Consider the following 57,671-nt stretch of genomic DNA (forward strand, 5'->3'; position numbering starts at 1 on the left):
CCTCGAGGTCCCCAGCACGGTCGTGAAGATCCGTCGCCTCCCGACGGCGAACAAGCCAAAGGCACGGAGCAGGAAGAGGCTCGGGCACCGAAGCTGCCGGAAACCGTGGTGCACCACGGTTTCCGGCAGCGGCTCCGGGCACGGCCGGCCAGCGGCGGCGCCCGCACCGGCAACTCAGGCGCGGGCGAGCAGCCGGCACGCACCGGCGCCCGTTCCGCCGCCGGCAGCCTCTCAGGCGCGGCGGGGCAGCCTCGTTCCCCGGCGCGCACCAGCGCCGTTCTGCCGCCCCCGGCAGCGTCTCAAGCGCGGGCAGCCGACGCGCACCGGCGCCCGTACCGCCGCCGCCCCGGCAACCCAAGCGCGGCCGAGCAGCCCTCACTCCCCTGCACCAGCACGTTCCGCCGCCCCCGCCCACCTCTCAGGCGCGGCCGAACAACCTCACTCCCCTGCGCCGCACCGGGAGGCGGCCGGCAACCGCGTCCTCCAGCAAAGTCCCCACCGTTTCCCGCGCGCAGGCCTTGTTCGCGCCGATCCCGCCCGACGGGCCGCGCTTGATCCACCCCGCCACGTACACCCCCGGCCGGCCCGGGACCCGGCCCGCCGAGTTCGGGACGATCCCCGCCTCTTCGTCGAACGGCAGGCCCGGCACCGGAACCCCGCGGAACCCCGCCGCCCGGACCACCCGGCCCGCCGGGATCTCGACGCCACCCGACGCCACCACCGCGCGGACCTCCGTGTCCCCCGCGAACTCCACCGGGGCCGTGTGGAACCGGAGCACGATCCGGCGGCCCTCCGGCGGTGGCGAAGACCAGTCCACCCGCTCCCGCGGCACCCCCTGCAGCCACGACGCCTTGTCCCCCGGCTCCGCGCCGTCGATCGCCTCGGCCACCCGCGGGAGCGCGTCCACCACCAAGCCGCCGCGGGCCGCCAGGGCCAGGAGCTCCGGGCGCGTGTAGGCCGCCGTCTCCGGGCCGCGGCGGGCCAGCAGCACCACTTCACGGACCTTCGACGACCGCAGGCGCGCCAGTGCCTCCGGCGCGATCGGGGTCCGCGCCAGCACTTCCGGGTCCGCCGTCAGGATCCGGGCGATGTCCAGGGCGACGTTGCCCGTTCCCACGACGACCACGCGTTCCGCGGACAGGTCGACGGCGTCCGGCTCGACGTCCGGGTGGCCGTTGTACCAGCCGACCACCGTCGCGGCCGGGAGGCTGCCGGGCAGGTCCTCGCCCGGGACGCCGAGGCGCCGGACCGCCGTCGCCCCGACCGCGAAGATCACCGCGTCGTGGCGGCCGGCCAGTTCGGCACCGGCGTGCACACCTAGCTGCAGGCGCAGCCGCGGGTGGTCGTGGAACCGGGCGAACGTCTCGCCGATCTTCTTCGTCGACGGGTGGTCCGGTGCGACGCCGTAGCGGATCAGGCCGCCGGCCACCGGCAGCCGGTCCACCAGCGTCACCCGGGCGTTCGTGTGCAGCAGCAGGTCCTCCACCGCGTACATCCCCGCCGGGCCGGTGCCGACGACGGCGACGTCCAGCGGCGCGAAGTCGCTCGGCAGCACCCGCGCGAACGACGGCGGGGACCACCGGTGGAAGTTCGGCGCCGCCGAGACCTCGGCCAGTACGTCCCGGCCCGCGTAGTACTCGGCGTTGAGCTGCTCGTAGGCCCGCAGCGGCCCGGTCAGCTCGCCGGCCGGGAAGATCGCGTCGACCGGGCAGGCGTCCGCGCAGGCACCGCAGTCGATGCAGGTGGCCGGGTCGATGTAGAGCAGGTCCGTCGTCCCGAAGTCCGGCTCGTCCGGCGTCGGGTGGATGCAGTTGACCGGGCAGACCGACACGCAGGACGCGTCGGCGCAGCAGGTCTGGGTGATCGCGAAGGCCATGTCAGATCAGGTTCGCGCGCTTGTAGAACCACAGCGACGCCCTTGTCAGCAGCCCCGCCGAGTGCAGGAACTCCATCAGCCCGGAACAGCTGGAGCGCAGCATCGACTTGTGGTGCTCGTTGGCCTTCGCCTCGCGCCGCGCCCGCTTGCCGTCGAGCCCGGCGTTCTCGTAGACCTTCCCGTTCACCATGCTCGTCACGATGAAGTACGACGCGATCGCGACGACCAGGCCGTTGACCTGCCGCCGCAGCCACCCGGCACCGCGCAGCCGCTCGCGGGTCTCCTCGCGGGCGAACTTCATGTGCCGCGACTCCTCCACGACGTGGATGTTGTTGATGGTGCGCACGAACGGGACCACGCGCTCGTCGCGCATCCAGTCCCGCTGCATGACGTCGAGAACCTCTTCGGCCACGAGGATCGCCGCGTACGCGGCTTCGCCGGTCGCGGTCGCCTTGAAGACGCGGCCGAGCTCGACGACGAACCGGCGCGGCCGGTAGGCGGGCGCCCGCAGCTTCGCCGCGCCGCGGGCGAACATGATCGAGTGGCGGCACTCGTCGGCGATCTCGGTCAGCGCCCACTGGAACGCCGGGTCGGTGGGGTCCTTGGCGTAGAAGTCGCGCAGGACCATCTGCTGCAGGATCATTTCGAACCAGATCCCGGTGCTGGCCACCGACGCCGCCTCCTGGCGGGTCAGCTCGCGCTGCTGCTCCGGGGTCATGTCCGCCCAGTAGGAGGTGCCGTAGAGCGTGCTCCACTCCGGGCTGGCGCCGTGGTAGCCGGTGTCCAGCGGCGTCTCCCAGTCGACCTCCTTGACGGGGTCGTACGACAGCTGCTCCGACGAGTCGAGCAGCCGCCGCGCCACGGTCTCCCGGTCCGACACGCCCGATTCGCTGATGCTCGTCACGACCGACCTCCTCGTCAGGTGTTACCGAAGTTCACTGTTACCAACCGTAACACATACCCGAGAGCCCGGCGCGGGGCATTTGAGTGAACGACTGTACACTCGGATGGTGAACCCAGGACGCACGACGGCGAAGCCGTTCGGCTCCGGCCTGCTCGGGCCGGTCGACGAGCACGCCACCCTGCTCCGCCGGCGCGTCCAGCGCCTGCTCACGGCCACTTTGATCGCCACCAACGTGATCGGCGCACTGGTCGTCGTCGGCCTCGCCGCGCTGCTGATGCCGACGCCGGGGATGTCCGGCGAACTCGTCCGCGTCACCGCGATCGCAGTACCCGTGTACGTCGTTTCGGCTGTCGTCGCGGGCACGCTGTGGGGCACGCGCGGCGCCCTCCGCACGCTGCACTGGGCGGCCGAAGGAAGGCAGCCGACCGACGCCGAACGCACCGCGAGCCTGCGCGTGCCGCTGCGGCTGACGGCCGTGCAGGCCGTGCTGTGGGGCATCGCGACGCTGCTCTTCGGCGGGCTGGCGGCCCTCGTGCAGCCGGAGGTCGTGCTCACCGAGTTCCTCGTGGTCGCCTTCGCCGGGGTCGTCGTCTGCGCGATCGCCTACCTCTTCGGCGAGTTCGCGCTGCGGCCGTACGCGGCACTGGCGCTGGCCGGCACCACGCCGCCGCGCCCGGTCAACGGCGGCGTCAACCGCCGGATGCTGCTGTTCTGGTGCCTCGGGACCGGGGTGCCGGTGGCCGGGCTGGTGGTCACCGCGGTGCTGGCCTGGGTGCGCGGTGACGTCTCCACCACGAAGCTCGCCGTGTCGGTGATCGCCCTCGGGCTGGTCGTGCTGTGCTTCGGGCTGCTGGTCACCGTGTTCACCGCCCGCTCGGTGGTCAACCCGATCTCCTCCGTGCGCGACGCGCTCGGCCGCGTCCGGGCCGGGGACTTCACCGTCGAAATCCCGGTGTACGACGGCACCGAGCTGGGCCTGCTGCAGGCCGGGTTCAACGACATGACGGCCGGGCTGGCCGAACGCGAACGGCTGCGCGACCTGTTCGGCAAGCACGTCGGCCACGAAGTCGCGCTCGAGGCCATGCGCACGTCCGCCGCGCTGGGCGGCACGGTCCGCACGGTCTCGGTGCTGTTCGTCGACCTCGTCGGGTCGACGGCGCTGGCCGCCAGCCGGCCGCCGGAGGAGGTCGTCGGCCTGCTCAACCGGTTCTTCGCGGTGGTGGTCGACGAGGTCGACCGGCACCACGGCCTGGTCAACAAGTTCGTCGGCGACGCCGCGCTGGCCGTGTTCGGGGCGCCCGCGCCGCTGCGCGACCACGCCACCTGCGCGCTGGCCGCCGGCCGTGCGATCGCCCGCCGGCTGGCCGCCGAGGTGCCGGACGGCCCGGCCGGGATCGGCGTGGCGACCGGGGACGCGGTCGCCGGCAACGTCGGCGACCCGCGCCGCTTCGAATACACGGTGATCGGCGACCCGGTCAACGAAGCGGCCCGGCTGACCGAGCTGGCGAAGAACGCGCCCGGCCGCCTGCTCGCCTCGTGGACGAGCGTGGAGTGCGCCGCCGCGGAAGAAGCGGCCCGCTGGACGGCGACCGAGGACGTGACGCTGCGCGGCCGCAACCGCCCCACGACGCTCGCCGCGCCGCGCCCGCGGTGAGCGTCAGCGGCGCGGGTCGATGTGGACCTTCGGCCCCGCGCCGCCGATCCGCTCCCCCGCGAGCACCGCGCCGGCCTGCTCGAGGCCGACCGTCGCCGCCACCAGGGGGCGCGGGTCCACGGCTCCGCTCGCGTACGCGGCGATCGTGTCGGCCAGCTCGGGCGAGGCCGACAGCACCCCGACCGCCGTGACGTCCTTCAGCACCAGCGCGCGGGTGTCGAGCTCGCTCGGCCGGCCGGACAGTCCGATGTAGACCACCCGGCCCGCGGGTTCCACGAGGTCCACGGCCAGCGCGGGTGAACCGGGCGCGCCGGTCGCGTCGACCACCGCGTCGAAGGGCAGGTCCGGGAGGGTGGCGCGGGTCCAGACGTGCGCGAACCCGAGGCCGCGGGCGAACGCGCCGTCGTCGACGCCCATCAGGTGCACTTCGGTGCCCGCCGCCTGCAGGAACAGGGCCGTGAGCAGCCCGATCGTCCCCGGCCCGAGCACCAGCGCCCGGTCGCCGGTGCCGGTGCCCGCCGCGCGGGCCGCCCGCAGGGCGTTGCCGCCGGGTTCGACCAGGGCACCGAGCACGGCGTCGACCTCGTCGGGCAGCGCGTGCAGCGACCACGCGGGCACCGCGAGGCGCTCCGCCAGCGCGCCGGCCCGGCCGCCGCGGATCCCGACCTCCTGCCGGTTTTCGCAGGTGTGCTGGTGGCCCCTCCGGCAGCGGCGGCACGTCCGGTCGCCGAGCATGGTGTCGCCCATGACCCGCCGCCCGAGCCAGGCGGGGTCGACGCCCTCGCCGACCGCCGAAACCGTGCCCGCCCACTCGTGGCCGAGCCGCATCGGGTAGGCCGCGTGCCCCTGGTGCAGGTAGGTCATCGCGCCGGTGAAGAACTCGACGTCGGTGCCGCACACCCCGGCCCGTTCGACGTCGACGACGACCTCGCCCGCGGCGGCCCGCGGGACGGGCACCTCCTGCACCGAGCACTCCCGCGGACCGGTGAGCACGAAGGCCCGCATCGTCGAAGACATGGCCGCATCCTCGCACGCGGCGGGTTGCCGAACACTTGCTATTTTCTTGACACCTGTTCATCATCGACGCCGTGACCGAGAACTGGACGTCCGAAGCCCCCGCCAAGGACCGGCGGGTGCGCCGGTCGCGCGCGGCATTGCTGCGGGCCGCGGTCGAGCTGGTGTCCGAACGCAGCTCCACCGCCGTCCCGGTGTCCGAGATCGCCGAAGCCGCGGACGTCAGCCGCCAGGTGCTCTACCAGCAGTTCGGCGACCGCGACGCGCTGGTGCTGGAGGCCGCGCTCGACCTCGTCCGGCGCGAGCTGCTCACCGAACTCGCCGACCTCGCCGACCTCGCGGTCCCCGACGGGGAACACGCGGCGATCTTGGCACTGGGCCGGCACTTCGCCCGGCACCGGCGCTTCTACCGGGCGCTGATGACCGGGGCGTCCGCGTTCGCCCTCAACAAGGCGCTCACCGGTCTGTTCCTCCCGTTCAACCGGGAGAACCTCGACCGCGCGCTCGGCGGCCGCCTCGACGCCGGAGGCGTCGAGGACCTGGCCACCTTTCTGACCGGCGGGGCCGGGGCGGTCGTCAACGCGTGGGTCGTGGACGGGCCGGACCCGCTCGACCCGGAGGAGTTCGCCGACCGGCTGCAGCGGATGCACTCGGTCGTCAACGCGATGCTCGTGAAGGAGGCCCGCCGGTGATCAGCCGTCTCGTCGAACGCCTGCTGAAGCTGCCCGCGCCGGCGACCCGGCGGCTGGCCGTCCAGCGGGGCCTGCGGGTCCCGATGCCCGACGGCGTCGAGCTGCTCGCCGACCGCTGGGCCCCGCGCGGCGGGGGCGGCGGGCTGCCGATCGCCTTGGTGCGCACACCCTACGGCCGCCGGGGCCCGTTCGGGGCGCTTCTGGGCCGTCCCCTGGCGGAACGCGGGTTCCAGGTGCTGATCCAGAGCACCCGCGGCGGCTTCGGCTCCGGCGGCGTCTTCGACCCGCTGCGGCAGGAGCGCGAGGACGGCCTCGCGACGCTGGACTGGGTGCTGCGGCAGCCGTGGTCCGGCGACGCGATCGTGCTCGTCGGCCCCAGCTACCTCGGGTACGTGCAGTGGGCGGTGGCCGATCGCCTGCCGCCGCAGGTGAAGGCGATGGTCCCGCAGGTCACCGAGTCCGGGCTGACGCTGGAGTTCCTGCGGGAAGACGGCCTCTCGCTGGAGACGCCGTTCGGGTGGGGCGTCCAGGTCGCGGTCCAGGAACGCCGGTTCGCGCTGCTCCGGCAACGCCGCCAGGCGAAGAAGCTGGCGCAGGCGCTGAACACGCTGCCACTGGCCCAGGCCGACGTCGTCGCCATCGGCCACCGCTCCGACTACATCCAGGACGTGCTGACCCATCCCGAACACCACCCGCGCTGGGCCGGGGCCGACCACCGGCACCGGGTCGCGGACGTGACCGTCCCGGTCAGCTCGGTCGCCGGCTGGTACGACATCTTCCTGCCCGGCCAGCTGCGCGACTTCCGCACGCTGCAGGACGCGGGACGGCGGCCGCGCCTGACGGTCGGGCCGTGGACCCACGCCGCGCGCTCCGACCTGCCGGCCAGCACGGGCGAGACGCTCCGGCAGGCCGTCGAGTTCGGGCTCGCGCACGCCCGCGGCGGACAACCGCCGGAGCGGGCGCCGGTCCGGTTGTTCGTCATGGGCGAGGAGTCCTGGCGCGACTTCGCCTCGTGGCCGCCGGAAGGGTATGCGCCGCAACGGTTCCACCTGCAGGCCGGTGGCTCCCTGGCCACCGGCGTTCCCGGGGAGTCCGGGCCGGACCGCTACCGCTACGACCCGGCGGACCCGACCCCCGCGGCCGGCGGCGTGCGCATGGCCCCGGACGCGGGCCGGGTGGACAACGCGGCGCTGGAGGCCCGCGCCGACGTCCTCACCTACACCACGGCCGTGCTCGGCGACGACGTCGAAGTGATCGGGGACGTGCACGCGGAGATCTGGTTCCGCTCGAGCCTGCGGTTCGCCGACGTCTTCGTCCGGCTCTGCGACGTCGGCCCGGACGGCCGTTCGGTCAACGTCTGCGACGGCCTCACCAGCTTGCGCGGCGCGGACGAGCCGGCGGCGGTGACGGTCCGGCTGTGGCCGACGGCGCACCGGTTCCGCCGCGGGCACCGCATCCGCGTCCAGGTGTCCAGCGGCGCTTTCCCGCGCTACGCCCGGAATCCCGGCACCGGCGAGCCGCACGCCACCGCCGTCACCCTGCTTCCCGCGGACCAGGAGGTCCACCACGACCCCGCACACGCGTCGGCGATCGTGCTGCCCGTGCGTGCGTGAACTGAAAAAGAACTCCCCGCGACGCGCCGGAAATCGTGTAACGCGCCTCCCGGCACCGCGACTAACGCGGTGTTTCCGGCCCCCGGGAGGCATCGTGGACGTCAAGACGGACCGGCAGTCCGAACAGGAACGGGCCGCCGCCGCGCGGGCCGCGGACCGCACCGGCGCGCGGCAGGCCAAGATCGCGTTGCTGCGCAAGCCCGGCGGGATCGCCGAGGCCGACGAGCCGAGCCGGATCGCCACCCGGATCGACCGGCTCGGCCGCTACTACCCCGACGTCCGGCCGGTGAGCCCGGCGGCGATCGCGGCGGGCGACCCGGCGGCCATGACGGCCGCGGGGGCGATCCTGGAACGCATCGTCCTGACCGACGACCTGCTCGGCGTCGGCTACCTCGAAGGCGGGGTCACGGCGTCGGCCGCGGTCGGCCGGGTCAACATCCGCAACGCCCAGGGCCGGCTGATCGGCTACGGCACGGGCTCGCTGGTGTCGCCGGACCTGCTGCTCACCAACCACCACGTGCTGCCGGACGCCGGGACCGCCGGGTTCAGCGTCGTCGAATTCGACTACCAGGACGGCGTCGACGGCCTGCCCCGGCCGGTGCGGGCCTTCCCGCTCGACCCGGACCGCTTCTTCGCCGCCGACCGGGCACTCGACTTCGCGCTCGTCGCGGTGAAAGCGACCGCGGAAGACCTGCGCCCCTTCGGCTTCAACCGGCTGATCGGCAGCGAGGGCAAGGCGATCGTCGGCGACTTCGTCACCATCGTGCAGCACCCCGGTGGCGGCAAGAAACAGGTCGCGCTGCGGGAAAACCGGGTCGTCGACGTCCTCGACGAGTTCCTGCACTACGAGACCGACACCGAACCCGGGTCGTCCGGCTCGCCGGTGTTCAACGACCAGTGGGAGATCGTGGCGCTGCACCACGCGAGCGTCCCGGCGACGGGCCACGCGGAGTACGGCGGGTTCCTCAACGAAGGCATCCGGGTCAGCAAGCTGCTGAAGTTCCTGCGGGAACACTCGCTCACGCCGGCGCAGCAGGCACTGCTCGACGGGCTGGCCACCCGGCCGGAGCGGGCCCGGCCGGCCGCGGCCGGCGGTTCGCCGCCGGTGCTGACGCTCTCGATGCCGTTCGACATCCGGCTGCGCGCGGAACCGGTGACCGGCCGGATCGACCCGGACTACTCGAACCGTGAAGGGTACGACCCGGCCTTCCTGCCCGGGCACACCGTGCCGCTGCCCGGGCTGTCCGACGCGCTGCTCCCGCTCGCGGCGGTCAACCGGCAGGCCACCCGCGAGCCGCGGTACGTCCTGCCCTACCACCACTTCAGCGTCGTCATGCACCGCGAACGCCGCCTGGCGATGTTCACCGCGGTCAACATCGACGGGCGCACGAGCCGGTCGCTGCGGCGCGAAACCGACCACTGGTCCCTCGACTCGCGCGTGGCCGTGACCGAGCAGATCGGCGAGGAGATCTACCGGGACAACCCCCTGGACCGCGGGCACCTGGTCCGCCGGCTCGACCCGGCGTGGGGCGCGACGGAAACGATCGCGCAGCTGGGCAACGACGACACGTTCCACTTCACGAACTGCTCGCCGCAGCACAAGGACTTCAACCAGAACAAGACGACGTGGGCCGGGCTCGAGGACTACGTGCTGACCAACGCGGACAACTTCGACCTGAAGGTCAGCGTGGTGACCGGCCCGGTGCTGGCCGCAGACGACGACCACTACCGCGGCGTCCAGCTGCCCCGCCAGTTCTGGAAGGTGGTGGCGATGGTGAAGACCGGCGGCGATCTCTCGGCGACGGCGTACCTGCTGAGCCAGGAGGAGCTCATCCACGGCCTGGAGGCGGCGACCGGGTTCAGCTACGGCGCGTACCGCACCTACCAGGTGCCGGTCCGCCGGATCGCCGAGCTGACCGGCCTGTCGTTCGGCGACCTCGAGGCCGCCGACCCGCTCGGCGGCCTGGAGTCCACCGCGCCGGCCCAGGAGATCCGCACGGCGGCGGACCTGGTGCTGTGAAAGCTATTCCGTCCGTCCACCGAGGATTTCGAAAGCGTGGCGGCGGTGCTCGGCGAAGAGCGCGAGCGCCGCCGCACGGTCGCGGGCGCGCAACGCCGCCGCGAGCTCGCGGTGTTCCGCGGGGATGCCCGTGAGGTAGCCGTCGGTGGCCAGGCCGATCCGGGTGAGCAGGAACAGGTGCACCTGGGAGCGAATCGCCTGCCAGGCCTCGCGCAGCCGTCGGTGCCCGGCGGCCGCGTAGACCGCGTCGTGGAACTCGAGGTCGCAGCGGACCATCTCGTGCTCGTCGAGCGCTCGTTCCATCCGCCGCACCGCGGCGTCGACCGCGGCCAGCGCCTCGTCCGCGGCGTGCTCGACGACCAGCTCGACGGCCAGGTGTTCGAGGGCGGCCCGCAGGCTGTCCAGCTCGGCGACGTCCGCCTCGGACAGGGCGGTCACGGTGGCGCCGCGGTGCCACTCGCTGCGGACGAGGCCTTCGCGCTCCAGCTTCAGCAGCGCCTCCCGCACCGGCCCGCGGCTGACGCCCAGCGCCTCGGCCAGCTCGACTTCGCGCAGCTGGCTGCCCGGGGCGTAGACGCCGTCGAAGACCGCCTCGCGGATCCGGTCCGCGACCTCGTCGGCCAGCCCGCGGCGCCGGGCGGGAACCAGCGAACCACTCATGTCGTAATGTTAACATCCAGACATGAACCTCCCCCTCCCCCGGTTCCACCTGGCGATGCCGGTCGACGACCTGGTCGCGGCCCGGCGGTTCTACGGCGAAGTCCTCGGCCTGGAGCAGGGCCGCAGCGCGGACACCTGGGTCGACTGGAACCTGCACGGCCACCAGTTCGTCACCCACCTGGCCCCGGCCGGGCCGGAGCGCGTCCACAACCCGGTCGACGGCCACGACGTGCCGGTGCCGCACTTCGGCCTGATCCTGACGATCCCGCAGTTCCAGGCGCTCGCCGACCGGCTGCGGGCGGCCGGCGCGGAGTTCGTGATCGAGCCGTACGTCCGCTTCGCGGGCCAGACCGGCGAGCAGTGGACGATGTTCCTGCTCGACCCGGCGGGCAACGCCCTGGAGTTCAAGGCCTTCGCCGACGACGCCCAGGTGTTCGCGGTCTGACCACCCGATCGGGCCGACCGGTGATCACCCGGCTCGCTTTGGGTACCCGGAGTCGCGGAGCGTGCCTGACCCGGGGAGAAGCACATGGAACCAGCCGACGACGAGCCGGACGCCGTGCTGCTCGCCGCCCTGCGGGCCGGAGACCTCGACGCGGCCGGGCTGCTCTTCCGGCGGCACGCGGAACCGCTGTGGCGGACCGCCGGAGCGTGGGCGCGCCAGCCCGCCGAGCGTGACGACCTGGTGGCCGAGACGTTCGCCAGGGTGCTGACGATCGTGCGCGCCGGCGGCGGCCCGCACGGGGACCTGCGGCCCTACCTCGTGGTGACCCTGCGCAACCTGGTGGCGCGGTGGAGCCGCCAGCGCAGCCGGGTGGAGCTGCGGGCCACCGTCCCCGAGGCGGCGGCCGGGGGTGCCGACGAACTCGCCCTGCACCGCTCGAACGCCCGGCTGGTGTGGTCGGCCTACTGCACGCTGCCCGGCCGCTGGCGCACGGTGCTGTGGCGCACCGAGGCGGAGGGCGGCACCCCGACGGAGGTGGCGCCTTCGCTCGGGCTCTCGCCGAACAGCGTCGCGGCGCTGGCGATGCGGGCCCGGGAGGGGCTGCGGCAGGCCTACCTGCAGGTCCAGGTGCCGGAGGCGGCCGAGCCGGGCTGCCGCGAGCCCCGCCGCCGCATGGGCGCATGGGTCCGCGGCGCCCTGCCACCCCGCCGGGCGGCGGTCGTGGCGGAGCACGTGGCCGGCTGCCCGGCCTGCCGGCTGATCATCCGCGGCCTCGACGAGGCGAACCGCGAGCTGCCCGGTTCGGCCGCCCGGCTGACCGGGTGATCGGGGCGCCCGGGTCGCCGAAAGGCCCGGCCGCGCAGCGAGTACCTCCCCCGCAGCTCACAAACCCGGCCGCGAACCCGCGCCGCCGAAGAGCAGGGCCGTCCCGTGGGCGCGCTTGAAGTACAGGTGGGCGTCGTGTTCCCAGGTGATCGCGATGCCGCCGTGGAGCTGGATCATCTCGGCCGCCGCGTGGGTGAACGCCTCGCCGCACACCAGCTCGGCGGTCTCGACCGCCTCGGCGTCGCCGTCCACCAGGGCCGCGTAGAGCGCCGAGCGGGCCGCTTCGACGTGGACGTGCACGTCGGCCATCCGGTGCTTCAACGCCTGGAACGATCCGATCGGGCGGCCGAACTGGCGGCGCTGCTTGGTGTATTCGACCGTCAGCTCCAACGCCCGCACGGCCGCCCCGGTCTGCTCCGCGGCGACGGCGACCGCCGCCGTGTCCCGCAGCCGCGGGAGCTGCTCGGCGAACCCGCCGGTGTCGAGGCGGCGGGCCGGGGTCGCCGCGCACTCGACGACCGCGAGCCGGCGGCCCGGGTCGAGGCTCGTCACGCGCGAGCGGCGCACCCCTTCGAGCGGGACCTCGAACAGGCCCACGCCGTCGTCCGTGCGGGCCACCGCGAGCAGGACGTCGGCGAGGTCGCCGTCCAGGACGTAGTGCGCGCGGCCCTCGAGGGCGCCGGCCGACGAACGCAGGGCCGGCGGCCCCGGTCCGTCCACATCGGACCAGGCCAGCGCCGCCAATGTGGTGCCCGCGGCGATGCCCGGCAGCAGCCGCTCGCAGGCCTCGTCGTTCCCCGTGCGCAGCAAAGCCCCGCCGCACAGCACCGCCGAGCCCAGCATCGGGGCGGGGGTCAGCGTCCGGCCGAGTTCGGCCAGCACGACGCACGCCTCGGCGAGCCCGGCACCCGCGCCGCCGTAGCGCTCCGGGATCGCCAGCGCGGCGACGCCGATCTGCTCGCAGAGCGTCGACCACAGCTTGTCGTCGTAGCCCAGCGGCGAGGCCATCGCGGCCCGCACCGCCTCCGGCCCCGACCGGCGCGTCAGCAGGGCCCGGACGGCGTCCCGCAGCGCCCGGGCTTCGTCGGTCTCCATCGGGTCCGTCATCGCAGCACCCGGGCGCGGTGGAACGACCCGGTGCCCCAGGCCCCGGCCAGCGCCCGCACCTTCGTCAGCCGGAGGCCGAGGTCGTGCTCGGCCGTGTAGCCGATGGCGCCGTGCACCTGCAGGGCGGTCCGCGCGGCGAGGAGAGCGGCGTCCCCGGCCAGCACCTTCGCCGCGGAGACGTCCCGGGCGAAGGTCCCGCCGGCGACGGCCGCGCCGTAGAGCAGCGGCCGGGCCAGTTCGAGCCGGGTGACGACGTCGGCGAGCAGGTGCTTGACCGCCTGGTACTCGCCGATGGCCCGGCCGTACTGCCGTCGTTGTTTCGCGTACGCCACCGACGTGTCGAGCAGCCACTGCCCCGCCCCGAGCAGCTGGGCGGCCACGGCCAGGACACCGCGGTCGAACGCGGTGCCGCTTCCCCGGCCGGCCGCACCCGGCACCCGGAACAACCGGCGGGGCGGGTCGATCGAGCGCACGGGCCCGGCTTCGGCGGTGAGTTCGGCTCCGGTGAGGTCGAGGACCACGCCCGCGATGTCGGCGTCGAGGGCCAGGGGCACTTCCGGCGGCGCGACGACGGTGGCCACGAGGTCGCCCTCGGCGAGGGCGGCGAGCCGGTCGCGGGTCAGCAGCGCGGGGGCGACCGCCGCGGTCTCCACGAGCGGGCCCGGGACGGCGTGGTAGCCGAGCGCTTCGCAGGCGACCACCAGGTCGGCCGGGCCCGCGCCGAGGCCGCCGTGGTCCTGGTCCACCAGCAGCGCGAAGACCCCGAGGTCGGCGAGCGCGCGCCAGAGCTTGAGGCCGCGGTCGTGCTCCCCCGCCGCCCAGGCCCGGGCGGCGGCCGCGGTGCCCGCCCCGCCCAGCAGGTCGTGCAGCGTCGCGGCGAACTGCCGTTGCTCCGGCGAGAGCTGGAACTTCATCGGCGAGCCTCCCTCGGCAGGCCCAGCAGGCGTTCGGCGATGGTGTTGCGCTGGATCTGGTCGGTGCCGCCGTAGATCGGGCCGGCGAGGGAGAACAGGTAGCCGTTCACCCAGGCCTGGTCGGTTTCCGCGGCCGGACCGAGCACGTCGAGCGCGGTTTCGTGCAGCTCGACGTCCAGGTGGGACCAGAACAGCTTGTTCACGCTCGACTCCGGCCCCAGTTCTCCGCCGTCCTGAAGGCGGCTGACCGTGCCGAACGTGTAGAGCTGGTACGCCCGCGCGCCGATCCACGCATCCGCCACCCTGTCCCGGGTGGACGGCGGCTCGCCGCTCGAACGCCAGAGCTGCACGAGCCGGTCGGCCGCGGCGAGGAACCGGCCGGGGCTGCGCAACGAGAGGCCGCGTTCGTTGTTGGCCGTCGTCATGGCGACCCGCCAGCCCTGCCCCACCTCGCCGATCACGTCCTCGTCGGGCACGAACACGGCGTCGAAGAAGATCTCCGCGAACCCGGGCTCACCGTCCAGCTGCGGAATCGGCCGGACCGTCACCCCCTCGGCCCGCAGGTCGGCCATGAAGTAGGTCAACCCGTGGTGGCGCTGGGCTTCCGGGTCGGTCCGGAACAGCCCGAACGCGCAATCGGCGAAGGCGGCCCGGGAGCTCCACGTCTTCTGCCCCGACAGCAGCCAGCCGCCGTCGGTGCGCACCGCGGTGCTGCGCAACGCGGCGATGTCGCTGCCCGCCTCGGGCTCGGACCAGGCCTGCGCCCACACCTGCTCGCCCGTGGCCATCGCGGGCAGGATCCGGTCGCGCTGCTCCCGGGTGCCGTGCGCGAACAACGTCGGCCCCAGCATGAAGATCCCGTTCTGCGACACCCGCCCCGGCGCCCCGGACGCGTAGTACTCCTCCTCGAACAACAGCCACTGCAGCATCGAGGCGTCCCGGCCGTGGTACTCCCGCGGCCACGACACGACCGACCAGCGGGCCTCGGCCAGCTCGGCCTCCCACTCCCGGTGCGCCGCGAACCCTTCCGCGGTGTCCATCGACGGCAGCGAACGGACGTGGGAAGCGAGCCACTCCCGGGCTTCGTCACGGAAGGCGGCCGAGGCCTCGTCGATGTCGAGGTCCATCACGCCCCCTTGTTCGCGTCACGCATCGACCGCGCCGACTGACCACCCAGCGCATCCTCCGAGGTCTCCGCGTTGTGGGCGTGCGCCAGGTGGTGCAGCCCGAACACCGAGTCCATCCCGGACCGCATCCCCATCAGGTCCTCGGCCTGGTTGACGGCCTTCTTGGCCAGGGCCAGCCCGAACTGCGGCATACCGCTGATCTTTTCGGCGAGTTCGAGGGTGCGCTCCTCCAGCTCGGCGCGCGGGACGATCCGGGTGACCATCCCCCATTCCTTGGCCTGCTGAACGGTGAACCGCTCGCCGGTGAAGAGAACCTCCTTGGCCGCGCGGGGCCCGAGCACCCAAGGGTGGGCGAAGTACTCGACGCCCGGGATGCCCATCCGCACCACCGGGTCGGCGAAGAACGCGTCGTCGGAAGCCACGATCAGATCGCAGACCCAGGCCAGCATCAGCCCACCGGCGATGCACGCGCCCTGGACACTGGCGATCATCGGCTTCGGGATCTCCCGCCACCGGCGGCACATCCCCAGGTACACCTCGGACTCGCGGGCGAACCGCTGGTCACCGCCGGCCTTGTCGGTGTGGTCCCACCACAGCACCGCCCGCCGGTCGAAGGGGACGTCCACATCCCGGCCCGGCGTGCCGATGTCGTGCCCGGCCGAGAAGTGTTTCCCCGCCCCGGCCAGGACGATCACCTTCACCTCGGGATCGTTCACCGCGTCGGTGAAGGCGTCGTCGAGGGCGTAGGTCATCGCCGAGTTCTGGGCGTTGCGGTACTCCGGCCGGTTCATCGTCACCACCGCGACCGGCCCCCGCCGCTGCGACCGGACCACCGTTTCACTCATGCCTTCTCCTCGGTCAGCAGCCGCTTCAGCACCTTGCCGGAAGCGTTGCGGGGCAGTTCGCCGACGAACGCCACGAACTTCGGGTTCTTGTAGTTGGCCAGGCGCTCGCGGCAGAAGGCGAGCACCGCCTCTTCGGTCAGCCCGGTGCCGACGACGAAGGCCTTGCCGACCTCGCCCATCCGCTCGTCCGGGACGCCGACCACGGCGACGTCCCGGACACCGGGCAGCTCGGTCAGCGCGCTCTCGACCTCGGCCGGGTAGACGTTGAAGCCGCCGCAGATGTACATGTCCTTGAGCCGGCCGGTGATGGTGAGGTTGCCGTCGGCGTCGAGTTCGCCGACGTCTCCGGTGTGCAGCCAGCCCTGCTCGTCGATCGCCTTGGCCGTCGCCTCGGGGTCGTCGAGGTAGCCGAGCATCACGTTCGGCCCGCGCAGGACGATCTCGCCCGGCGAGCCCTGGATCGCCACTTCGAAGCCCGCGGTCGCCCGGCCGGACGTGCTCGCGATGAGGTCCGCGGAGTCGCCGGGGCGACACATCGTCACCATCACGGCTTCGGTGAGGCCGTAGGCGGTGAGGACGGTTTCGAACCCGAGTTCGGACCACATCCGGCGCACGAGCGACGCCGGTACGCTGGCCGCCCCGGTGACCGCGAGCCGCAGCGACGACAGGTCGCCCTTGCGCGGTTCGTGCAGCAGGGACTGGAAGACCGTCGGCGCGCCCGGCAGCACCGAGATCCGCTCCCGTTCGATCACCTTCAGCGCCTCGCGGACGTCGAACACCGCCTGCGGGACGATCGTCGCGCCGGTCAGCAGGCACACGACGATGCCGGCCTTGTAGCCGAAGCTGTGGAAGAACGGGTTGATCACCAGGTACCGGTCGTCCGCGGTGACCTGGCCGCACTCGGCCCACCCGGCGGCGACGTCGACCGTCTGGCGGTGGGCCGAGAGCACGCCCTTGGAGCGGCCGCTGGTGCCGGAGGTGAAGAGGATGTCGCTGACGTCGTCCGGGCCGACGGCGTCCGCGCGGGCCTCGGCTTCGGCGGGCGGGACGCGCTCGGCCGTGGCGAGGAACTCGTCCCAGCCCAGCGTGCCTTCGACCGGCCGGTGCGGCTCCTGCAGCGGCACCCGGACGACCGTGCCGAGGTCGGGCAGCTCGGTGCCGGTGTCCCGGATGGCGGCGTACCGGTCGGTGCCGAGGAAGTCGGCGGCCACGACGAGCGCCTTCGCCCGGCCGCGGACGAGCAGGTCCACCGTCTCGACGGCGGTGAACCGGGTGTTGACCGGGATCAGGACCGCGCCCGCGTAGAGGGCCCCCAGCGCCGAGACGACCCAGTGGTGGGTGTTGGGCAGGGCGACCGCCACCCGGTCACCGACCTGGATCCCGCCGGCGGCGAACGCCCTCGCGACGGTCTGAACACGTTCCAGAAGCTGGTCGAAGCCGAGCCGTACCGGGCCGTCGACCAAGGCCTCCGCGGACCCGAACTTCGCGGCGGCATCGCGGACGACGGCCGGGATCGTGGTCTGTCCCACCACAGCCTCCTCTGGACCGGCAAAGTAGAACGTGTTCTCATTACCCTAGGTGCCGGACCGGCCCGGCAGCAAGGAGGCGTGCGTGGAACCGTCGGGATTCCGCCGTGAGGTCGCGGGCTGGCTCACCGCCAACCTGACCGGCGAGTTCGCCCGCCTGCGCGGTCTCGGCGGCCCGGGGCGGGAGCACGAGGAGTTCGAGCTGCGCCTGGCGTGGGAGCGCCACCTCGCCGCCGCGGGCTGGACGTGCGTGGGCTGGCCGGTCGAGCACGGCGGCCGCGGCCTGTCCCTGGCCGAGCAGGTCGCCTTCCACGAGGAATACGCCGCCTCGGGAGCGCCCGCGCGGGTCAACCACATCGGCGAGCAGCTGCTCGGCCCGACCCTGATCGCCTTCGGCACCGCCGAGCAGCAAGCCCGGTTCCTGCCCAAGATCGTCGCCGTCGAAGAACTCTGGTGCCAGGGCTACTCCGAACCCGGCGCCGGCTCGGACCTCGCCGCCGTCTCCACCACCGCGGTGCTCCGCGACGGCGAATGGGTGCTCAACGGCCAGAAGATCTGGACCTCACTGGCGCACGTGGCCGACTGGTGCTTCGTCGTCGCCCGCACCGAACCCGGCTCCCGGCGCCACCACGGCCTCTCCTACCTGCTGGTGCCTTTGCGCCAGGACGGCGTCACGATCCGGCCCATCCAGCAGCTCACCGGCACCTCGGAGTTCAACGAAGTCTTCTTCGACGACGCCCGTGCCCCCGCCGGCCACCTCGTCGGCGAGCCGGGCGAGGGCTGGAAGATCGCCATGGCCACCCTCGGCTTCGAACGCGGCGTCTCCACGTTGGGCCAGCAGATCGGGTTCCGCCGCGAGCTGGACGACATCACCGCCGAAGCGAAACGCCTCGGCACCTACGACGATCCGCTGCTGCGCGCCGACCTCACCCGCGCCCGCATCGGCCTGCGCGTCCTGCGCGCCCACGCGTTGCGGACGCTCGGCCGGGCCGCCGGACCGGAGGTCGCCGTCGGGAAGCTCCTGTGGGCGCAGTGGCACCGCGGGCTGGGCGAGCTGGCCATGCGGGCCCGCGGCGCGCGGTCGATGGTCGCCGACGGCACCGAACTCGACGAGTGGCAGCGGCTGTTCCTGTTCACCCGTGCCGACACCATCTACGGCGGCTCCGACGAAATCGAACGCAACATCATCGCCGAGCGCGTCCTCGGCCTACCCCGGGAGGCCCGCCCGTGATCCCCCAGTACCCACCCGGCCACGACCTCCTCCAGGGGAAAGCCGTGGTGGTCACCGCCGCCGCGGGCACCGGCATCGGGTCGGCCGTGGCGAAGCGGTGCCTCGAAGAAGGCGCGAACGTCGTCATCAGCGACTGGCACGAGCGGCGGCTGAAGGAGAAGGCCGCCGAGCTCGGTGACGTCCACGCGATTCCGTGCGACGTCACCCGGGAAGACCAGGTCCAGGCCCTGGTCGACGGCGCGGTGGAGCACTTCGGCCGCGTCGACGTGATGATCAACAACGCCGGGCTCGGCGGCACGAAGTCCGTGCTCGAGATGACCGACGACGAGTGGTCACGCGTCCTGGACATCACGCTGAACGGCACGTTCCGCTGCACCCGGGCGGCCCTGAAGCAGTTCGTCGCCCAAGGCGGCGGCGGGGCGATCGTCAACAACGCCTCGGTGATCGGCTGGCGCGCCCAAGCGGGTCAGGCGCACTACGCCGCCGCGAAAGCCGGAGTCATGGCCCTGACCCGCTGTTCCGCGCTGGACGCGGCCGAGCACGGCGTCCGGATCAACGCGGTCGCGCCCAGCCTCGCCATGCACCCGTTCCTCGCCAAGGTGACCAGCGACGACCTCCTGGAAGACCTCACCAAGCGGGAAGCCTTCGGCCGCGCCGCCGAGCCGTGGGAAGTCGCCAACGTCATGGTCTTCCTCGCCAGCGACTACGCCTCCTACCTCACCGGCGAAGTCGTCTCCGTCAGCAGCCAGCACCCCTAGGGAGTCCCCGTGCCCGAAGCCTTCCTCCTCGACGCGGTCCGCACCCCCGTCGGCCGGCGCGGCGGCGCACTGTCCGGCTGGCACTCCGCGGACCTCGCGGCGCACGTCATCAAGGCCGTCGTCGCCCGCGCCGGCGTCGACCCGGACCTGGTCGACGACGTCGTCCTCGGCTGCACCGACACGCTCGGCCCGCAGGCAGGCAACATCGCCCGCACCGCGTGGCTGGCCGCGGGCTTCCCGGACCACGTGCCCGGCGTGACGGTCGACCGGCAGTGCGGGTCGAGCCAGCAGGCCGTGCACTTCGCCGCCCAGGCGGTCATGTCGGGCACCCAGGACCTGGTGCTGGCCGGTGGTGTGCAGAACATGAGCCGCATCCCGATCAGCGCGGCCATGCTGGCCGGGCGCGAGTACGGCTTCGACGACCCGTTCTCCGGTTCGAAGGGCTGGCAGGAGCGCTACGGCAGTGCCGAAGTGTCGCAGTTCCGCAGCGCCGACATGATCGCCGAGCACTGGGACATCAGCCGTGCGGCCATGGAGGAGTACGCGCTGCGCAGCCACCAGCGGGCGCTGGCCGCGATCGACGAAGGCCGCTTCGACGCGGAAACCGTGCCGGTGGAAGAGTTCCGGCACGACGAAGGCCCGCGCCGCGACACCAGCCTGGAGCGCATGCGCGGCCTGAAGCCGCTGAGCGAGGGCTCACGGCTGACGGCGGCGGTGGCCAGCCAGATCTCCGACGGCGCGAGCGCGGCCCTGCTGGCCTCGGAGGCGTTCGTGCAGGAGCACGGCCTGACGCCGCGGGCGCGCGTCCACCACCTGTCGGTGCGCGCGGCGGACCCGGTGTGGATGCTGACCGGGCCGATCCCGGCCACCGCGCACGCCCTGCGCAAGAGCGGGCTCGACATCGGCGACATCGACCTGTTCGAGGTCAACGAGGCGTTCGCCAGCGTGGTCCTGGCCTGGCTGGACGAGACCGGCGCGGACCCCGGCCGGGTCAACGTGAACGGGGGCGGGATCGCCCTCGGCCACCCGATCGGGGCCACCGGCACCAAGCTCCTCGCCACGCTCCTGCACGAGCTGGAGCGCCGAGGGGGACGTTACGGGCTGCAGACGATGTGCGAAGGCGGCGGCACCGCCAACGTCACCATCATCGAACGGCTGTGACGTCGAACAGCGCTGATCAGCCGAGCGCGCGCAGCTTCGGCAGGACGTCCTCGGAGAACTGGGTCAGGAACCGCTCCTGGTCGTGGCCCGGGCCGTGGAAGACGAGGTGGTTGAGGCCCGCGTCCAGGTACGGCTTGATCTGGGCGACGGCCTCGTCCGGGTCGGAGGCGACGATCCAGCGCTTGGCGACCTGCTCGATCGGCAGCTCGTCGGCCAGCCGCTCCATCTCCTCGGCGCTCGACACCGTGTGCTTCTGCGCCGCCGTCAGCGACAGCGGCGCCCAGAACCGGGTGTTCTCCAGCGCCTTCTCGTGGTCGCGGTCGTAGGACATCTTGATCTCGATCGTCCGGTCGACGTCCTCGACGGTCTTCTCGGCCGCCTCCGCGCCTTCCTTCACCGCCGGCATCAGCTTCTCGGTGTAGAGGTCCATGCCCTTGCCCGAGGTGCAGATGAACCCGTCGCCCGAGCGGCCCGCGTACTTGGCCACCACCGGGCCGCCGGCCGCGATGTACACCGGCACCGGCTGCTCCGGCCGGTCGTAGATCTTGGCGTTGACCAGCTCGTAGTAGTCGCCCTTGAAGTTCACGTTGTCGCTGGTCCACAGCTCGCGGATCAGCTTGATCGACTCGCGCAGCCGGGCGAAGCGCTCCTTGAACTCGGGCCATTCGCGGCCCGAGACGGCGATCTCGTTCAGCGCCTCACCGGTGCCGACGCCGAGGATCACGCGGCCGTTCGACAGCAGCGACATCGTCGCGAACGCCTGCGCGATCACCGCCGGGTTGTACCGGAACGTCGGGGTCAGCACGCTCGTCCCGATCTGCACCCGCTTCGTGCGTTCCGCCACCGCCGGCATCCAGGCCAGCGCCCACGGCGCGTGCCCGCCCTCGTGCCGCCACGGCAGGAAGTGATCGGACACCCACACCGAGTCCAGCCCCACCTCTTCGGCGCGCACCGCGTACTCGACCAGGTCCCGCGGCCCGAACTGCTCCGCAGACGCCTTGTACCCGACCTTCAAACCCACCGTCATCCTCCCGTTTCCCGGCCGAGCCGCCGCAGGATCTCACCTGCCTCGGCCACCGCGCCCTCGACGATCTGCGCCACCGTGGGCAGGTCGTGGATCATGCCCACCACCTGTCCCGACGCTAGCACTCCCGCGTCCGTCCGGCCTTCGACCAGTCCCGCCCGCAGCAGCATCGGGGTGTTGGCCGCCATGACCAGCTGGCTCCACGTCAGATCGTTGCCGTGCTTCATCGCGAAGCCCTCTCGCAGCATCGCAACCGGGGACAGGCCGGTGATATTCCGGAAGCGCAGCGCGTTGCGGGCGGCCTGGGCCAGGCCGCGGATCCGGCCGGTGCGTTCGAGCCGGTCGACCAGCTCGGTGCGCAGCACGCGGTGCGGGAGGCCGTCGACCCGCCTGGTGACGACCGTCCCGGTGAGACCCTGCTCGAGGTAGAGGCGCTTGACCTCGTCGGGGACCGTGCTTTCCTTGCTCAGCAGGAACCGGGTGCCCATCGCGACCCCGGCCGCGCCGTAGGCGAGGGCGGCGGCGAGCCCGCGCCCGTCGAAGAACCCGCCGGCGGCCACGACCGGGATGTCGACCGTGTCGAGCACCGAGGGCAGCAGCAGCGTGGTGGCCACGCCCCCGGTGTGCCCGCCGCCCTCGCCGCCCTGGACGATGACGGCGTCCGCGCCCCAGGCGGCGACCTTCTCCGCGTGCCGGGCGGCCCCGACCGACGGGATGACCACGATCCCGTGGTCCCGCAGCTTCGCGATCATCTCCTTCCGCGGGGCGAGTGCGAAGGATGCGACCTTCACGCCTTCGCGGATCAGCAGGTCGACGCGTTCGCCGGCGTCGGCCGCGTCGGCACGGAGGTTCACCCCGAACGGCTTCTCCGTCCGCTTCTTGACCTCGGTGATCGCCGCTTCCAGCTCGCCGAAGGTCATCGTGGCCGACGCCAGGATGCCGAGCGCCCCGGCTTCCGCGGTGGCCGAGACCAGCCGCGGCCCGGCGACCCAGCCCATCCCGGTCTGCACGACCGGGTGCTCGACCCCGGCCAGCCGGGTGAGTGCGGTCTTCACGCCGGAACTTCCTTGTCCCGCAGGGTCTTCGGGTCGAGCACCGCGCGGATCAGCCGCAGCTCTTCGCCGGTCGGCTCCCGGCTGGTCCCGGTACCGGTGAAGTCGATCTCGAACGCCGTCGCCGCCACGACGTCCTCGCGGGTGACGCCCGGGTGCAGCGACACCGCCCGCATCGCGTGGTCCGGGCCGCCGAAGTCGAACACGCCGAGGTTCGACACGACCCGGTGCACGTCGTGGTACTTCTGCGCGGACGCGCCGGCCTTGGCCGCGTTGTCGTAGCCGACCCCCGACACGACGTCCACGCTCTCGACGAAGACCCGGGCGCTGTGCCGGGGCACCCAGTAGCTCGTGCGGTGGTTGATCGTGTTGCCGGGCGCGCCACGGACCCCGAGGAGCTGCTTGGCCGGGCGGGCGTGGTCGCCGATGGCGGAGATGTTCTGGTTGCCGTACCGGTCGATCTGGTTGGCGCCCATGAGCACGTGCCGCCGCCCGTGCGGGACGATCGTGTCGAGCATCTTGCGGAACGGCTGCCACCCCTCGACCACGCCGTCCGTGGTGACCAGGTGGGCCTCGCCGTCGGACAGCAGCAGGTCCGGCTCGAAGGTCAGCCGCGCGAGCTTCGCGCCGAGCTGCGGGATGAAGCCCATCGGGCTGGCCAGGATCTCGCCGTCGCCGCGGAACAGCTCGGCCACCGCCACCACGGCGATCTCGGCCCGGGTCGCGCTCATGCCGCCTCCGCCTCGAACTTGTCCACTTCGGACAGGTACTGCTCCTCGCCGCCGGACAGGAACCGGTCCACGAACCCGGGCCACGCCTCGAGGTCCTTGGCACAGGCCGCGTAGTGCCGCTGGAACCGCTCGTCCCGCCCGTAGTCCGGCACCGCCGTCGTGAAGTGCGCTCCCCGCGGGGACTCGACGACGCCGTCGACGCTGCCCCGGTTGAGCAGCAGCGACTGCACCGGCCCGCCGGCCAGCAGCTCGTCCGTGTCGACGACCTTTTCCACCGACACGAAACACCGCTCGGCGGCCAGGCCGAACAGCTCGTCGAAGTACGGGTCCGGGCCGAGGTACTGGGCGTTGCCGCGGGCGTCCGCGCGGTTGAGGTGCACGAGCGCCACATCGAGGTGCTGTGCCGGGACCGCGACGAGCTCCTCGCCGTCGTCGTACGGCGAACGCACGGTGCGCAGGTGCGGGTTGGCGCGCATGACTTCGGAGCCGAGCCCGGCGCGCGTCGGCAGGAACGGCAGCCGCTGCATCGCCGCCGACAGCGCCGTGCCGAACATGCCCTCGTCGTACTCGGTGACCTCGATCGCGCCGGTCTCGCGGGCGCGGCCGAACCACGGGTCGTACGGGATCGAATCCAGCGTCACGAACCCGAACACGACCCGCTTCACCTTGCCGGCCGCGCAGAGCAGGCCGACGTCCGGCCCGCCGTAGGAGACGACGGTGAGGTCCCGCACCGGGGTGCGCAGGATCGCCCGGACCAGGGCCATCGGCTTGCGCCGGGAACCCCACCCGCCGATCCCGACGGTCATGCCGTCCTTCAGCTCGGCCGCCACCTCGTCGGCGGTCGTGCGCTTATCGGCCATTCAAGAACTCCTCGCGAGCCTCGTCGGACGCCCCGAGCAGGTTCAGTTCGAAGGTGAAGCCCTGCTCGAAGCGGTAGCTGCGGTGCACCTGCTGGGTGTCGATGCCGTTCAGGGCCTCCTTCGCCGCCCGGATCACCCGCGGGTCCTTGGCCGCGATGTCCCGGGCGATCTCCAGGGCCGTTCCGTCGAGTTCCGCGCGCGGCACGACCCGGTACACCGAGCCGTGCGCGTGCAGCTCGGCGGCGGTGATCTTCCGGGCGGTGAAGTACAAGGTGCGCATCAGGTGCTGCGGCACCAGCCGCGCGAGGTGCGTCGCCGCGCCCAGCGCACCCCGCTCGACTTCCGGCACGCCGAAGGTCGCGTCTTCCGAGGCGATGATCACGTCCGCGTTGCCGACCAGGCCGATCCCGCCGCCCAGGCAGAACCCGTGCACCGCGGCGACCACCGGGACCTCGCAGTCGTAGACGGCGCCGAACGCGGCATAACAGCCCCGGTTGGCGCCGACAAGCGCGTCGTAGCCCTCGCTGCGCTGGATCTCCTTGATGTCCACGCCCGCGTTGAAGCCCCGGCCCTCGGCGCGGAGGATCACCACGTGCACCTCGGGGTCCCGGCCCGCCTGCGTGATCGCGTCGGCCAGGTCGAACCAGCCCCGCACCGGCAGCGCGTTCACCGGGGGGAAGTCGACCGTGACGACCTCGACGTGGCCGTCCCGCTTGGTCAGGATGCCCATCAGCTCGCTCCGTACACGGGTTCGGGCTCGGGCGCCTGCTCGAGCAGCTCCTTGACCACCGGGCCGAGCTCGGCCGGGTCCCAGCGCTCGCCCTTGTCCACGACCGGGCCGTGCCGCCAGGCCTGCGCCAGCGAGACCTTCCCGCCCTCGACCTCGAACACCCGGCCGGTGACGTGGCCGGATTCCTCGCTGCCCAGCCACACCACCAGTGGCGACACGTTCTCCGGCGCCATCGCGTCGAAACCGGTGTCCGGCCGGGCCATCGACGCGAACACCGCCTCGGTCATCCGCGTCCGCGCCGCGGGCGCGATCGCGTTCACCGTGATGCCGTAGCGAGCCAGCTCGGCCGCCGCGACCACCGTCAGCCCGGCGATCCCCGCCTTCGCGGCCGAATAGTTGCCCTGTCCCACGCTGCCGAGCAGCCCGGCACCGGAACTGGTGTTGATCACCCGGGCCTGCGGCGGGCGCCCGGCCTTCGCTTCCGCCCGCCAGTGCTCGGCCGCGTGCCGAAGCGGCGCGAAATGGCCCTTGAGGTGGACCCGGACCACCGCGTCCCACTCGTCCTCGCCGAGGTTGACCAGCATCCGGTCGCGGACGAAACCCGCGTTGTTGACCAGCACGTCCAGGCGCCCGAACCGCTCGATCGCGGTGCCGACCAGCTCCTTCGCACCGGCCCAGTCGGCCACGTCCGAGGAGTTCGCCACCGCCCGCTCCCCGACGGCCTCGGCGACTTCCGCGGCCGCGTCGGCGTCCACGTCGTTCACCACCACGGACGCGCCCTCGGCCGCGAACGCCAGCGCGTGCGCCCGCCCGATGCCCCGCCCGGCACCGGTCACCACGACCACCCGGTCCTGGCACAACCCGCTCACGAATCCTCCCGATGGTTGACGTCGGCCGCGGCGAGGAACGCCGGGACCTCTCCTCCGCCGTGCACGCGCAACGTCGCGCCGGAAACGTAGGAAGCCAGGCCGGAGGCCAGGAACGCGGCGCAGTGCCCGATTTCCGCCGGCTCGGCGAGCCTGCCGAGCGGGACGGTCTTCCCGACCGCCTCGACCGCCGCCTCGCTCCCGTAGTGCAGGTGCGCCTGTTCCGTCCGCACCATCCCCACGTCGAGCGCGTTCACCCGCACCTTCGGCGCCCACTCCACGGCGAGGCTCGCGGTCAGGTTGTCCAGCCCGGCCTTGGCGGCGCCGTAAGCCGCCGTCCCCGGCGACGGCCGGGTCCCGCTCACGCTGGAGATCATCACGATCGAACCGCCGGAGTCCTGCCGCTGCATCACCGCGTTCGCGTGCTGCGCGACCAGCAGCGGCGCCAGCAGGTTGAGCTGCACCACCTTCTCGTGCAGCCGCGGCGACGCCTCGGCCGCCGGCACGTACGGCGCCCCGCCCGCGTTGTTGACCACGACGTCGAGCCGGCCGTGCCGCTGGGCGATCCCGTCGACCAGCGCCGCGACCTGCGTCTCCTCGCGCACGTCGCACGTGACGAACTCCGCCTCCGTGGGCGCCTCCCGCCGCGCGCAGACCACGACGTGGGCGCCGTGGGCGAGGAACACCTCGGCGATGCCCCGGCCGACGCCGCGGACGCCTCCGGTGACCAGGACCACCGTCCCGGCCAGGCCCAGCTCCGTCTTCACCGGCACACCACCTTCCGTCCCCAAAACTAGAACATGTTCTCGCTGGGGACAAGGTGGGGAGGTGAGCCGGACGGCCTCCTACGCTTCGGGAGAGGAGAACTCGTTCCTCGTGATCCGCAGCCCCGACGCGCGCAGCGCGGCCTGCATGGCGAACCGCGCGTCCGGGTCGTCGAGGCGATCGCCGAAGGCCTGCTTCAGCTGGCGCACGCGGTAGCGGACCGTCTGCGGGTGCACCGAAAGGTCGACCGCGATCTTCTCGGAGTTGCCGCCGTTCTGCAGCCAAGACAGCAGGGTCTCGCCCAGCCGGCGGCGCGTCCGCTCCGGGAACTGCTCGAGCGGAGCCAGTTCCCGCCGGGCGACCTGCTCGGCCAGCGGCGAGTCCGACAGCAGCCACAGCTCCGTCAGGTGGTCGGCGCACCACGTCACCGGCGCGTCCGGGAGCGCACCCTCGGCTACCAGCCGCAGCGCGGCGCGCGCCCAGCGCAGGGAATGCGCCGCCGCACCGACGTCCGTCGGCGGCCCGACCGCGACGCGGGTGCCGAGCCGCGTCAGCGCCCGCGCGTCCACCGGGGCGGGCAGCAGCAGGTACGGCTGCGGCGGGTCGAGGTCGGCGAGGACGTCGGGACCCCACGACGTGCCCACCGTCGTTTCGGCGGCGACCGCCACCACCTGGCGGGGCACCGGCCAGCCCGCCGCGGCCGCGAGTTCGGCGAGCACCGCGTCCGGGACCGTGCCCGGCCCGGTCAGCAGCCGCAGCAGCCGCCGCCGCAGGCCCACCCGGGTGCCCTCGATCTCCGCCCACGTCTCGCGGTGGCCGCGGCTCGACATCCGGGCGAGCTCGTCCGCGTAGCCGAAGAGCATCTCGGCCAGCTGTGCCATGGCTGCCGACGACAGCCGGTGCCGCCGGCCCAGCCGCATGATCCAGCGCCAGCCGACGCGGGTGCCCACGCGGTAGGCCGCCTGCAGGTCGTCGAGGGTCCGGCCCTCGCGGGCCTCGCCGACGCCGAGCCGCCGGCACGTCTCGTACAGCCGGTCGCGGGAGGCCAGCGGATCCTCGACCAGGTCCACGAAGAGCTCGACCGCGCACTCGACGGCGTGCCGGGTCACGCGGCCGTAGGAACCGTCGCCCGGGCGGGCGTAGACGGGGACCGCGCGCAGGACCTCCCGGACGATCCAGTCCGCCAGCGCCGGCAGGGCCGGGCGCATGAGCGCGGCCAGCTCCCGGCGCCGGAGAACTTCCTCGCCGGCGTCCCGTTGCGCCGGGACCGGTTGCCGAGCACTGTCGCGGGACACCACGGTTCCTCCACCGGGAGACGGCGATCGGAGCGCTTTCGGGGGTCCGGATGGCGGAGCCCCGGCCCGGGGGCGAAGCCCCGGAGGTCAGAGAGCTTGCTTTACCGGACAGTAAAGCAAGGAGTCCGTACAGTACACCTCCATGAGCCGGCCGAGTCCTCCTGATCGATCCAGCGCTCGCCGCAGCCCGGCCTCCCGGCCCACCGACGACGAGCTGCTCGACGCCGCCCGCGCGGTGTTCGCCGAGCGCGGGTACGCGCAAGCCACCATGGGGCTGATCGCGGACCGCGCCGATTCCACCAAGCCCACGCTCTACGCGCATTTCGGCGACAAGGCGGCCCTTTTCCGCACCACCGTCCGGCGGGAGGTCGCCGCGTTGCACGCCTGGGTGCTGAACGAGTACAAGACGGCACACGCGCGCCCGCTGGAGGAACGCGTCCGGCTGTCGGTGATGGCCATGTTCGGCTACGCCGGTGCCCACCCGGAGAGTTTCCGGCTGCTGTTCGACTCCGCCGTCGACGAGATGTCGAACGAGCGCCGCGCGCTGGCCGACTCCATCGCCACCCACGTGATCGGGCAGGTGCGCGACCACCTGCGCGCGCACGGGCGCCCGATCGGTCCCGGCGCGGACCTGCTCGGCGAGATGATGGTGGGCCTGGTCGGGCGGGCCGCGATGCACGTTTCCCACTCCCCCGGCCTCGACCCGATCGCCGCGGGCGAACTGGCCACCGGGTTCGTCATGGCCGCGCTGCGCGGGCTGGACCCCGCGCTGCTGGAGCGCTTCGACAGCACCCGCCCGGCCGGGCAGTGCGCCACCTGAGCGTCCACATCGGACTGTTTGTCACCGGCTGAACAATTCCCGGCGATCCGGGGAATCACCTCTTGCCGGGTCCGGCAACCACTGCGACGCTGCGAAAACCGCAAGCGAAGCAGGATATTTCCGCACCCCGCGGAAATGGCTTGCCTGCCCTTTTCCCACAACGAGGTGGTATCAGCCATGATTCGCGTCTCCCAGAAACGCCTGCTTTCCGCCGCGGCCGCGGCCGGCTTCGTGGCCGCCGGGCTCACCGTGGCCGCCGCGCCGGCCGCTTCGGCCGCGTCCTGCAGCGACATCGACGTGCCCGTGGCCCGCGGCACGGGTGAGCCCGGCACGCTGGGCATCATCGTCGGCGACCCGGTCTTTTCGGCCGTGCAGAACCGGCTCCGCCCACGGACGGTGAGCAGCTACCGCGTCGACTACCCGGCCGATCTCAACGAGCCCGCGTCGGTGCAGAAGGGCAACACCGACCTGGTGAACCACGTGCGGACGCAGGCCGCGGCCTGCCCGGGTCAGCGGTTCGTCCTGGTCGGGTACTCCCAGGGCGCCAACGTCGTCGACAACTCGATCGGCATCAGCAGTGACGGCGCGGTCGTCGGCGGCCCGATCGTCGCGACCATCCCCGCCGACCTCGCGCCCCGGATCGCGGCGATCCTGTTGTTCGGCAACCCGATCCGCTCGATCGGCCGCTCGGTCACCGGCACCTACGCCGGCCGCACCAAGGACTACTGCGCTCAGGGCGACCCGATCTGCCAGGCCGGTGGGGCCAACATCCTGGCCCACCTGAGCTACGGCGGCAACGCCGGCGACGCGGCGGACTTCGCCGCGAGCAAGGTCTGACCGCTCCGAAACCCGTGAATGCCCCATCGAGTGACTCGATGGGGCATTCACGGGTTTCCCTCAGCAGTTCGAAGGCGCCGTTTCGCCGTTGAACCGCTTCACGATCCACTGGTGTGCGTCGGCGTTGCCGGCCAAGATCCCGCTCGCGTGTTCGGCGAGGTAGGTCGTCCACTGCTCGCGCACGCCGGCCGCGCAGTACGCCCGGTGCAGCGTCTCCGCCTGCGGCGTGTTGACGATTTCGTCGACGGCGGCGTGGTACTGGAACACCGGCACCCGCGGCGGGTGCGCGCCCAGCTTGTTCTGCGCCAGCCGCGCCTGCCACACCGGGGTGTTCAGCGGGTTGGCCGTGGTGTAGTCGCTGATCTTCTTGAACGGGTAGTTCAGCAGCAGTTCGGCGACGCACGCGTTCTTCTTCGCGTCGTTCAGCTGCCGGCGGCCGGTGTCGTTGAGGAAGGAATCCAGCTTCAGGTCCGGGTACGCGGCGTCGAGCCCGACGGAGGCGAAGGCCAGGAACCCGAAGCCGATGAACCCGTCGAGGCCCTTGGCGACCTCGGTCAGGTCGGCGGGCACCCCGCCCGCGACGACGCCGACGACGTTCAGCTCCGGCGCGTATGCAGGCTGCTTTTCGCCCGCCCACATCGATCCGCCGCCGCCCTGCGAGTAGCCCTGGAAGATCACCTTGGCGCTCTTCGAAAGCCGGGCCGCCGGGAGGTCCTGCGCCGCCCGCACCGAGTCGATCACGGCGGGCCCCATGGACTGCCCGGTGATGTAGGTGGGCACCGTCGTCGGCGAATAGCCCTCGTAGTCGGTCACCGCGACCGCGTAGCCGCTGGACAGCGAGTCGTTGATGGCGGGCTGGTCGTAGAGCGTGCCGCGTTCCATCGCCTTGGACGCCGTGCACTTGAACGCCGGGCCCTGCGTGCCCACCGCGTAGCCGATGACCGGCGCCGTGGCCGGGTTCACGCCCTTCGGCACGAGGATCGTCCCGGTCACCACGTTCCGGTTGCCGAGCGCGTTGGTCGACAGGTACATGACCTGCCAGGCGTCGGCGTTGAGCGCGTTCAGCAGCGGCACCGCGGGCCGCCAGCGGATCACGTCACCCGGTTTGCCGGCAGGCAGCGGGGACGGCGGGGTGTAGAAGGAGTCGTCGAACGGCCCGGGCAGCAGCGGTGCCGCCCCGGCGGGCGGGTTCGCCGCCGCGACGCCGAGCGCCACCAGGCAGCAGGTCAGGAGCGCCGAAAGCACGGCGCGACGTCGAGCATGCTTCACCACAACCTCCATCGGGGAAAGGGAACCGCTCAGGCCGGGAGGCCGAGCGCGCCGGCCAGGACCGGCCAGGACTGGTGGAGGGCCCGCTGCCAGTACGGCCAGCTGTGGGTGCCGGGCCCGTAGTAGTCGACGGTCACCGGGATGCCGGCGGTCCGCAGGCGGTCGGTGAAGCTGCGGGACGACATTTCCGCCGTCGACTCGAGGAAGTCGGCCTGGTTGGGCGGGTCGAGCGGCCCGGTCTGCCCGTTGCCGCAGGAGACGTAGAGCGCGGTGCCGCGCAGCTGGTCGACGTGGTCGTAGGGGTTGTTGGCCGTCCAGAGCACCGGCGCGCCGAACGCATCGCCCCAGAGGTTGAGGTAGCTGTAGAACCCGGCGCGCGCCAGGATGCCGATGATCCAGACCGGCAGCCCCGGGTAGAGCGTGTTCGGCACCCCGCTGTAGGAGGCAGCCGCGCCGAACATCCCCGGGTGCTTGAACGCGTAGGCCATCGCGCCGTACCCGCCGATCGACAGCCCGGCGACCGCGCGGCGGGTGCCGCCGCGGTAGCCGCGCTCGACGATCTGGCGCACTTCGGCGGTGTGGAAGGTGTCCCAGTCCGGGGTGTTCCAGAGGCCGAAGTTCCACCACTTCGTGTACATCCCCGCCGCCCCGTCCGTCGGCATCACGACCAGGGCGTCCTTGGCCGCGGTGAACGCCTTGACGTCGGTGAACTGGTCCCACGAGCGGTAGTCGACCGGCTCGCAGCAGCCGTGCAGCAGGTACAGCACCGGCCAGGTGCGGGTGGGCTGGGCCGCCCAGCCGGACGGCACGATCAGCCGCACCATCCCGGTGGTGCCCAGGGCGGGCGAACTGATCTGCAGGTCGACGGTCCGGGCGTCCAGCCAGGTTTCCTGGACGACCTTCGCGCCGTCGTCGGCCACGGCCGGGCTCGCCTGGGCGGGCGCCACGGCACCGGCCATCAGGAGGACGACGGACAGCGCCAGCAAGGCGATCCGCTTCATAGAGACTCCTCAGAGGGGGATGTTCCCGTGTTTCCGGGCCGGCAGGCTCTGGCGTTTGGTGCGCAGCACCCGCAGCGCCCGCGCCACCTGGAGGCGGGTCTGCGACGGCGTGACGACCTGGTCGACGTAGCCGCGTTCGGCCGCCAGGTACGGGCCGCCGTGGCGTTTGCGGTACTCCTCGGTGAGCCGGCGGCGGGCCGGCTCCCGTTCGTCCGGCGGCAGCTCCGCCAGCTCGCGCCGGTAGAGCACCTGCACCGCCCCTTCGGCGCCCATCACGGCGATCTCGGCGGTGGGCCAGGCCAGCACGACGTCGGCACCGAGGTGCTTGGAGCCCATCACCGCGTAGCCGCCGCCGTAGGCCTTGCGGACGACCACGGTCACCTTCGGCACGGTCGCCTCGGCGTAGGCGTAGATCAGCTTGGCGCCGCGGCGGATGATCCCGCCGCGTTCCTGGCCGGTGCCCGGCAGGTAGCCGGGGACGTCGGCCAGGGTGAGCAGCGGGATCGAGAACGCGTCGCAGAAGCGCACGAACCGCGCGGCCTTCTCCGAGGCGTCGATGTCGAGCACGCCGGCCTGGTGCCGCGGCTGGTTGGCCACGATGCCGACGGTGTGGCCCTGCACCCGCCCGAACGCGCAGATCACGTTGGCCGCGAAGGCACTGTGCACTTCGGTGAACTCGCCGTCGTCGACCAGCGCCGCGATCAGCTCGGTCATGTCGTAGGTCTCGTGCGGCGAGTCGGGCACCAGCCGGTCGAGGGCGAGGTCGGCGGCGGTGAGGCCGGGGCTGGTGTCGTCGGCGTACGCGGGCCCGGGGTCGAGGTTGTTCGCGGGCAGGTACCCGAGCAGCGTCTGCACCCAGTCGATCGCGTCCTGCTCGTCGGCGGCCCGGTGGTGGGCGTTGCCGGCGACCTCGCTCTGCACGGCCGCGCCGCCGAGCTCCTGCGCGGTGACGCGCTCGCCGGTGACGGCGTGCACGACGTCCGGGCCGGTGACGAACATGTGCGAGGTGTCGTCGACCATCACGGTGAAGTCGGTCATCGCCGGCGCGTAGACGGCCCCGCCGGCGCAGGGTCCCATGATCATCGACAGCTGCGGGACGACCCCGGAGGCGTGCGCGGTCCGGCGGCCGAGTTCGGCGTAGTAGGCCAGCGAGACGACGCCTTCCTGGATCCGGGCGCCGCCGGAGTCGTTGATCCCGACGACCGGGCAGCCGATGGTCATGGCCAGGTCCATCAGCTTGAGGACCTTCTCGCCGGAGACCTCGCCGAGACTGCCGCCGAAGACGCTGAAGTCCTGCGAGAACACGCAGACCTGCCGCCCGTCGACGGTGCCGTGCCCGGTGACGACGCCGTCGCCCCACGGCCGGTTCGCGTCCATCCCGAACTCGGTGCAGCGGTGCCGCGCGAACTGGTCGAGCTCCACGAAGGACCCGGCGTCCAGCAGCAGCCCGATCCGCTCGCGCGCGGTCAGCTTCCCCTTGGCGTGCTGCCGGTCGACGGCCCGCTTTTCGGCGATCCGCACGGCTTCGTCCTGCCGGGCGGCGAGGTCGGCGATCCGGAACGCGGTGGTCGGGGTGAGCTCGTCCATCACCGCACCACCGCCCCGAGCCGTTCGGCCAGCACGCGCACGTGCGGCGGGTCGATCATCGACACGTGATCGCCGGGGACCCGGACGACTTCGAGGGCCGGGCAGTACTCGTCCCAGCCGAGGGTGTCGTCGGTGCGCAGGTACCGCGGGTCGAGCGCGGTGGTGAGCGGGTGCGGATCCTGGGCGCGCAGCAGGACCACGCGCCCGTCGTACCCGTGCGGCGTGTACCGCTCGGCCACCCGGGCGTCCACATAGGACTCGTACTGGTGCTTGAGGACGCCGGCGCCCAGGTCCGGCACCTGTTCGGCGAGCTTGGCCATCACCCAGTGGATCTGGGCGTCTTCGTCCAGCTCGGCCAGTTCCTCCCGCGGCACCGCGAAGGGCACGCCGTAGGTCTCGGAGATGTGGGCGGCGAACCGCTCGAAGCGGTCCAGGAGCTGGTCGGCCGGGGTGCCCGGGGCGGGCAGCGGCAGGATGGTGTCGATGAGGAAGACGAGTTCGGTGTCGCCCAGGTGACGGGCGGTCTCGTAGGCGAGGCAGCCGCCGAACGACCAGCCGCCCAGCCGGTAGGGGCCGTGGGGCTGGATGTCCCGGACCAGCTCGGCGTACCGGGCCGCTTTGCCTTCGACGGTGGTCTCGTCGTCGAGGCGTTCGAAGCCGTGGACGGGCCGGCCCTCCGGGAGCAGCCGGGCGAGTTCGCGGTAGACGCTCGCGGTGCCGCCGGCCGGGTGGAAGAGGAAGACGGGCTCGCCGGAGACCCCGTCGCGGAGAAGCCGGACGGGACCGCCGCCGTGGCCTTCGAGCTCGGCCCGGAGAAGATCGGCCATCGCGGCGACGGTGGGGGTGGCGAAGAGCTGTTCCTCCGCGGGGACGGCGGTGAGGTGCTCGGCGAAGGCGGCCCGGAGCTGCCGGGCTTGCGCAGGATCGCCGCGGAAGTGCTCGTGGACGCCGGGTTCGGCCCCGCCGAGGACGGCTCGCCAATGCCGGGCCACCCACCGTTCGGCGGGATCCCGCGGCCCGGCGACGACCGGCGCGGCGGTCGCGGGACCGGCCAGGTTCTGAGGCACCGCGGCGACCGGCGAAACCGGCTCGGCAAACCCGGCACCACCCGGCGACGCAAGCCCAGCCCCCACCTGCGCGACCGAGTCCCGCGGCCCGGCACCACCCGGCGAAACCGGCTCGGCCAGGTCCATCGACCCAGCACCACCCGGCGAGGCAAGCCTGGCCCCCTCCTGCCCAGCCGAGGCACCGCCTGAACCAGGGCCGAACCCCGCCTCTGCCGCCAGATGCCCGGCCAGCTCCGCCAAGCTCGCCCCCCGCAGCAGCAGCGGGATCGGCAACGGCAGGCCGAAGTCCCGTTCCACCGCGCCGCGCGCTCGCATCGCCGACAGCGAGTCCAGCCCCAGCCGCGTGAGCGGGACCGTCCGGTCGACCTCCGCCAGCCCCAGTAGATCCGCGACCACCTCGGCCAGGTGGTCGGCGATCGCCGTGCGGGCCGCTTCCGGTGTTCCCGCGCGCAGTGCGGCCAGACCGTCCCAAGTGGATGCTGGAGCCTCGGGCGAGAAGAGCGTGAAGAACGGCCGCTCCCCCAGCCGCGGGAAGAGCTCCAGCACCGTCTCCGCGGCCACCCGGGCCACCCCGGTCGCCGCCCGGTCGCGTGCCAGCACGAACTCCAGCGCCGACAGCGCTTCCCCGGTGCCGAGCGGGTCGAGCACCGGGTTGGCCGAGCCGGCCGCCGCGCCCACCTCGCCCCACGCGCCCCAGCCGATCGTCGCCGCCGGGAGGCCCTGGGCGCGGCGCCACGCGACCAGCGCGTCGGCCCACGCGTTCGCCGTCGCGTATGCGGCCTGGCCCGGCGATCCGAACAGCGCGGCCGCCGACGAGTACACCAGCCACCAGTCGAGGTCGTGCCCGGCCGTCGCCTCGTGCAGCCGCCACGCGCCCAGTGCCTTCGGCCGCCAAACGGCCTCGAGCGCGTCGGCGTCGAGGCTGATCGCGGCGCCGTCGGCCAGGACGCCGGCGGCGTGCAGCACCCCGCGCAGCGGCACGCCCCCTTCGACGGCCGCCGCGACCAGGGCTTCGGCCGTGCCGGGGGCGGCGATGTCGCCGGGCACCACCCGGACGTCGAGGTCCAGCTCCGGATCGGCGGCGTGCCTGCTGTTCAGCACCAGCCGCGTCGCACCCCGCGTGGCCAGCCACTTCGCCGCCGCCAGGCCCAGGCCGCCGAGACCGCCGGTGATGACGTACGCGCCTTCGCGCACCGGCTCGCGCACGGCGTCGCCCGGGGCGGGACGGACCAGGCGCCGCGTGTAGCGCACGCCGTCACGCCAGGCGATTTCGTCGTCCGGCCCGTCCGCGCGGACCTCGTCGCGCAGCCGCTCGGTGCCGTCGACCTGGCTCACCCGCAGTTCCGGGTGCTCGAACGCCAGCACGCGCACGAACCCGCGCACCGCGGCCAGTCCGGGGTCACCCCGCTCGCCGGGCCCGACGGCGTGCGCCCCGGAGCTCACCAGCCACAGCCTCGGCGCCACGGGCAGTTCGGCCAGTTCGGCGACGACGCCGGACAGCGTCTCGACCAGCCGGGCCCCGCGCGCCGGGTCGGGCTCGGTCGCGTCGCCAAGCAGGGCGAGGACCGCGGCCGGTTCCCCGTCGCGCAGCAGCTTCGCCAGCTCGGCCCGGTCGCCGAGGCGGGCGGTGCGGACGTCGTCGCCCTCGAAGGCCCGGTTGTCCTCGGAAAGCACGATCCAGCGCGGCCCGCGGGGGCGCCCCCCGTTTTCCACTCTACCGGCCGGCACCGACAATTCCGGTGCGGCCGGCAGCGGCGTGGGCTGCCAGGCCGCCTCGAACAGCAGCCGCGCCGTCGCCGCGTCGCGGTAGGGGCGGCAGTAGACGTCGCGGAATTCGACCAGGACGACGCCGTCGGCGTCGACCAGCTGGACGCTGCCGAGCACGCCGTCGCCGGACTCCGCGAGCACGGCGTCCACCCGCACGCCGCGGCCGGGGTCGCCGGCGACCACCACTTCGCCCACGCTGAGCGGCAAGTAGAGGGCGTCCGCCTCGCCGACGGCCGCGGCCAGCGCGTGCAGGCAGGCGTCGGCGAGCGCCGGGTGCAGCACGTACGCGGGATGACCGTCCGCCGGCTGGGCGATCGACGCCGACGCGCGCCCGGGTGCGGCCTTCACCCGGCGCAGGCCGCGGAAGGCCGGGCCGTAGGACTGCCCCAGCTCGGCCAGCGCCCGGTAGACGTCGACCGGATCCCCGGCGGTCTCCCCGAACGGCGCCGACGGCGTGCCGCCGGTCCCGATCCGCGCGGTGGCGTGCCGGACCCACTGCGGCCCGGATCGCGTGTGGACACTCAGCTCGGTGCCGCGCAGCGTCGTGGTCACCTCGGTGTGCTCGCCGAGCGGCAGGACTTCCCGCAGTTCGAGGTCGTGGACGCGCCCGCCCGGCCCGGCGGCGGCGAGCGCGAGCTCGAGGAAGCCGGTGGCCGGGAACACCGGCACGTCCCGGACGGTGTGCCCGGCCAGCCACGGCAGCGGGCCGGTGCCGACGTCGCCGCGCCACAGGTGGCCGCCGCCGGGGTCTTCGACGTGCACGCCCAGCAGCGGATGCGCGCCGGCGGTGCGGACGGTCCGGCGCGGCCAGAAGCGATCGTGTCGCCAGACCGGGCCGGGCAGCTCGACCGGCGGGGTCTGCGGCCGGGCGGCCAGCACACCGGGCCACCCGAGCACGTGCAGCCGGGCGAGGCTGGTCAGGAACGCCGTCCGCTCGTCGATCCGGCGGCTCGCCGACGGAAGGCCGAGCGCCCCGGACTGCTCGATCGCGGCCAGCGCCACGGGGTGCGGCGAGATCTCGACGAAGACGGTGTGCCCGTCGGCGACGGCCGCGGCCAGCGCCTGGCTGAACCGCACCGGACGGCGGATGTTCGCCGCCCAGTACTCGACGTCGAACGCCGGCTGTCCGTCGTGGACGCTGCTGTAGCACCGGATTCCGGGCGGGGCGGGGGTCACCCCGGCCACCGCGGCGCGGAACGGGCCGAGCACCGGCTCGACGGCGGCGGAGTGCCCGGCGCCGCCGACCGGCAGCCGCCGGGCGAGCCTGCCGAGGTTTTCGGCGTGCGTGACCACGGCTTCGACGTGCTCGGCGGTGCCGCTGACGGTGCACTGGGTGGGAGAGGCGTAGACGGCGATGGTGACGTCGGGGAATTCGGCGAGTTCGGACGGCGAGAGCTCGACGAGCGCCATCGCCCCGCCACCGCGCGCGTCGAGTTCGGCGAGCAGCCGCGCCCGGGCGGCCATGATCTTCAGGCCGTCGGCGACCTCGAGCGCCCCGGCCACCACGGCGGCGGCGACCTCGCCCATCGAGTGCCCGAGCACGGCGGCGGGGACGACGTGGTGCGCCCGCCAGAGGGCGGCCAGGGCGAGCTGCGTCCCGAACAGGGCGAGCTGCGTCGCGGCGAGGCCGGGGAGGTCGTGCTCGAGGGCTTCGCGCAGGGAGAACCCGGCTTCGGCGCGGAAAAGGGGATCGAGGGCGTCGATTTCGGTCCGGAAGGCGGGCTCGGAGCGGAGCAGCCGCCGGCCCATCCCGGCCCACTGCGAGCCATAGCCCGAGAAGACGAAGACGACACCGACCTCACCCAAGCGCCCCAAGGTGGCCTTGGCGGCCTTCGGTGCTCCTTCCGTGCCCCCGCCGCCACCCTCAACGGAAGCGCTTCGCGCTGCTGTCTCGTTCAACGCAACCAAAGCCACCTCGGGGCGCTTGCCGGCCAGGTCGCGCAGGGCCTCGACCACTTCGTCGCGGGTCTCGCCGACCACCACGCCGCGCACCGACAGGTGCTCCCGCCGGTGCGCCAGGGTCGCCGCGACCGCGTCGAGCGGTGCCGTGCCCTCCTCCAGCCAGTCCGCCAGCTCACCCGCCCGCGCCCGCAGCACCTCGGCCGACCGGGCCGAAAGCGCGAACACCTGCGGGCCGCCGTCACCCGGGCGGGGCGGGAACGCCGCCGCCGGCCACTCCTCCAGCACCACGTGCGCGTTCGTCCCGCCGAAGCCGAACGCCGACACCCCGGCCCGTGCGGTGCCGGAATAGCGCGGCCAGTCCGTCCCCGACGCCACCACCCGCAGCCCCGTGAAGTCGATGTGCGGGTTCGGCTCGCGGAAGTGCAGGCTCGGCGGCAGCCGCCGGTGCGTCATCGCCAGCACCACCTTGACCAGCCCGGTGATCCCGGCCGCGCCTTCGAGGTGCCCCAGGTTGCTCTTCACCGAGCCCAGCAGCAGCGGACGGTCCGCCGGCCGCCCCGCCCCGAGCACCGCCGCCAGCGCGCCCGCCTCCAGCGGGTCGCCCAGCGGTGTCCCGGTCCCGTGCGCCTCGACGTAGTCCACAGAGGACGGCTCGACGCCCGCCGTCGCGTAGGCGTCGCGCAGCAGCGCCGCCTGGGCGTCCGGGTTCGGCGCGGTCAAGCCGTTCGACCGGCCGTCGGAGTTCACCGCGCTGCCGCGGATCACCGCCAGCACCCGGTCACCCCGCGCCGCCCGCAACGGCTTCAGCACGACCACGCCGCACCCCTCGCCGCGGGCGATCCCGTCGGCGCCGGCGTCGAACGGCTTGCAGCGGCCGTCCGCGGCCAGCACCCCCGCCCGGTGGAAGCCGGCGGTGATGCCGGGCGAAAGCAGCACGTTCACCCCGGCGGCCAGCGCCGTCTCGCTCTCGCCGCGGCGCAGGCTCTGCACCGCCTGGTGCACCGCGACCAGCGACGACGAACACGCGGTGTCCAGCGTCAGGCTGGGCCCGCGCAGGTCGAGCAGGTACGACAGCCGGTTCGCCGCGATGCTCGCCGCCGCGCCGGTGCCCGCCCAGCCGTCGACCCCGGCGACGTCGGTCATCGTCAGCGAGCCGTACTCGGTGGCCGACAGCCCGACGAACACCCCGGTCCGGGTGCCGCGCAGCGTGGCCGGCGGGATCCCGGCGTGCTCCAGCGCCGCCCAGGCGACCTCCAGGAGGATGCGCTGCTGCGGGTCCATCGCCTCGGCTTCCCGCGGGGAGATCCCGAAGAACCCCGCGTCGAACCCGGCGACGTCGTCGAGGAACCCGCCGCGGGAGGGCACCCCGGCGAGGTCTTCGGCCGGGGCGAAGGTCTCCCACCGGCCTTCGGGGACGTCGCCGATGCCGTCGCCACCCGCGTCCAGGAAGCGCCAGAACGCCGACGGCGACTCGATCCCGCCGGGCAGCCGGCAACCGAGGCCGATGACGGCGATCGGTTCCCCTTCCTCGAGCGGGGACACGCAAGCCGCGCCGGCGTCCGAAGTGGACAGGTGGTCGGCGAGCGCGGCGATCGTCGGGTACTGCCACACCAGGGTCGGGGCCAGCGGGCGGCCGGCGAACTCGCCGAGCTCGGCCGCCAGGATCGTCGCGTCCCGGGAGGACAGCCCGGTTTCGTGCAGCGGCCGGTCGACGTCCACGTCGCCGACCCGCGCGAGGAGCCAGGCGCGGATCGCGGCGGCGTCCGGCGCGTTCACCCGAGCCGCCGGGTGGTGAGTGCACCGTCCAGGTAGGACAGCCGGCACCGGGCCCTGCTGATCTTGCCGCTGGAGGTGCGGGGCACTTCGCCCGGCGTAAGGAAGACGACGTCGTGCAGGCGCAGGCCGTGCCCCGCAGAGACCGCCGCCCGCAGGGCCGCCGCGGCCTCCGCGACCTCGGCGTCGGTGTTCTTCGCCCGTTCCAGGACGACCACCGCGGCTTCCCCGTCGTCGCCGTCGATGGCGAAGGCCGCGGCCGAGTGCGGCCGGACGGCCGGGTGCTCCTCGACGGTCTGCTCGATGTCCTGCGGGTAGTGGTTGCGGCCGTCGACGACGACCAGGTCCTTCAGCCGGCCCGTCACGAACAGCTCGCCGTCGAACACCACGCCGAGGTCGCCGGTCGCCAGCCAGCCCTCGCCGGTCTCCGGATCGAGCGGGGGCAGGGCGAAGGTGGCCGCCGACTGCTCGTCCCGGCCCCAGTAGCCACGGCCGACGTTCGGGCCGCTGACCCGGATTTCGCCGACCTCGCCCGGTGCGGCGGGCCGCCCGGTCACCGGGTCGGCGATCAGCACCCGCTGCCCGGCCGGGCGGCCGCACGAGACGAGCGTGGTAGCAGACCCGCTCGCGGCGGGCGGCACCGCGTACCCCGCGGCGAGCCGGGCCCGGTCGAACGTCACCTGCCGGGGCAGCTTTCCCGCGTCCGTCACGGAAACCAGCACGGTGGCCTCGGCCAGGCCGTAGGAGGAGCGGTGCACCTCCGGGCGCAGCCCGCAGCCGGCGAAGGCGTCGTGGAACTTCGCGATCGTGGCCGGCAGCACCGGTTCGCTGCCGTTGATCAGGGAGACGACCCGGCTCAGTTCGAGGTAGCTCTTCTCGGCCTCGGTGACGCGGGAAGCGCAGTAGGCGTAGGCGAAGTTGGGGGCCGCGCTGATCGCGCCGGGGCTGGCCGAGAGCGCCCGCAGCCAGCGGGCGGGCCGTTCGAGGAACGCCAGCGGGTCCATCAGCACCGACTCCAGGCCACCGGCGATCGGGGCGCCGATGCCGAGGATCAGCCCCATGTCGTGGAACAGCGGCAGCCAGCTGACCGTCGAGGTGCTCCCGCTTTCGGCGCCGTAGGCCGCGCACGCCTGACGGGCGTTGGCGAGCACGTTGCGGTGGGTCAGCACGACCCCGGCCGGCGAACGCGTCGAGCCGGACGTGTACTGCAGGTACGCCGGGGCGTCCGGATCGGGCTCCGGCCACTCGCGCGGCCCGGCCGCCGGCACGGCGTCGACGTCGACCACCACCGGGCCGACCGGGGAACCGGCGAGGAACCGGGTGACCTCTTCGCGGTCCCCGGCCGTGGTCAGCACGACGCGCGGGCCGCAGTCGGCGAGCGCCGCGGCCAGCCGGCCCGCGTGCCCGGGCAGGCCGGGTGCGAACAACGGCACGGCGACCAGTCCCGCCCGCAGCGCCCCGAGGAACGCGACGACGTAGCCGGTGGACTGCCCGGCCAGCACCGCCGCCCGCTCCCCCGGACCGGCCACTTCGGACAGCCGGGCCGCGACCGCCTCGACCCGCTCGTCGAGCTCGCGCCAGGTGAGCCTGACCGCCCGGCCGTCGGCGCTGTCGCGGTGGTCGAGGTGGGTCACGGCGATCCGGTCGCCGAGGCGGCGCGCCCAGTGACCCAGCAGGGTCGCGAACGACTCGCCCGCGGCAACGGGGGCACCGGTGCGGAGAACCGGCCGGGGAATGGTTTCCAATGCATCCTCGCAGAGAGCGTTTACCGGCGCAGTGAATAGCCGCCCCGGTGCGGTTGTCAACGATTCGAACTCGGATACTCATGGGGAAACGGGTTACGGGACAGCACGTTTGTCACGCGGCGACGAGGTCTGCGCGGGCCGGGTCTTCGGCACGCGCACGGCCAGCAGCGCACCGGCGAACGTCAACCCGGCCGCGGTGAGCAGGCCCGCGGTGTAGCCGCCGGCCAGCGCGGCCCCGGTGGGGACGCCCGCGTCGAGCCGCGCCGCGCGCACCGACGTGAGCACCGCGCCGATCAGCGCCACGCCGAGCGCGCTCGACAATTCCCGGGCCGCGGTGAGCAATCCCGACGCCGTGCCGGAATACCGCGGCGCCACCACGTCGAGCGCGTGCGACGTCATCGGGACGGTGAAGGCCGAGCCGGCGCCGATCAGGACCATGCCCGGCACACGCGGCCACAACAGGGGGACGTGGTTCACCGCGGCGAGGGCGAGCAGTCCCGCGCCCACCACGACCAGCCCGGCCGCCACCGTCCGGAGTGGACCGTGGCGGGCGACGGCGGCGGGCACCAGCGGCGTCGCGGCCACGACCGCCACCGCCACCAGGGCCAGTGGCAGGCCGGCGCCGGCCGGGCCGAGCCCGAGGAAGTCCTGGTGCAGCAACGGCGTGAAGAAGAAGACCCCGGAGATCCCCAGTCCCCACAGCAGCTGCAGGCCGAGCGAACCCACGAAGACCCGGTCCCCGGTCAGGGCCGGCGGGACCAGCCGGGCCCGCGCCCGCCGTTCCCGGGCGAGGAAGGCCACCCCGGCCGCCGCCCCCGCGGCGAGCAGCGGAACCCGGAGCCCGGGTTCGGCCGGCGCGGTGGTGACCAGCACCAGGCTCGCCGTCACCAGGACCATCGCCGACGCCGGTGGCGCGCGGGTCCCGTCGTCCCGGCCGGGCGGCACGGTCCCGGGCAGCAGCACCAGCATCGCGGCCACGAACGGCAGGTTGACGAAGAAGATCCAGGCCCAGCCGCAGTATTCGCTCAGCACGCCGCCGAGCGCGGGGCCCAGCGCCAGCGCGGCCGCCAGGCAGGCCGTCCACACCGCCGCGCCGAGCGTCCGGCCGCGGACGTCGAGGTTGGTCCGCAGCAGGCTCAGCAGCCCCGGCACCAGGAACGCGGCGGCCACCCCCTGGAGCACGCGGGCGGCGACCAGCAGCCACGCCGAACCCGCCAGCCCGCCCACCGCCGCGCCGGCGCCGAACCCGAGGAGGGCACCGGTCAGGGCCGGGCGGCGGCCCCAGCGATCGACCAGCGCGCCGGCCACCGGCAGCAGCCCGGCGAACGGGAGCATGTACCCGAGCGCGATCCACTGCAGGGCCGTGACGTCGAGGGCGAGGTCCCGCGCGATGGAGGGCGCGCCCGCCGCGACGATCGTGTTGTCCAGGGTCGTGACGAACGAGCCGAGCGCGAGCACGGCCAGGGTGCGCCGGGTCATCGCGTGCTCCCCACCAGCTCGCCGGCGGCCGCGGCCCGGCGGCGCGGGAACCACCAGTTCGCCGCGCCCAGCCGGGCCATCACCGCGGGGACGAGCACGCACCGGACGACGACGGCGTCCAGGAGCACGGCGACGGTCAGCCCGACGCCCGCCTCGCGCACCACCCGCGCGTCGACGAAGGCGAACGACACGAACACCAGCGCCATGATCACCGCGGCCGCGGTGATGGTCCGGCCGGTCGCCGCGACCCCGTCGACGACGGCCGCGCGGGTGTCGCCGTGGCGGCGCCAGGCCTCCTGGATGCGGGCGATGAGGAAGACCTCGTAGTCCATCGACAGCCCGAACAGCCCGGCGAACAGGAACACCGGCAGGTACGGCTCGATCGGGGCGCCGAAGGCGAACACCACCGCGCCGGTGGTCGCGGCCGCGGTCAGCAGGTTCATCACCGCCGCGGTGAGCGGGATCAGCACGCTGCGGAACACCCAGGCCAGCAGCAGGACCGAAATGCCGACGACGGCGGCGAGGAACAGCGGCAGCCGGGCGGTGATGGCCGCGGAGAAGTCGGCCCGGGCCGCGACGACCCCGCCGACGTGCGCGTCCGGGCCGCCGACGACCGTGGCCATCACCCGCGTCGAGGCGAGCAGCTCGCCGGTGGCCGGATCGCCGGGCGCGGTCCGCGGGAACACGGTGAGCAGCCAGCCGCCGCCCGGCAACGTGGTCGGCGGGCCGACGTCGGCGCTCGCGAGCAGCGCTGCCCGCAGCATGCCGACCGAGTCGCCGTGGGTCCCGACCACCAGCAGCGGCGCGTCCGCGCCCGGCCCGAAGCCTTCTTCCAGCAGCTCGGCGGCGGTGCGCGTGACGCTGCCGGGCGGGTCGAGCGCGGCGTCCGGCACGCCGAGCCGCAGCCCGGTCATCGGGAGCGCCAGCACGGCGACGACCAGCAGGGCCGCGACGGTGTACGGCCCGGGGCGCGCGGTCACCGACCGGGCGAGCCGGGCCCACCGGCCGTCCCCGCCGTCGGGGCGCAGGCGCATCCGGCGGGCGGCCGGGCGCAGCAGCGCGGGCAGCAGGGTCAGCGCGGCGAAGGCGGTCAGCAGCACCGAGACCGCGGCGGCGACCGCGATCCCGTTCAGGAACGGCAGGCCGACGGCGAACATCCCGGCCAGCGAGACGCACACCGTGACACCGGCGAAGACCACGCTGCGGCCGGAGGTCGCGGCCGCGACGGCCAGCGCGGCCGCCGGTTCGGCGCCGTCGCGGCGGCCCTGCCGGTAGCGGGTGAGCACGAACAGCGCGTAGTCGACGCCGACGCCGAGCCCGAGCAGTGCGGCGATCTCGGTGCTGATCTTCGGCACGGTCGTGACGTGCGACAACAGCGTCACCGCGGCGAGGGCACAGCCCACCGAAACCGCCGCGGTGAGGACCGGGAGCAGCACGCAGGTCACCGAGCCGAAGGCCACCAGCAGCACCACGGCCGCGGCGAGCAGGCCGAGCCCGGCGTTGCCCAGGTCGGGCGCGGCGGCCGTCATCGCGGCGAGCTCTCCGGAGGCACCGGCGGTGAGCCCCCCGGCGGCGCGGACGGCGGCGGCGAACGCGTCCGCTGTGTCCTGCCCGAGCTCGGTGGCCGGCGCGTCGAAACGCACGGTGAGCACCGCGGTCCGCCGGTCGGCGGACACCTGACCGGGCGGCGGCTCGACGGACCCGACGTGCGGCACCGCTGCCAGCCGCGCGGCGAGCGCGTCGAGCCGGGCCCGGCCGGGACCGCTGTCGACCGGGCCGTCCGGCGACCGGACGACGACGCGTTCCGCGGCGCCGCCGGAACCGGTGCCGCGCAGCAGGTTCGCCGCCGCGGTGCTGTCCGCGGCCGGCAGGTCGACGGTGTCGCGGAAGGCCGCGCCGGTGTGCAGCGCGGCGGAACCCAGGCCGCCGAGGGCCAGCAGCCACAGCACGATCACGACGCCGGCCCGGCGGAAACACCAGGAAACGAGCGCCGTCATCGGGTTTCTCCTCACGCGTGCCGGTTGATCACGCTAACAACCGGACGGGGCGCGAAGATACCGCCTGAGTTCACAAATCGGATCCCGGAAACCTTTGCCGCAGTTAGTGTTCCGGCTTTGTCTGGGACGTGACAAACTCCGGTGCGGGCGTTGGTCCCGGCGTGACAGAACCCGTTCCCGGGGCAGGGACGCCGGTTGCCAAGTCCGATCCCGTGTGAGTACATGACGTTCGCGCCGACGAGGGCGCGAAGTCTCCACGCGGCGCGGCAAGGGGTGTCAGGCATGAGCCGGACGATCACGCAGGCGGCGATCCCGCACCCGCGGGGCACCGGCCGCGCGCGGCAGCTGTGGTGCTCGCTGCCGACGGAACTCGCCGGGCGCTTCCGGGCGCACGCCGACCCGCTCGCCCGGCGGATCCTCGACGAGGTCCAGAAGGCCGTCCCCGAGTACGCCAAGCCGCTCGAGGGCGAATTCGGCAAGATGATCGTGCTCGCGATCGAGCAGGCCGTGCTCAGCTGCATCGACAGCATCGAGGACCTGGCGTCCACAAAGGACGACTGGGCGGAGCTGTTCGTGGAGGTCGGCAAGCGCGTCCACCACGACGGCGGCAGCCTCAACTCCCTGCAGGCCGCCTACCGCGCGGGCGGGCGCGCCGCGTGGCGCTACATCGCCGAAGTGGGACAGGCCCACCGGTTCCCGGCGGCCGTGCTGTGCGTCGGCGCGGAAGCCATTTTCGCCTACGTGGAGGAGATTTCCTCGTATTCGGTCGAGGGGTACACCTTGGCGCAGGCGATGGCGGCCGGCACGCTCGAACGACGCCGGCGCAGGCTGTTCGAGCTGCTGCTCGCCACCCCACCGTCGTCCCCGGCCACACTGGCGACGATGGCCAAGGCGGCGCAGTGGCCGATGCCGGAGCGGGTCGTGGTCGTCGCCCTCGACCCGCGGGCCGGCCAGCACCCGCCGCCGTCCCCCCAGCTGCCGCCCGACGTGCTGGTGGACCTCGACGGCCCCGAGCCGTGCCTGCTGACCCCGAATCCCGACCGCGACCTGAGAGGCCTGGAGGGCCGCCTCCCGGGCTGGCGAGCGGCGGTCGGCCCCCGGGTCCACCCGGCGGAGGCGGCGAAGTCCCTGCTGTGGGCCCACCGCACCCTCGACCTGGTCCGCCGCGGCCTGGCGGGCGACACCCCGGTGACCCACACGGCCGACCACCTGGCCACGCACTGGCTGTTGCTGGACCGCTTCCTGCTGGACGAGCTGTCGGCGACGGCGCTGGCCCCGTTCGCGGGCCTGACGGTGAAGCAGCAGACGCGGCTGGCGGAAACGTTGCTGAGCTGGCTGGAGCACAACGGGAACACGCCGGAGATCGCACAGGCGCTGCGGATCCACCCCCAGACGGTCCGCTACCGCGTGAGCCAGCTGAGCGAGCTCTTCGGCGACCGGCTGGCGGACCCGGCCAGGCGGTTGGAGATCCAGATGGCGCTGCGCGCCCACCAGCTGCTGGGCACCCGCCCGACAACCGAACACCGCGACGGTTGAGGGTGCGGGCGCCGGCCACGGGGCCGCGGCCGGCGCCGCAGCCACGACTTCGCGCCACCGGGCGGCGGCCACACAGCCCGGCCACCAGGGCCAAGGCCGGGCCACCCGGCGATCATGCCCGCGGCGCAGCCACCAAGCGGTTCGGCCACCGGGCGGCGGCCCGGCCGTCGCGCACTCCGAAGCGTTCCCGGCCGCCAAGCAGTTCGGCCGCCGCGCGGCCCGGCCGTCGCGCACTCCGAGGCGTTCCCGGCCGGGCGGGGCAGGCGATCGCGGTTCCGGCCCATCCCCCAGCCCGAAGTGCGTGCCCTTCTTGACCGCGCGGGGCGGGCGATCCTAAGGTCTTCCCAAGGCTGTTAGCGCTAACAGTCGCTTGGAGGAGCCACCGATGACCGCATCCGAGCTCGCCCGGGAGTTGTTCGGCCGGGTCGACGGCACCGATGTCCACCGGTACACCTTGGGCCGACCCGGGGGCCTGGTTGTGCGCGTGCTCGACTACGGCGGGGTCATCCAGTCGCTGGAGGCGCCGGACCGTGCCGGGCGGACCGCCAACGTCGTTCTCGGCTTTGCGGACCTCGGCTCCTACGTCGCCAACAACCGGCCCGGTGCGGACCGGGTGTTCCTGGGCGCGGCGATCGGCCGGTTCGCCAACCGGATCGCCGGGGGCACCTTCACCCTCGACGGCGTCCAGTACCGGGTGCCCCTGAACAACGGCAAGAACAGCCTGCACGGTGGCCCCGCCGGGTTCGACACGCGGATCTGGTCCGCCACCGAGATCCGGGACGGGGACGGCGTTGCCGTGCAGCTCACGCTGGTCAGCCCGGACGGTGACCAGGGCTACCCCGGCCGGCTCACCACCGAGGTCACCTACCGCGTCGACGCGCGCGAGCGGCTGCGCATCACCTACCGCGCCACCACCGACGCGCCGACCGTCGTCAACCTGACCAACCACACCTACTGGAACCTGGCCGGCGAAGGGTCGGGCGACGTCCACGACCACCGCCTGGAGATCGCCGCGAGCCGGTTCTGCCCGACCGGGGACGATCTGATCCCGGCCGGCGACCCGGTTCCGGTCGACGGGACCCCGTTCGACTTCCGCCGGCCGGTGCCGATCGGTGCCCGCGTCGGCGAGCCCGACCCGCAGCTGGTCATCGGCCAGGGTTACGACCACAACTGGGTCCTCGACGACGGTGCGCCGTTCGCCGCCCGGGCGTGGGACCCGGCGTCCGGGCGGCTGCTCACGATGTGGACGACCGAGCCCGGCCTGCAGTTCTACTCGGGCAACTACCTCACTTCGGCGCTGACCGGGACGAGCGGCCGCCCGTACCACCGCGGCGCCGGCTTCGCGCTGGAGGCCCAGCACTTCCCGGACTCCCCCAACCGCCCGGACTTCCCCAGCACGGTGCTGCGGCCCGGCGCGATATACCACCAGGAGACGGTGTTCGCCCTGACCACCGCGGACGAGCCGCCGGTGGCGTGAGCGACACTCGCGGGGCGCGCGCCCGGCACCGCCGCTAGCCTCGCCGGTCATGGGAGATCTTTCCGCCGTCGCCGCGGACCTCGCGCCCACCGGCACGCTGCGCGCCTCGATCAACCTCGGCAATCCCGTGCTCGCCCACGGCACCCCGGCGGACCCGGGCGGGGTCACGGTCGACCTCGCGCGCGAAGTGGCCGCGCGGCTGGCCGTCCCGGTGGCGTTCGGCTGCTTCGACGCGGCCCGCAAGTCGTTCGAGGCGCTGACCTCCGGCGAGGCCGACCTGGGCTTCCTGGCGATCGAGCCCGCCCGCGCGGCCGAGGTGGCGTTCACGGCGCCGTACGTCGTCATCGAAGGCGTGTACGTGGTGCCGGACGGCTCGCCGTTCACCTCGCCGGCCGACGTCGACCGGCCGGACGTCCGCATCGGGGTCAAGGAGGGGTCCGCCTACGACCTGTACCTGACCCGGACCCTGCGGCAGGCCACGATCGTGCGCGGCGAGGACGGCGTCCGGGCCTTCGAGGACGGCGGCCTGGAGGTCGCCGCCGGGATCCGCCTGCCGATGATCGCCTACGTCGCCGGCCACCCCGGCACCCGCGTGCTGCCGGGACGCTTCATGGAGATCAGGCAGGCGGTCTGCACCACCCCGGACCGCCGCCCGGAGACGATCGCGTTCCTGCACGAGCTGGTCGAAGAGCTGAAGGCCACCGGGTTCGTCGCCGACGCGCTGCGCCGCGCGGGCCAGGACGCCACGGTCGCCCCGCCCGCCTGAGCGGCGCTATTTGCCGGTCACGCCGTCGATCAGCTCGCGGCCGATGTCCAGGTGCCCGGCGTGCCGGGCGAAGCTCTGCACCAGGTGGCACAGGATCCACGCGAACGTCGGGTGCTCTTCGGCACCGGCGCGGCGGGTCGTGCGGACGGCCCGGGCGGCCAGCGGCGTGACGGCGGCCAGCCGGGCGCAGTTTTCGCGCTCCGCGAGGAAGAACGCGGTGATGTCCGCCGACGGTTCCTCCGGCGCGACGAACCACTGCTGCTCGGCGGTGCCGGGCCAGGAGAAATCGACGTCCTCGCCGGCGAACAGGTACCGGATCCAGAAGCGTTCGGTGCAGGCGAGGTGCTTGACCATGCCCAGCGGTGTCCAGCCCGACGGCAGCACGCTCCGCCGCAGATCGTGTTCGGAGAGACCGTCGAGCTTGCGCAGGACGGCGACGGCGCTGTGGTCGAGGTAGCCCAGCAGCAGCGCGCGCGGATCGGCCAGGGTGGGTGGGGGTTCGGGCGTCTCGACCATGATCGAAAAGCTACTGGGCGGCGGCCCGCGAAGCCGTGCTCCCGCGCCCTCACGAGGGGGTGACCCGGGCGGAAAACGAGGTGACGCGCCACCGGAACAGAGCCGATCCGGCTCCCCTCCGTATCGCTTGCCCATCACTGCCGTCATCGGTCCGACATTGCGTCTTCTCGACGGTCGCAACGAGTGCTACGTTCCAGGGGCGTCCAGGTCGAGACCGAGGAGCTGCGATGAAGCTTTCTCCCAGCGCCCACACCGACTCGTTCTGCCGCGACCGGCTGCCGCCCGGCGACCAGTGGCCGCGGCTGGTGTTCGACCTGCCGGAGCTGCACTACCCCGACCGTCTCAACGCCGCGACGGCGCTGCTCGACGAGACCGCCGCCCGCCTCGGCCCGGACCGCCCCTGCCTGCGCTCACCCCACGAGACGTGGACCTACGGCGAAGTCCTGGCCCGCGCCAACCGGATCGCCCGCGTCCTCACCGCCGACCTCGGCGTCGTGCCGGGCAACCGCGTGCTCCTGCGCGGCACCAACACGCCCTGGCTCGCGGCGTGCTGGCTCGGCGTGCTGAAGGCCGGCGCCGTCGCCGTCACGACCATGCCGATGCTGCGCCGCGGCGAGCTCGACAAGATCGCCGACCGGGCTCGGCCCACGGTGGCCCTGTGCGACGAGCACCTGCTCGACGAGCTGCCGCCCGGCCTGCCGGTGGTGCCCTACAGCAGCACCAGGCCCAACCGCACCGGCCTCGAAAGCACCGGACCCGAAAGCACCGGACTGGCGGAACGCTGCGCCCGGCACCCGGCCACCTTCGCCGACGTGCCGACCGCCGCCGACGACGTCGCCCTGCTCGCCTTCACCTCCGGCACGACCGGGACCCCGAAGGCGACCATGCACTTCCACCGCGACCTGCTCGCCATCGCCGACACCTTCTCCCGGCACGTCGTTCAGCCCACCCCGGACGACCTGTTCTGCGGGACCCCGCCCCTGGCCTTCACCTTCGGCCTGGGCGGCCTGCTGGTGTTCCCCCTGCACGCCGGCGCGTCGGTGCTCCTCGTGGAGCGCGCGACACCCAAGGAGCTGGCCTCGATCGTCGCCGAGCACGGCGTGACGGTGCTGTTCACCGCCCCGACCGCCTACCGCGCGATCCTCGGCGCCGGCGACGGCCCCCTGCTGGCCGGCGTCCGCCGCGCCGTCTCCGCCGGGGAAGCCCTGCCCGCCGCCGTGGCCGAGCGCTACCGCGACACCGTCGGATCGCCGTTGATCGACGGCATCGGCAGCACGGAGATGCTGCACGTGTTCATCTCCGCGGCCGGCGACGACGCCCGCCCCGGCCGGACCGGCAAGGTCGTGCCCGGCTTCCGCGCCGCCGTGCTGGACCTCGACGGACGGCCGGCGCCGGACGGCACGCCCGGGCTGCTCGCCGTCCAGGGCCCCACCGGCTGCCGCTACCTCGGCGATCCCCGGCAGGCCGACTACGTGCGCGACGGCTGGAACCTCACCGGCGACACCTACGTGCGCGAACCCGACGGCTACTTCCGCTTCGTGGCGCGCAGCGACGACATGATCGTCTCCTCCGGCTACAACATCGCGGCTCCGGAGGTCGAGGAAGTGCTCCTGACGCACCCGGACGTCGACGAATGCGCTGTCGTCGGCACGCCCGACCCGGATCGGGGTGCGGTCGTGACCGCCTTCGTCGTGCTCCGGCCCGGTGTCGCCCCGGGCCCGGACGTCGTGCACGCCCTGCAGGAGCACGCCAAAGCCGTTGCCGCGCCGTACAAGTACCCGCGCCGGGTGCGCTTCCTCGACGCACTTCCGCGCAACGCCAGCGGCAAGCTGCAGCGGTACCTGCTGCGCGAGCGCTGACGGGGGTGGCGGGCCCGCTGCCGAGGTGGGGTGGCGGTGGGCCCGCCACGTCTGTGAGAGGACATGGCACCAGCGTAGCCGAGGATTCGAACACATGTTCAGGGCCATTCAGGTGGATTCCGGCTACGAAAAGTCACCACAAAGCCGCATTTTCCCGACGCGGCAACCCTTCCGAGTGACAAACAGTCCTCAGTGGACACTGCCGGACCACCGCGAACGAGCCCACGCCGCCACGCGGGACGTCGTCACGCGGGCCACCGGAGGAAGCACCCGATTCCCCGCCGCCACCGGCAAAACTCCTCACACCGCCCTGACCTGCACCGAGGACCATCACCCTGGCGCGCCGCCGAGGCGGTGACAACCCCCGCGACCGGACCCCATAAAGTCTTCGCGCAGCCATCGGAGGTGACCGCCCGCGTGCCCGACGTCGACTACTACGAGGTGCTCGGCCTCCGCCGCGACGCCACGGCGGCCGACGTCAAGGCGGCCTACCGCCGCCTCGCCAAGACCATGCACCCGGACGGCGGCGGCACGGTCGGCACGTTCCGCCTGCTGCGCGAGGCCTACGAGGTCCTGGGCGACCCGGTCGCCCGCGCCCGCTACGACGCCGGCGGCGCGACCGTGGTGCCGGTGCCGGTCCGCCCGCGGCCCCGGCGGCGCTTCGGCGACGAGCCCGGCTTCGTCCCCGACCTGCCCGAACTGGACGCCGAGGACCTGAGCTGGTGGCACTTCGCCGGGGAGGACACCCGGATGCGCCACGGCCGCCGCGGCGGGCCCGGGCACACGCCGGTGGTGGTCGCGGTCGCCGGGATGGTGCTGGTGCTCCTGCCGCTGGTCACCGGCGTCGGGTTCAGCACGCCGGTGCTCATCGTCTGGCTGCTCCTCACGGCCGGCACGGCGCTGCTGGTCCAGCGGCTGGCCCGCGGCTACCTGCGGGCCGCGAAGGCGCGCGAGGCGTACGCCGAGGAGTTCGGCGGCCGCACGGTCTTCGGCGCTCCCGGCACCGAGCGCGACGAGCTGGCCGAGCGGCTCACCGCCGACCTGCTCGAGGGCTACCTGACCCGGCTGCCGGGGGCCCGCATCTTCCACGGGCTGGCCTGGCCGGGCTCGGTGTTCGCCGACGTCGACCACGCGGTGCTGTGCGGGAAGCGGCTGGTGCTCATCGAGTCGAAGCTGTGGCTGCCGGGCCACTACGAGACGGCCGAAGACGGCAGGCTGCTGCGCAACGGCCGCCCGTTCCGCGGCGGCGGCAGCCGGCTCGCGGAGAGCCTGGCGGCCTACCGCGGCCTGCTGCCGGGGGTGGCGCTGCGGGGCGCGATGATCGTGTACCCGAGCCGCAGCGGCGAGCTGACCACGGCGGACCCGGGCGAGCTGGCGGTCGCCCCGATGACGCCGGAGGAGTTCCTGCACGAGATCGGCGAATGGCTGGCCGCGGATCCGTCCACTGTGGACCACGAGACGCTGCGCACGATGCGCGACCAGGTGGTCGGGGGCGGCCGGGCGGCATGAGCAGCCCCCGATTTCCACGCTGCCCGAGTGCACCGGCGGATTTGGAGCCTGAACGCGGCGCCGACCCCGCGGCGGCTCCGGATGCCCCCGCTCGATGCGGCGCCACCGCCGCAGGCGGCCGGGCGGCGTGAGCCCCGCCGCCACCCTCGGCACCGTGCTCCTGGCCTACCTCCCGGCCGCGATCTCCCCCGGCCCCAACTTCGTCCTCATCGTCCACACCGCCGCCACCGGGACCCGGCGGACAGCCGTGGCGATCGCGCTCGGCGTCGTCGCCGCGGGCGGGCTGCTGGCCGCGGTCGCCGTCTTCGGGCTGGGCGGCCTGCTCGCCCGCACGCCGTGGCTCGCGACCGTGTTGCGCGTCGCCTGCGGCGGCTACCTGGCCTGGCTGGGGGCGCGGCTGTGGTGGCGGCCCCGCGCGCCCGGCGATCCCGGGGAACCGGCGGCTCGTCGCGGCAACGCCTTCGGCCGCGGCGTCTTCAGCAACCTCACCAACCCCAAGGCCGCCGCGTTCTTCGGCAGCGTCCTCACCGCCGCCCTGCCGCCCACCGAGCCCACCGCCGTCAAGGCCGCCGCCGTCGGGCTGATCGTCGCCGCCTCGGCCGCCTGGCACCTGAGCGTCGCCCTGCTGTTCTCCTCCCCCGCCACCCAGCGCTGGTACGCCCGCGCCGGACCGGCCCTCAACCGCGTCGTGGGCACGATCCTCGTCGTCCTCGGCGTCACCCTCGCCCTGACGCCGTGAAGGCCTCCCCGCGCGAGCGAGGAGGCCTTCACGAACGAAACGCGCTACTACCGGACGCCGCCCGACGCGCGCTGCTTCTGCGCGTGCGCGGAGCGGGTGCAGACCTCGCCCACGTCGACCGTCTGGCCGCGGTCGGCGTAGACGTCCGCCACGCCGACGAGCTTGCCGCTCGGCGACGAGCAGGTCAGCTGGTAGGCCTCCTTCGTGCCGTACGTCGGCGGGGTCGGCGACGAGAACGAAACGTCGCCGGTCCAGTCGTCGACCGCACCCGGGTTCGCCTGGTCGTAGTTGACCACCACGGCCTTGTAGTCACCCGCCGGCGGGTCGAACAGCACGGCGTGCTCGGACGTCGTGCCGCCGTTCGCCGACGAGCTGACCAGGTTGCCCGCCGAGTCGTAGATGTAGAGGTCCCAGTCGGTCGAGGTGCTCGCCCAGTTGATGTTGACGCTGAACTTCCCGTTGTCGACCTTCGGCAGGCCGTCGACGTGGAAGGTGAACGAGTCACCCGAAGGGTCGGTCGGGTAGTTCTGGTTGATCGGCGGCACACCCGCCGGGTTGGCAACCGCGAAGCCCTGCTGCGCCGGGCCCTGCGGGTCGCGCCCGTACCGGCCGGCCACGTACGGCCGCGTCGACGGGTTGACCGACCACGCGAAGCGCCCGCCGGTGGCGGTGAACTTCGAGTTCAGGTCGTCGGTGATGTAGATCGGCGGCTTGGTGGAGCCGTCGGGCTGGATCACCGGCGACGTCGGCGTCTGGAACGTCTTGTGCAGCTTGAGCTGGTAGTTCTTCGGCGCCGAGCCGATCAGCGTCGAGTGCTGCTGCGGGTCGGCCGCGTTGCCGAGCATGTCCAGGAACGCCTGCCGGTTGCCGCCCTTGCCGGCGCCGGCCGCGGGGGCCAGGCCCTCGTACTCGGCCACGACGCTGTCGGCGTACGGGCCGTGGAAGCCGTTGCCGCCGACCTCGATGGTGAAGCCCCAGCCGCCGGTGGCCCAGTACGACCAGTCCTCGGTGGTGCCGGTGGTGTCGTAGAGCGCCCAGCTCGGCTCGCTCGTGTAGCCGTTGCGCGAGGCCAGCTTGTCGCCGAGGGCCTTGTACTGCGGCTCCTCCAGCGGCGGGCGGACGTCGGCCACGCCCGGCGGGCGCAGCACCAGCGCGGCGACGGTGTGCATCGTCAGCAGGTTCGTCACCTGGCGCGAGGACACGATCGAGCGCACGTTCCGCACCTCGGGCTCGCTGAACGGCGCGGACCCGCGGAAGGTGTCACCGCTCCAGGCCAGCTCGGCGCCGTTGCCGCCCCAGAAGCCGCCGTAGTTGCGGTTCGGGTCGGTGCCGCGGACGCGGCCGCCCGGGTTCGCCTTGCAGACGCCGGTCGCGAACTGCGGCGGCGAGTCGTTGACGTTGCAGTTCTTGCGCTTCATCTCGTAGTCGAACCTGGTGAAGTCGCCCTTGGGCTCGGCCTCGCGGGAGATCTCGAAGCCGTCCGGGTTGATGATCGGCACGACGATGTTGCGCGTCTTGCTCACCATCGACCGGATCGCCGGGTCCTTGGCGTAGCCGTTGACCAGCTCGTACGCCCACTCCATGACGTGCTCGCCGGCCGGCCACTCCCGGGCGTGGTGCACGCCCATGGTGAAGTTCACCGGCTTGCCGTCGGTCAGGTTCTTCACGTCGGTGGCGATTTCGACGCCGACGACGTCCCGGCCTTCCCACGTCGACTCCGGCATGGTGAACGCCGAGACCAGGCTCGGGTTCTTGCGGGCCAGTTCCTTCATCTCGAAGTTGTACTCGTAGAGGTGCCGGTAACTGGTCCGCCCGGACGGCAGCGCCGAAGCGGCCGTCTTGGCGGCGTACTGGCGGTCGGTCTTCGCGTCCTGCACGGACTTGGCCGACAGGTCCGCTTCGACGACCTTCGACTTGAAGCCGCTGTCCGCCAGCGTCTTGCGGTCGGCGTCGCCGGCGAGGACGACCTCGACCCCGGTCGCGTCACCCTTCTCCGTGACGTCGAGGCCGAGGGCGGTCAGCTTGTTCTTGTCGGCGCGCGTGGGCGTCTCGACGCGGACCAGCTCGGCCCGCTGGGTCGCCGGGGCCGCGCCGGTCGGCGTGCCCTGCGGCGTCAGCGCCAGGAAGTCGACCCCCAGCTGCGCCTGGCCGGCCGAGCCGCCGTAGCGGCAGCCCTGGACGACGAGTTCCTGCCCCTTCTTCACGAAGCTTTCGGCGAGTTCGCGAGTGCGCAACGCCGCCGAGGCGGCGACCACCGCACCGGTGGCCTTGTCGAAGACGGCGACGTCCCAGTCGCCTTCCGCGCCCTGCGCCGGCTTGAGCCGGGCCTGGACCAAGCCGTCCACGGTGGACGTCAGCTCGCGGCGGTCGGTGCCCGAAGTCCCCTTGGGCAGTACTTTCTCGAAGCACGAGCGGGCCACCGACTTGTCGGCGCGCAGGATGTTCTGCGCCGCGCCCGCGGTGCCGGACGGCAACGCGACGAACGCTCCGGCCAGTGCGACGGCCGAAGCCAGCATCACCAGCCGTCTTGGTGAATTCCCCACAGGAACAGACCTCCTCGACACAGACCGGCACGCACGGACGTACCGGAACCGGGCGACCTTAATGGAGGAAATCGGGCCGCGGACACCGCCGTAAGTCGTACAGCGTTCAACCCGCCCGGCACTTTCACCGGGAGTTCAACCACCGGTCGGCTACTGTCGGTCCATGGTCACGCTCCCTGCGCGACGGGTGTCGGTCGCGGTCTCGCTGACGGGCATCGCGGCCCTGGTGCTCGGCGCCGGTCTCGTGCTGCTGCTGCAGGTCATCCCGCCGACGGACGAAATCAGCGTCACCCGCCGCACGATCAGCGAATACGGCTTGTCCGACCACAAGTGGGTCTTCGACCTCGCGGTGGTCCTGGTCGCCCTCGGCTCGGCGGCCGGCTTGGCGGCCGTGCGCCACCAACGACGGCTCCCGGTGGCCGCGGCCGTGCTGGGGACACTGTGGACGGTCGGGCTGCTGGTCATCGTGGCGTTCCCCAAACCGGACTGGGCGACGGTCTCCCGCGCGGACTTCGGCGGCACGCTGCACCGGATCGCGAGCGTGGTGGCGTTCGTGGCCCTGCCGCTGGCGGTCCTGGTCGCGGCGCGCACGGCGTTCCCGTCGTCGCCCTGGCGCCGCCGGCTGGCGGTGGCGCTGGCGATCGGTTCGCTGGGCTGGTTCGCGGTGATCCTGGGCGCGGTGGTGGTCGCGGCGGCGGAAGACGGTCGCTGGTGGACGCTCATCCCGCTCGGCCTGGTGGAACGCGGGATGGCGCTGACGGAGCTGGTCGCGCTGGGCGTGCTCCTGGCGCCGGTCGGGGCGAGGTCCGGACGACCGGAACCGCCCGCGCACGGGCGTCGGCAACCTACACTGTAGGTACGCCGACCGGAGGGGATGTCATGCCCGGAGCCCTGGCCTGGACGAAACCCGTGGTGCGCTGGGGGCTCGGCCACGCGCTTCCCCGCACCGTGCTGCGCCGCGAGGCCAAGCGCGGTGACCTCCAGGGCCGGATGGTGGTCGACGCGGCCGAAGGCCGGGACCTCACCGGCCTGTTCGACGAGATCCGCGGCGCCGGCCCGCTCGCGCGCACGCGCTTCGGCTGGATGACCACCACGCACGCCGCGGTCCGGGAAGTGCTCTCCAGCGAGGACTTCCGCGTCGGCGTCCTCGGGTCCGACGGCTCGGCGCTCGGCCGGCTCGTCGAGTGGTCGGCCGGCGAGCACCTGCACCCGGTGCGGCCGCCGTCGCTGCTGGCGGTCAACCCGCCCGAGCACACCCGCTACCGCAAGCTGGTCACCGGCGTGTTCACCGTGCGCGCGGTCGAGCAGCTGCGCGGCCGGGTGCAGGAGATCGCGGACGGCCTGCTCGACGCGCTCGACCCCGGCGCCCCGGCCGACCTCGTGGCGGCCTACTGCGGGCTGCTGCCGGTGACGGTGATCAGCGAAATCCTCGGCGTGCCGCCGTCCGACCTCGGCAAGGTGCTCTCCCTCGGCGCCGCCGCGGCGCCCAGCCTGGACCTCGGGCTCGGCTGGCGCACCTTCCGCGACGTCGAAACCGCGCTGGCCGAGTTCGACACCTGGCTGGGCGAGCACCTCGACCACCTGCGCCGCCACCCCGGTGACGACCTGTTCAGCAAGCTCGTCGCCGCCCGGGACGGCGGCGTCGGGCTCACCGAGACGGAGCTGAAGTCCACCGCGGGCCTGGTGCTGGCGGCCGGGTTCGAGACGACCGTCAACCTGCTCGGCAGCGGCATCGCCCTGCTCGCCGGCGACCCCGCGCAGCTCGCCGTGCTGCGCGAACGGCCGCA

The 57,671-nt window shown here is 73.4% G+C and carries 45 protein-coding genes (1 of these 45 running past the window's edge); 19 read left to right on the forward strand and 26 right to left on the reverse strand.

The window, feature by feature from the left end; all coding sequences use genetic code 11:
• Nucleotides 1-418: 418 nt before the first annotated feature.
• Together ACWEGE_RS32300 and ACWEGE_RS32305 are read right to left on the reverse strand one after the other, a co-directional pair.
• Nucleotides 419-1,876, reverse strand: coding sequence for an FAD-dependent oxidoreductase (locus ACWEGE_RS32300; protein WP_449664234.1), 1,458 nt, complete (start codon nt 1,874-1,876; stop codon nt 419-421).
• Between the two features lies 1 nt (nt 1,877).
• Complete coding sequence (locus tag ACWEGE_RS32305; RefSeq protein WP_449664235.1) at nt 1,878-2,780, reverse strand: AurF N-oxygenase family protein; 903 nt, start codon at nt 2,778-2,780, stop codon at nt 1,878-1,880.
• 103 nt (nt 2,781-2,883) lie between these two features.
• Here ACWEGE_RS32305 and ACWEGE_RS32310 point away from each other — a divergent pair, with 103 nt between their 5' ends.
• Entirely contained in the window at nt 2,884-4,434 is a 1,551-nt protein-coding gene (locus ACWEGE_RS32310) for an adenylate/guanylate cyclase domain-containing protein (RefSeq protein WP_449664236.1), read from the forward strand.
• 3 nt (nt 4,435-4,437) lie between these two features.
• Here the strand turns inward: ACWEGE_RS32310 and ACWEGE_RS32315 are convergent, their stop codons facing one another.
• Nucleotides 4,438-5,451: a zinc-dependent alcohol dehydrogenase gene (locus tag ACWEGE_RS32315; RefSeq protein WP_449664237.1), complete on the reverse strand. Its 1,014-nt coding sequence runs from the start codon at nt 5,449-5,451 to the stop codon at nt 4,438-4,440.
• Between the two features lie 71 nt (nt 5,452-5,522).
• Between ACWEGE_RS32315 and ACWEGE_RS32320 the strand changes: the two genes are divergently transcribed.
• From ACWEGE_RS32320 to ACWEGE_RS32330, 3 genes are all read left to right on the forward strand, one after another.
• Entirely contained in the window at nt 5,523-6,140 is a 618-nt protein-coding gene (locus ACWEGE_RS32320) for a TetR/AcrR family transcriptional regulator (RefSeq protein WP_449664238.1), read from the forward strand.
• Entirely contained in the window at nt 6,137-7,753 is a 1,617-nt protein-coding gene (locus ACWEGE_RS32325) for a CocE/NonD family hydrolase (protein ID WP_449664239.1), read from the forward strand. Before ACWEGE_RS32320 ends, ACWEGE_RS32325 begins: the two co-directional genes overlap by 4 nt.
• Before the next feature lie 94 nt (nt 7,754-7,847).
• Nucleotides 7,848-9,773 (forward strand): DNA/RNA non-specific endonuclease, encoded by a 1,926-nt coding sequence (locus ACWEGE_RS32330; RefSeq protein WP_449664240.1) that lies wholly within the window; start codon nt 7,848-7,850, stop codon nt 9,771-9,773.
• 3 nt (nt 9,774-9,776) lie between these two features.
• Here ACWEGE_RS32330 and ACWEGE_RS32335 read toward each other — a convergent pair whose 3' ends face one another.
• Nucleotides 9,777-10,433, reverse strand: a complete 657-nt coding sequence (locus ACWEGE_RS32335) for a GntR family transcriptional regulator (RefSeq protein ID WP_449664241.1) — start codon at nt 10,431-10,433, stop codon at nt 9,777-9,779.
• A 22-nt stretch (nt 10,434-10,455) separates the two neighbouring features.
• On the opposite strand from ACWEGE_RS32335, the gene ACWEGE_RS32340 reads away from it, so the two are divergent.
• Both ACWEGE_RS32340 and ACWEGE_RS32345 read left to right on the forward strand, forming a co-directional pair.
• The gene (locus tag ACWEGE_RS32340) at nt 10,456-10,878 is read left to right on the forward strand and encodes a VOC family protein (protein ID WP_449664242.1); all 423 of its coding nucleotides are present in this window, start codon (nt 10,456-10,458) and stop codon (nt 10,876-10,878) included.
• 84 nt (nt 10,879-10,962) lie between these two features.
• Complete coding sequence (locus tag ACWEGE_RS32345) at nt 10,963-11,703, forward strand: sigma-70 family RNA polymerase sigma factor (RefSeq protein WP_449664243.1); 741 nt, start codon at nt 10,963-10,965, stop codon at nt 11,701-11,703.
• 57 nt (nt 11,704-11,760) lie between these two features.
• Here the strand turns inward: ACWEGE_RS32345 and ACWEGE_RS32350 are convergent, their stop codons facing one another.
• The 5 genes from ACWEGE_RS32350 to ACWEGE_RS32370 are packed head-to-tail and all read right to left on the reverse strand — an operon-like array spanning nt 11,761 to nt 17,225.
• Nucleotides 11,761-12,810, reverse strand: coding sequence for an acyl-CoA dehydrogenase family protein (locus tag ACWEGE_RS32350; protein WP_449664244.1), 1,050 nt, complete (start codon nt 12,808-12,810; stop codon nt 11,761-11,763).
• The gene (locus ACWEGE_RS32355) at nt 12,807-13,724 is read right to left on the reverse strand and encodes an acyl-CoA dehydrogenase family protein (RefSeq protein ID WP_449664245.1); all 918 of its coding nucleotides are present in this window, start codon (nt 13,722-13,724) and stop codon (nt 12,807-12,809) included. The genes ACWEGE_RS32350 and ACWEGE_RS32355 overlap by 4 nt, the downstream gene beginning before the upstream one ends.
• Complete coding sequence (locus ACWEGE_RS32360) at nt 13,721-14,851, reverse strand: acyl-CoA dehydrogenase family protein (RefSeq protein ID WP_449664246.1); 1,131 nt, start codon at nt 14,849-14,851, stop codon at nt 13,721-13,723. The genes ACWEGE_RS32355 and ACWEGE_RS32360 overlap by 4 nt, the downstream gene beginning before the upstream one ends.
• Complete coding sequence (locus ACWEGE_RS32365) at nt 14,851-15,696, reverse strand: enoyl-CoA hydratase (RefSeq protein WP_449664247.1); 846 nt, start codon at nt 15,694-15,696, stop codon at nt 14,851-14,853. Before ACWEGE_RS32365 ends, ACWEGE_RS32360 begins: the two co-directional genes overlap by 1 nt.
• Complete coding sequence (locus ACWEGE_RS32370; protein WP_449664248.1) at nt 15,693-17,225, reverse strand: FadD3 family acyl-CoA ligase; 1,533 nt, start codon at nt 17,223-17,225, stop codon at nt 15,693-15,695. The genes ACWEGE_RS32365 and ACWEGE_RS32370 overlap by 4 nt, the downstream gene beginning before the upstream one ends.
• Before the next feature lie 82 nt (nt 17,226-17,307).
• Here ACWEGE_RS32370 and ACWEGE_RS32375 point away from each other — a divergent pair, with 82 nt between their 5' ends.
• Genes ACWEGE_RS32375 through ACWEGE_RS32385 form a run of 3 tightly spaced genes read left to right on the forward strand, consistent with a single transcriptional unit; the run spans nt 17,308 to nt 20,372 of the window.
• Nucleotides 17,308-18,453, forward strand: coding sequence for an acyl-CoA dehydrogenase family protein (locus tag ACWEGE_RS32375; protein ID WP_449664249.1), 1,146 nt, complete (start codon nt 17,308-17,310; stop codon nt 18,451-18,453).
• The gene (locus tag ACWEGE_RS32380; RefSeq protein WP_449664250.1) at nt 18,450-19,211 is read left to right on the forward strand and encodes an SDR family oxidoreductase; all 762 of its coding nucleotides are present in this window, start codon (nt 18,450-18,452) and stop codon (nt 19,209-19,211) included. Before ACWEGE_RS32375 ends, ACWEGE_RS32380 begins: the two co-directional genes overlap by 4 nt.
• Nucleotides 19,212-19,220: 9 nt before the next feature.
• Nucleotides 19,221-20,372, forward strand: a complete 1,152-nt coding sequence (locus tag ACWEGE_RS32385) for an acetyl-CoA C-acetyltransferase (protein WP_449664251.1) — start codon at nt 19,221-19,223, stop codon at nt 20,370-20,372.
• Between the two features lie 16 nt (nt 20,373-20,388).
• On the opposite strand, the gene fgd is transcribed toward ACWEGE_RS32385, so the two are convergent.
• The 8 genes from fgd to ACWEGE_RS32425 form a co-directional block, all read right to left on the reverse strand.
• Nucleotides 20,389-21,393, reverse strand: coding sequence for a glucose-6-phosphate dehydrogenase (coenzyme-F420) (gene fgd, locus ACWEGE_RS32390; protein ID WP_449664356.1), 1,005 nt, complete (start codon nt 21,391-21,393; stop codon nt 20,389-20,391).
• Between the two features lie 2 nt (nt 21,394-21,395).
• Nucleotides 21,396-22,451: an NAD(P)H-dependent flavin oxidoreductase gene (locus ACWEGE_RS32395; RefSeq protein WP_449664252.1), complete on the reverse strand. Its 1,056-nt coding sequence runs from the start codon at nt 22,449-22,451 to the stop codon at nt 21,396-21,398.
• Nucleotides 22,448-23,179, reverse strand: coding sequence for a CoA-transferase subunit beta (locus ACWEGE_RS32400; RefSeq protein WP_449664253.1), 732 nt, complete (start codon nt 23,177-23,179; stop codon nt 22,448-22,450). The genes ACWEGE_RS32395 and ACWEGE_RS32400 overlap by 4 nt, the downstream gene beginning before the upstream one ends.
• Nucleotides 23,176-24,039 carry a CoA transferase subunit A gene (locus tag ACWEGE_RS32405; protein ID WP_449664254.1) on the reverse strand — a complete coding sequence of 288 codons (864 nt, stop codon included), beginning with the start codon at nt 24,037-24,039 and terminating at the stop codon, nt 23,176-23,178. Before ACWEGE_RS32405 ends, ACWEGE_RS32400 begins: the two co-directional genes overlap by 4 nt.
• Nucleotides 24,029-24,769, reverse strand: coding sequence for an enoyl-CoA hydratase family protein (locus ACWEGE_RS32410; protein WP_449664255.1), 741 nt, complete (start codon nt 24,767-24,769; stop codon nt 24,029-24,031). Before ACWEGE_RS32410 ends, ACWEGE_RS32405 begins: the two co-directional genes overlap by 11 nt.
• Nucleotides 24,769-25,638, reverse strand: coding sequence for an SDR family oxidoreductase (locus tag ACWEGE_RS32415; protein ID WP_449664256.1), 870 nt, complete (start codon nt 25,636-25,638; stop codon nt 24,769-24,771). Before ACWEGE_RS32415 ends, ACWEGE_RS32410 begins: the two co-directional genes overlap by 1 nt.
• A complete protein-coding gene (locus tag ACWEGE_RS32420) occupies nt 25,635-26,402 on the reverse strand; it encodes an SDR family oxidoreductase (RefSeq protein WP_449664257.1) in 768 nt (255 codons plus the stop codon). The genes ACWEGE_RS32415 and ACWEGE_RS32420 overlap by 4 nt, the downstream gene beginning before the upstream one ends.
• A 78-nt stretch (nt 26,403-26,480) precedes the next feature.
• A complete protein-coding gene (locus tag ACWEGE_RS32425) occupies nt 26,481-27,695 on the reverse strand; it encodes a PucR family transcriptional regulator (protein ID WP_449664258.1) in 1,215 nt (404 codons plus the stop codon).
• Between the two features lie 142 nt (nt 27,696-27,837).
• Between ACWEGE_RS32425 and ACWEGE_RS32430 the strand changes: the two genes are divergently transcribed.
• Nucleotides 27,838-28,515: a TetR/AcrR family transcriptional regulator gene (locus ACWEGE_RS32430; protein WP_449664259.1), complete on the forward strand. Its 678-nt coding sequence runs from the start codon at nt 27,838-27,840 to the stop codon at nt 28,513-28,515.
• 177 nt (nt 28,516-28,692) lie between these two features.
• On the forward strand, nt 28,693-29,352 hold the full coding sequence (locus tag ACWEGE_RS32435; protein WP_449664260.1) for a cutinase family protein: 660 nt from the start codon (nt 28,693-28,695) through the stop codon (nt 29,350-29,352).
• Nucleotides 29,353-29,412: 60 nt separating this feature from the next.
• Here the strand turns inward: ACWEGE_RS32435 and ACWEGE_RS32440 are convergent, their stop codons facing one another.
• From ACWEGE_RS32440 to ACWEGE_RS32470, 7 genes are all read right to left on the reverse strand, one after another.
• A complete protein-coding gene (locus ACWEGE_RS32440) occupies nt 29,413-30,633 on the reverse strand; it encodes a lipase family protein (protein WP_449664261.1) in 1,221 nt (406 codons plus the stop codon).
• A 17-nt stretch (nt 30,634-30,650) separates the two neighbouring features.
• Entirely contained in the window at nt 30,651-31,622 is a 972-nt protein-coding gene (locus ACWEGE_RS32445) for an alpha/beta hydrolase (protein WP_449664262.1), read from the reverse strand.
• Between the two features lie 9 nt (nt 31,623-31,631).
• The gene (locus tag ACWEGE_RS32450) at nt 31,632-33,209 is read right to left on the reverse strand and encodes an acyl-CoA carboxylase subunit beta (protein ID WP_449664263.1); all 1,578 of its coding nucleotides are present in this window, start codon (nt 33,207-33,209) and stop codon (nt 31,632-31,634) included.
• Nucleotides 33,209-39,721 carry an SDR family NAD(P)-dependent oxidoreductase gene (locus ACWEGE_RS32455; RefSeq protein WP_449664264.1) on the reverse strand — a complete coding sequence of 2,171 codons (6,513 nt, stop codon included), beginning with the start codon at nt 39,719-39,721 and terminating at the stop codon, nt 33,209-33,211. Before ACWEGE_RS32455 ends, ACWEGE_RS32450 begins: the two co-directional genes overlap by 1 nt.
• Nucleotides 39,718-41,463: a fatty acyl-AMP ligase gene (locus tag ACWEGE_RS32460; protein ID WP_449664265.1), complete on the reverse strand. Its 1,746-nt coding sequence runs from the start codon at nt 41,461-41,463 to the stop codon at nt 39,718-39,720. Before ACWEGE_RS32460 ends, ACWEGE_RS32455 begins: the two co-directional genes overlap by 4 nt.
• 93 nt (nt 41,464-41,556) lie before the next feature.
• A complete protein-coding gene (locus ACWEGE_RS32465; RefSeq protein WP_449664266.1) occupies nt 41,557-42,942 on the reverse strand; it encodes an MFS transporter in 1,386 nt (461 codons plus the stop codon).
• A complete protein-coding gene (locus ACWEGE_RS32470; RefSeq protein WP_449664267.1) occupies nt 42,939-44,939 on the reverse strand; it encodes an MMPL family transporter in 2,001 nt (666 codons plus the stop codon). Before ACWEGE_RS32470 ends, ACWEGE_RS32465 begins: the two co-directional genes overlap by 4 nt.
• Nucleotides 44,940-45,221: 282 nt before the next feature.
• On the opposite strand from ACWEGE_RS32470, the gene ACWEGE_RS32475 reads away from it, so the two are divergent.
• The 3 genes from ACWEGE_RS32475 (at nt 45,222) to ACWEGE_RS32485 (ending at nt 48,718) form a co-directional block, all read left to right on the forward strand.
• Nucleotides 45,222-46,475, forward strand: coding sequence for a PucR family transcriptional regulator (locus ACWEGE_RS32475; RefSeq protein ID WP_449664268.1), 1,254 nt, complete (start codon nt 45,222-45,224; stop codon nt 46,473-46,475).
• A gap of 385 nt (nt 46,476-46,860) precedes the next feature.
• Entirely contained in the window at nt 46,861-47,952 is a 1,092-nt protein-coding gene (locus ACWEGE_RS32480; protein WP_449664269.1) for an aldose epimerase family protein, read from the forward strand.
• 49 nt (nt 47,953-48,001) lie between these two features.
• On the forward strand, nt 48,002-48,718 hold the full coding sequence (locus ACWEGE_RS32485; RefSeq protein WP_449664270.1) for a transporter substrate-binding domain-containing protein: 717 nt from the start codon (nt 48,002-48,004) through the stop codon (nt 48,716-48,718).
• A gap of 6 nt (nt 48,719-48,724) precedes the next feature.
• On the opposite strand, the gene ACWEGE_RS32490 is transcribed toward ACWEGE_RS32485, so the two are convergent.
• A complete protein-coding gene (locus tag ACWEGE_RS32490) occupies nt 48,725-49,234 on the reverse strand; it encodes a DinB family protein (protein WP_449664271.1) in 510 nt (169 codons plus the stop codon).
• 227 nt (nt 49,235-49,461) lie between these two features.
• Here ACWEGE_RS32490 and ACWEGE_RS32495 point away from each other — a divergent pair, with 227 nt between their 5' ends.
• The 3 genes from ACWEGE_RS32495 (at nt 49,462) to ACWEGE_RS32505 (ending at nt 53,341) form a co-directional block, all read left to right on the forward strand.
• The gene (locus ACWEGE_RS32495; protein WP_449664272.1) at nt 49,462-51,093 is read left to right on the forward strand and encodes an AMP-binding protein; all 1,632 of its coding nucleotides are present in this window, start codon (nt 49,462-49,464) and stop codon (nt 51,091-51,093) included.
• A 417-nt stretch (nt 51,094-51,510) separates the two neighbouring features.
• The gene (locus ACWEGE_RS32500) at nt 51,511-52,602 is read left to right on the forward strand and encodes a J domain-containing protein (RefSeq protein WP_449664357.1); all 1,092 of its coding nucleotides are present in this window, start codon (nt 51,511-51,513) and stop codon (nt 52,600-52,602) included.
• Between the two features lie 127 nt (nt 52,603-52,729).
• Nucleotides 52,730-53,341 carry a LysE family translocator gene (locus tag ACWEGE_RS32505; RefSeq protein WP_449664273.1) on the forward strand — a complete coding sequence of 204 codons (612 nt, stop codon included), beginning with the start codon at nt 52,730-52,732 and terminating at the stop codon, nt 53,339-53,341.
• 47 nt (nt 53,342-53,388) lie between these two features.
• Here the strand turns inward: ACWEGE_RS32505 and ACWEGE_RS32510 are convergent, their stop codons facing one another.
• On the reverse strand, nt 53,389-55,857 hold the full coding sequence (locus tag ACWEGE_RS32510; protein ID WP_449664358.1) for a M14 family zinc carboxypeptidase: 2,469 nt from the start codon (nt 55,855-55,857) through the stop codon (nt 53,389-53,391).
• 190 nt (nt 55,858-56,047) lie between these two features.
• Here ACWEGE_RS32510 and ACWEGE_RS32515 point away from each other — a divergent pair, with 190 nt between their 5' ends.
• Both ACWEGE_RS32515 and ACWEGE_RS32520 read left to right on the forward strand, forming a co-directional pair.
• Nucleotides 56,048-56,740, forward strand: coding sequence for a DUF998 domain-containing protein (locus ACWEGE_RS32515; RefSeq protein ID WP_449664274.1), 693 nt, complete (start codon nt 56,048-56,050; stop codon nt 56,738-56,740).
• A gap of 23 nt (nt 56,741-56,763) precedes the next feature.
• Nucleotides 56,764-57,671, forward strand: partial view of a cytochrome P450 gene (locus ACWEGE_RS32520; RefSeq protein ID WP_449664275.1) — the 5' portion only. Its footprint extends 394 nt past the window's final position; 908 of the gene's 1,302 nt are visible here — the first part of the coding sequence; the start codon lies at nt 56,764-56,766; its stop codon lies off the right edge, out of view.

Source organism: Amycolatopsis sp. NPDC004747, assembly GCF_053601335.1.

Excerpts from the sequence above, each read along its gene's own strand:
- ACWEGE_RS32300 (WP_449664234.1), bottom strand. The coding sequence starts at position 1,876 with ATGGCCTTCGCGATCACCCAGACCTGCTGCGCCGACGCGTCCTGCGTG.
- ACWEGE_RS32310 (WP_449664236.1), top strand. The coding sequence starts at position 2,884 with ATGGTGAACCCAGGACGCACGACGGCGAAGCCGTTCGGCTCCGGCCTG.
- ACWEGE_RS32315 (WP_449664237.1), bottom strand. The coding sequence starts at position 5,451 with ATGTCTTCGACGATGCGGGCCTTCGTGCTCACCGGTCCGCGGGAGTGC.
- ACWEGE_RS32335 (WP_449664241.1), bottom strand. The coding sequence starts at position 10,433 with ATGAGTGGTTCGCTGGTTCCCGCCCGGCGCCGCGGGCTGGCCGACGAG.
- ACWEGE_RS32340 (WP_449664242.1), top strand. The coding sequence starts at position 10,456 with ATGAACCTCCCCCTCCCCCGGTTCCACCTGGCGATGCCGGTCGACGAC.
- ACWEGE_RS32345 (WP_449664243.1), top strand. The coding sequence starts at position 10,963 with ATGGAACCAGCCGACGACGAGCCGGACGCCGTGCTGCTCGCCGCCCTG.
- ACWEGE_RS32350 (WP_449664244.1), bottom strand. The coding sequence starts at position 12,810 with ATGACGGACCCGATGGAGACCGACGAAGCCCGGGCGCTGCGGGACGCC.
- ACWEGE_RS32355 (WP_449664245.1), bottom strand. The coding sequence starts at position 13,724 with ATGAAGTTCCAGCTCTCGCCGGAGCAACGGCAGTTCGCCGCGACGCTG.
- ACWEGE_RS32360 (WP_449664246.1), bottom strand. The coding sequence starts at position 14,851 with ATGGACCTCGACATCGACGAGGCCTCGGCCGCCTTCCGTGACGAAGCC.
- ACWEGE_RS32365 (WP_449664247.1), bottom strand. The coding sequence starts at position 15,696 with ATGAGTGAAACGGTGGTCCGGTCGCAGCGGCGGGGGCCGGTCGCGGTG.
- ACWEGE_RS32400 (WP_449664253.1), bottom strand. The coding sequence starts at position 23,179 with ATGAGCGCGACCCGGGCCGAGATCGCCGTGGTGGCGGTGGCCGAGCTG.
- ACWEGE_RS32405 (WP_449664254.1), bottom strand. The coding sequence starts at position 24,039 with ATGGCCGATAAGCGCACGACCGCCGACGAGGTGGCGGCCGAGCTGAAG.
- ACWEGE_RS32410 (WP_449664255.1), bottom strand. The coding sequence starts at position 24,769 with ATGGGCATCCTGACCAAGCGGGACGGCCACGTCGAGGTCGTCACGGTC.
- ACWEGE_RS32430 (WP_449664259.1), top strand. The coding sequence starts at position 27,838 with ATGAGCCGGCCGAGTCCTCCTGATCGATCCAGCGCTCGCCGCAGCCCG.
- ACWEGE_RS32435 (WP_449664260.1), top strand. The coding sequence starts at position 28,693 with ATGATTCGCGTCTCCCAGAAACGCCTGCTTTCCGCCGCGGCCGCGGCC.
- ACWEGE_RS32440 (WP_449664261.1), bottom strand. The coding sequence starts at position 30,633 with ATGGAGGTTGTGGTGAAGCATGCTCGACGTCGCGCCGTGCTTTCGGCG.
- ACWEGE_RS32445 (WP_449664262.1), bottom strand. The coding sequence starts at position 31,622 with ATGAAGCGGATCGCCTTGCTGGCGCTGTCCGTCGTCCTCCTGATGGCC.
- ACWEGE_RS32450 (WP_449664263.1), bottom strand. The coding sequence starts at position 33,209 with ATGGACGAGCTCACCCCGACCACCGCGTTCCGGATCGCCGACCTCGCC.
- ACWEGE_RS32465 (WP_449664266.1), bottom strand. The coding sequence starts at position 42,942 with ATGACCCGGCGCACCCTGGCCGTGCTCGCGCTCGGCTCGTTCGTCACG.
- ACWEGE_RS32470 (WP_449664267.1), bottom strand. The coding sequence starts at position 44,939 with ATGACGGCGCTCGTTTCCTGGTGTTTCCGCCGGGCCGGCGTCGTGATC.
- ACWEGE_RS32475 (WP_449664268.1), top strand. The coding sequence starts at position 45,222 with ATGAGCCGGACGATCACGCAGGCGGCGATCCCGCACCCGCGGGGCACC.
- ACWEGE_RS32480 (WP_449664269.1), top strand. The coding sequence starts at position 46,861 with ATGACCGCATCCGAGCTCGCCCGGGAGTTGTTCGGCCGGGTCGACGGC.
- ACWEGE_RS32485 (WP_449664270.1), top strand. The coding sequence starts at position 48,002 with ATGGGAGATCTTTCCGCCGTCGCCGCGGACCTCGCGCCCACCGGCACG.
- ACWEGE_RS32490 (WP_449664271.1), bottom strand. The coding sequence starts at position 49,234 with ATGGTCGAGACGCCCGAACCCCCACCCACCCTGGCCGATCCGCGCGCG.
- ACWEGE_RS32495 (WP_449664272.1), top strand. The coding sequence starts at position 49,462 with ATGAAGCTTTCTCCCAGCGCCCACACCGACTCGTTCTGCCGCGACCGG.
- ACWEGE_RS32510 (WP_449664358.1), bottom strand. The coding sequence starts at position 55,857 with ATGCTGGCTTCGGCCGTCGCACTGGCCGGAGCGTTCGTCGCGTTGCCG.
- ACWEGE_RS32515 (WP_449664274.1), top strand. The coding sequence starts at position 56,048 with ATGGTCACGCTCCCTGCGCGACGGGTGTCGGTCGCGGTCTCGCTGACG.